Raw genomic sequence first — 57520 nt, 5'->3', positions numbered from 1 at the left:
ACCGATCCTTCAACCGAAGACCGACGACCTCCGTGTAAAATCGAATCGAAACGTCCATATTCGCTACCATGATGCCGACATGATCCATGCGTTTGCTTCCCATAGGTACCCTCCCGAGATCAAGAAACGATACCATCATAGGCAACCTTCCACGAATTGTCAATGGTCGTCCGGACGCTCGGATTCGATTCGTCCTCTCTTTTATACCGGCTGCGAGGCGCGCTCGCGCAGCTCCCGTTCGAGCCGTTCCTTCACGGAGTCGTTGCTGCCGCCGACCGAGGACCGGATTTCCCGGTATTCCCGCAGCACGTTGCGAATCGCGGAGCAATCGTCGCGGTCCGCGAGCTCGCCCACGGTATCGATGACCGACAGCGATAACGCCGCGCAGGCGTCGCGGAAGCTCGCGTCGGGATCCTCCGACAGGCGATAGTCTGCATAATACCGTTTCAAGCGTTGGATGAGCGTTTCGTCGCCTTTTTCGTACATGCGAATTCCCTCCCCTTCCTATTCTTACTATAAAATGTTCGACACCGGCCGGAATTATGTGCGCGGCTCGTCCCGAATTGAGGTATAATCTAGGAAAGCGCATTATTTACGAACGACGAGACATTACGATTACGGACAAGGAGTCATCTTATGCTCATCGTGAACAACTTGGTCAAAAGCTACGGCGACACGCCGGTGTTGAAGGGAGTCGACCTGGAGGTGAACCGCGGCGATTTCGTCGCGATCATCGGCGGCAGCGGCAGCGGGAAGAGCACGCTCTTGCGATGCATGGTCGGCAAGGAACGTCCGGACGGGGGGGACGTCGTGATGAACGGCGTCAACCTAACGCAGAGCAACTGGTGGACGCGGTGGGAAGCCAGCAAGGATTGGTCGGTGATCGGTTCGACGGATCAGCTGAACGGGCGCCGGACGGCGTTCCGCAACGTGGTGACGGGCCGCTTCCGGCAGTTCTCCTTCTGGCGGCAGCTGATCGGAGGCAAGCCGTCCGAGGAAGAGCATGTTCGCGCGATGGACTATCTCGAGCAGGTCGGGCTGCTCGATAAGGCGCTTCAGAAGGTGGAGAAGCTGAGCGGCGGGGAGAAGCAGCGCGTGTTGATCGCGCGGGCGCTGTCGCAGGGGGCGAAGCTGATCGTCGCGGACGATCCCGTCGTGGGTCTCGATCCGATGAACGCGGAGAAAATCATGGAGAGCTTCAAGGAGCTGTACCGCCGAGAGACCGTGACCGTCGTCTGCGCGCTGCAGAACATCGAGATGGCCGAGAAGTACGCCTCCCGCATCGTCGGCATCGCGGACGGGCGCGTCGCGCTCGATATTCGGGCTCGACGGTTGACGGCCGCGGAACGCAATAAGTTGTTGTAATTTGGTAAATGGCACAGGGGCGCTCCTCGTCGAGGAGTCGCCCCTGTCGTCGTCGATCCCTGAAGCGGCGCGAAGTATGCGATCATGCGATATCGAATGTTGGCGATTTCCGATGCTTCGTCGCTTGTTCGTAAGCGTACGCCAACGACAATAATTTCGGTTCGGTAAACGCTCCGCTCGTCCACGTCAGCCCGAACGGCTTACCGGAATCGCGGTATCCGGCGGGCACGGTGATGGACGGATATCCCGCCTTCGCCGGCGCGGCGACGCCTGTATGACCGGGGAAGAGAATCGCGTCCAACCGGTACCGGTCGGTGAAATCGTCGATCCCCTCGCGTTGCGAGAGGCGCAGGTCGCGCAGCTTGGCCCGAATATACTCCTCCTCCGTCAGCGTGCCGCTCGTTCGCTCCGCGGCCTGCAGCAGCTGCTGGCCGTATAAGGCGACGCCGGGATTATGGATCCGGTTGTACGCGATCAAGTCCTTGAGGGAGTGAATCGGAACGTGCGGGCCGAGCAGGCTGAGGTAATGGTTGAACGCCGGCTTGAATTCGTACATTAAGACGGTTAGATCCCATTGTTGCAACTGCAGCTTGTCCAAGTCGCCGATTTCCACAAGGTCCGCTCCGAGCCGCCGGAGCGTCTCGAGCTCTCGCTCCAGCAGACGACGATCTTCCTGGTCGATTTCGGGATAATCGGCGTCTTTGGCGATGCCGATGCGAGCCCCCCGCAGCCCCCCTTCGTTCAAGCAGGGCAGGTAATCGTCCAGCGCGCGGCCCATGCCCATTCGCGTGGAGACGTCCTCCTCGTCGAACCCGGCGATCGCGCTCAGCACGACCGCGGCGTCGGCTACGGTTCTCGTCATCGGTCCGACCGTATCGTGGGTCGGCGCGAGCGGAATCAAGCCGGTCCGGCTGACGAGTCCGATCGTGGGATCGAGGCCGACGATCGAATTTTCCACCGCGGGATTGATGATCGAGCCGAGCGTCTCCGTTCCGAGCGAGACCGTCGTCAAGTTGGCGGCCGCCGCGACGGCCGATCCGCAGCTGGACCCGCCGACGTCGAACTCGCCCGGTCCGTACGGGTTGCGCACGATGCCGCCTCGGGAGCTGTACGCGTTCGGCATCGCTTCCGACACGAACTTCGCCATCTCGCTCATATTCGCCTTGCCGAGTACGATGGCTCCCGCTTGCCGCAGACGTCTTACGACGAAGGCGTCTCTCGCCGCATACGAGTCCGCGAGCGCCATCGCGCCGGCGCTTGTATGAAGTCGGTCCGCGGTTTCGATGTTGTCCTTAAGCAGGACCGGAATGCCATGCATCGGGCCTCGCGTCCCGCGAACCTCCCGTTCCCGATCCATCGCTTCCGCGATCGCGAGCGCATCGGGATTCCATTCCAGCACGGCGTTAAGCCGCGGACCGTTCTTATCGAGCTTGGAGATTCTCTCCATATAATACAGCGTCAATTCCTTCGCCCGGAACGCTCCGTTCTCCATTCCTCGCTGTATCTCGAGAATCGTCGCTTCCTCGAAATCGATCAACGGTTCTCCTCCTCTGCCGAGCCTTCGTCGGTTCTCAGTGTACCGCAATCCGTTCGTCCGTATTCCCCAGCCATTTCCTTGGAAATCAGGAGCTTTCGACACATAGTCCCCTCTTGGACGAATCAAACTAACCTCGATTGTCATTCGAAGGAGGAACCGTTATGTCGCATGCGACTACCATTCAAAGCTCCGAATTTCTGACCGCCGTCAAACATAGAAGGTCGTATTACGGCATCGGGAACAAGAAAGTCGTCTCGGAGGAGCGGATTCAAGAGATCGTCGGGGAGGGGGTGCTGCATACGCCGTCGTCGTTCAACTCGCAGAGCGCCCGGGTCTTGGTGCTGTTCGGACAGCATCACGAGAAGCTGTGGAGCATTACGACGGAGACGCTTCGCAAGATCGTGCCGGCGGACCAGTTCGATTCCACGCAGCAGCGGATGAACGGCTTCGCGGCGGGGTACGGCACGATTCTGTTCTTCGAGTGCGAAGCGGTCGTCGAAGGGCTGCAGCAGAAGTTCCCGACGTATAAGGACAACTTCCCGCTGTGGTCGCTGCAATCGAACGGGATGCTTCAATACGTCGTCTGGACGGCGCTCGAACTGGAAGGACTCGGCTGCTCCTTGCAGCATTACAATCCGTTGATCGACGACGAAGTACGGTCTGCGTGGAACGTGCCCAAGGAGTGGAAGCTGATCGCGCAGATGCCGTTCGGCAATCCCACGCAGCAGCCGGGCGACAAGTCGTTCGAGCCGCTGGAGGAGCGGATGAAGGTATATCGGTGAACATGAAACGCCCGGTCTCGAGGGAGAGACCGGGCGTTTTCGCAATTTACGACAGAAACGCGCCGCCGTAAACGAACGCGCCGAGGATGACGAACGCCGGATGAATCTTGCGCCGCCGCATCAAATAGAAGGCGACCGCGGCGATGCCCGCGAACTGCAGCAGGCCGATGGCGAGGACGGATTCGACCGAGCTCTCCCACGTTACGATCAGCATCATGACGGCGATGACCGGCTGGACCCATAACGTCATGCCTTTCACGGCCGGCGATTGCTTATAGCGCTGAAGCAGTTGAAGCAGGACGATGAGCGCGACCGCGGACGGCAGGACGGTCGCGGCCAGCGCGACGACGACGCCGATCCAGCCGGACACGTCGTACCCGACGTACGAGGCGATCTTCGTGGCGATCGGACCGGGCAGCGAGTTGCCGAGCGCGAGCGCGTTCGTGAATTCGGCGCTCGTCAGCCAACCGCGATTCGGCACGACCTCCTGATACATGAGCGGGATGGAGGCCGGACCGCCGCCGTAGCCGAACACGTTCGCCAGGAAAAACGCGAGGAATAATTCCCACCATTCCGACATCGCTCAGCCCTCCCCCTTCCGCAGACGCCGGTCGTTCCAGCGCTCCGTAAGCTTATGATGGAAGGCGCCGTAACCGAGGAAGAGGGCGATGACGATCGCCGGATGCAGCCCGATGAGCTGCAGCAGGACGAACGTCAAGGCGAACGATCCGATGCCGAGCGTGAGGCCGAGACCTTTCACCGCTTTTTCTCCGAATTCGTACGCCATGACCCCGAGCATGACGGCGACGACCGGGACGACGGCGGCGATCATGCCTCGAATGACGGGCGACGTGCTGAAGAACGTAATGAAGGCGTACAAGACGACCATCGCGACGCACGTCGGCACGATGTGGCTCAGCAGCCCGACGAGCGCGCCTAACGCCCCTTTTTGCCGATAGCCCAAGTACGCGGCCAGCTTCGTCGCGATCGGACCCGGCAGCGCGTTCGCGATCGCGAGCACTTCCCCGAATTCCTCGTCGCTCATCCAACGGTATCTCGTCACCGCCTCGTAGCGGATTAACGGCACGATCGAAGGCCCGCCGCCGTATCCCAATATTCCCGTTCGGCACATCGCCGCGCCGAGCTGCAAGTACGCGTTGCCCATGATGTCCTCTCCTTCTTCCGCCGCCGAGTCGTCTTACAGACGAATACCCATGCGGCTCTTGTAACGCTTGATCAACACTTGACAGTCGACGCTGACGACGCCTTCTAGCGGGTACAGCTTTCGCTGCAGGAACGTCTCCATCTCCTGGTGCGAGCCGAACAGTCCGTGCATGTGAAGCTTGCTCGGTCCCGACATATGGTACAGGCTCGTCACCTCCGGTTCTTCGGCCAGGCGATCCGCGACCGCCATCAGATGCCGCGGCTCGACGTCGACGTTGAAGAAGGCGGAGACGGTCAAACCCAGGCGTTCGGGGTTGAGGATGCAGGCGAAGCGCTCGATGATGCCGTTCTCCGTCAGTGCGTTCAAGCGGGTTTGCACCGCTACGCGGGACAGTCCGACTTCTTTCGCCAGGTCGGTGTAGGAGGCCCTTCCGTCCTGAGATAGAAGGGAAATCAGCTTGCGATCGATCTCGTCTATCGTCGGGTCCATTTGCGAAACGATCTCCATTCTCGAAAAATTCATTCGATACGCAATGAAAACATTAAATTTTGTTTCGTTACGTAAGACTATACCCCGAAGGTTGGGAATCTTCAACGTTTTTTTCTCGGAGCCGGTACAAGAGAGACGGCGATCCCGATCAAGAGCCCTCAACCTCCTTCGATCGATAATTATTCATATCGAAGGTTCGTCCGTATCATGACAAGCCCGGTCGGGAAAGGAATGATTTCGGACCGCAGGGGAGAAAATGGAACGGGATATAGTATAATAGGGGAACCTAAACAGGAGGAGGTGGAGCTGGATGGTCAATACGTACGTTTATTCGCGAAGGGAAGAACTCGTCAATGCGATCACGCACGGCCTCGGCGCGATCTTCAGCCTCGTCGCTCTCGTTCTGCTCGTCGTATTCGCCAGCTTGAAGGGGACGGCGTGGCATATCGTCAGTTATTCGATCTATGGAGCGACGATGCTGATTTTATATACGTCGTCGACGCTCGTGCATGCGTTCCCCGAGGGGAAGCTGAAGGATTTGTTCGAGACGTTCGATCATTCCTCGATCTATTTGTTTATCGCGGGTACGTATACCCCGATCTTGCTTACGCTGCTTCGAAGCCCTCTCGGCTGGACGCTGTTCGGCGTCGTGTGGGGAATGGCGGTGGGCGGCGTCGTATTTAAGGCGTTCTATACGAAGCGGTTCGTGTTCTTCTCGACGTTCGGCTATATCGCGATGGGATGGCTGATCGTCTTTATGTGGAAGCCGCTCGTCATGGCCGCCGGCCCGGAGAGCATTCGATTGCTCGTGATCGGCGGATTATGTTATACGCTGGGTTCGGTGTTCTATGTCTGGCGGGCGTTCCCGCACCATCATGCGGTATGGCATCTGTTCGTGCTGGGCGGATCCGTCACTCACTTCGCGGCGATATTGTTCATGCTTCCATAGGACATCGGAAAAGAAGAAAGCCGCGGGGGGAGCCCCGCGGCTTCGCTGCGTTAATAGACGCGTCGCTCCCAGCCGTACAGCTTAGCGATCGCTTCGATGTAATAATAGTCGCCGTAGATGAGCGAGCCGTCGACGTATTGACCCGCCGGCTTATGGCCGGTCGCGCCGGTGAGGATCGCTTGGGAATCCGGGCGATCCCACGTCGCATAGCGCTCCGTCAGCGATTGCAGGATGTCGTGAGCGCCCTGCAAGTAGAGGCGCCGCTCGCCCTCAGGGACCGCGTCCGCGATTTCGAGCAAGCCGGATGCGGCGATCGCCGCGGCGGACGTATCCCGCGGCTCCCCTTCGAGCGTCGGCAGGCGGAAGTCCCAATACGGTACCTTATCTTCCGGCAGGGCGGATAAGAAGAAGTGGGCGACGCGCTTCGCGGTGTCCAAGTATCGGCGTTCGCCCGTGCGGCGGTATGTATTGGCGAAGCCGTTCAGCGCCCAGGCCGCGCCGCGGCTCCAGGCGGAATCGGCCGCATAGCCTTGTCCGCCGAGCGCTTCGCGAAATTCGCCGGTCTCCGCGTCGAAGACGGCGATATGATTCGACGATCCGTCGTCGCGAATGAAGACGCGGGCGGCGGTATCGGCATGCGACATCGCGATATGCTTATACCGCGGATCGCCGGTCGTCTCGGACGCCCAGAACAAGAGAGAGACGTTCATCATGCAATCGATGATCGCCCAGCCGTTCTTGTCCCCGTTCCAAGCCCGGATGAACCGTCCCGCCGGGTTGTAACGGCCTGCGAGGTAATTGGCCGCGTTCAGGCCGATGCGCTTCGCGTTCGAGTCGCCGGTAATCATATACTTGACGACGGCCGTTTGCAAATATTGAAATCCGACGTCGTGGTGCGTATCCTCGGTCGGGTGCGACAGCCAATAGTCGAGCGTCTCGTCCCAAGGCCAAGCGGCTTCCTTATAATGCTCCTTCCCCGTCACGTCGTACATCAGCCATAAAATCCCCGGCCAAAACCCCGACGTCCACCAGTCCGTCCTCCGATCGTCGTATGCGCCCGAAGCGTCCGCGAAATGCGGAGACCTCTCGCCGATGCCTTCGATCATGCGGTCGACTTTCGGTTCGAGGCGCCTCATGACGTCCGCGATCGACTCCCGATTCATCATGTTCGATCTCTCCTTCGAAGATATCTTCCTTTTTATTGATCATAAGGCTTGAACGGCTTCCATAGTGCAGGTCAGTTATGCGAAAATGTCGTTACATTATCTTTCCGAGGAGACCGATGGGACGCAATGGACACCTTATTCGATCTCGTGCCGTTCGATCAAGATCATGCGCTCTATACGAGCCGCCACCGTTCGGACGCGCCGATCAAAGGATATTATCATTACCACCAAGGCTGCGAACTGCTATACGTCAGCGAAGGGACGGGCAAGATCGTCGTCAACCGGCGAACGTACGAGATCGAGCCCGGAAGCTTATATTGGTTTCAGCCGTTCCAGCTTCATGCCGTGCGCCCGGACGTCGACGCGTCGAGACCGTACGTCCGTACGGTCATGAGCTTCGATCCGGTCGGCGTCGATCGGTGCGCCGCGGCGTTCCCGGATCTCCAACGGTTTTTCCGGTCGTTATGGAAGCGGCGGTTATCGGAACAGCGGTTCGACGTGTCGGGGCGCGCGCCGTTCCTCGAGGCGATTCTCTCCGCCTTCGAACCGAAGAAAGACGAGGGGGGCGAGCAGACGAACATGCTGCTGCTGCTCCAAGTTATCGCCTGCTTGCGAAACGAGCTCGGCGGGCGCGTGCCGCTCGAAGGCGAAGGCGAGGAGAGAACCCTGCGATATTCGGAAAGCGTGATGCAATGGATCGAGGTCCATTTCGCGAACGACTTCGCCTTAGAGGCGTTGTCGGAATCGCTGCATCTCTCGAAAAACTACGTCTCCCGCGTCTTCCGTCAGGAAACCGGCAGCAGCATCACGGACTATTTGATGGCCCGGAGAATCAAGGAAGCTTCCAAGCTGCTCCGATCGTCCGACGTTCCGGTGGAGCGGGTCGGCATCGAAGTCGGGTTGCCGAACGCGTCGTACTTCTGCCATCTGTTCAAGCGAGTCGTCGGCGTCTCGCCGCTGCAGTACCGGAAACGGTCGCAGTCCAACGCGCAGTTCTAAAATAACAGTTGTTCCTTCCGCAAGATTGAAGTTAATATTAAGAATTAATACAGAGAACCTATTACGGGTCGGAATCGGAGCGAGTGCGACTGTGGGGAACAAGTTGGGATCGTATGCGGCATTGATTGCCGTCGCCGTCATTTGGGGGGCGAATTTCGGGGTGTCGCGGTTCGCGATGGAGACGTTCGACCCCGCGCTGTTCACGTTTTTGCGGTTCGGCCTCGCCGTGCCGTGCTTCTTCTTGCTCTTGAAGTGGAAGGAGGGCTCGGTCGGCCTTCCGTTCCGCGCGTTGCTGCATACGTTCATCCTAGGCGTATTCGGCGTTACGTTATTAGAAATCCTGGTGATGTATTCCATCCAATACACGACGCTGGCGAACGCCTCGCTGTTGAACGTCGCGCCTTGGCCGATCTTCGCGGCGCTGCTGGCGCCTCTCGTTTCGAAGGAGCGAATGACGTCGCGTCTCGCGACGGGCGGCGCCATCGCGATGATCGGCGTGGCGCTCGTCGTCCTCGGCGGCGGCGGCTTCGATCCGTCTTCGAAGCATATGCTCGGCAACGCGATGGCGCTCGGCGTCAGCTTCATCGGAGCCTGCTACAACCTCGCGACGATGCCGCTGCTTCGGAGATACTCGGCGCTCCGCGTCAGCGCGTGGACGATTTTCTTCGGCGCGCTGCTCATGACGCCGTTCACGTTCGGCTCGTGGGGCAAGGTGGCATGGGCTTCGCTCGGCGGCGTCGAGTGGACCGCCTTGGCATACAACGTTTTGTTTTGCACCGTGATCGCGTTCGTCGCTTGGAACGCCAGCATGTTCCGCGTCGGCGCGACACGGTCGAATTTCTTCCGGTACGCGGTGCCCGCCGCGGCGGTCGTCGCGGGCTACGCGATGTTCGACGAGAGCATCTCGCCGTTCCAAATCGCCGGGGCCGTATTTATGGCGTTGGGGCTCGTCTGGATCGGCTCCGAGCGGAAGACGACCGCGCCGGTTGTCGAAACGGTATAACGCATGATATATCTCGTTCTCGCTTCGTTATCGTGGAGCATTGTCGGCGTTCTCGTGAAGATCGCCGGCCTGCAATTCGATTCTTATACGATTACGTTCGCCCGATTTTCGATCGGCGTCGTCGCCTTGGCCGGAGTCGTTTATTTTTCTCGCAATTCGCTTCGCCCCGCCACGTTTTATAAATGGATTTGGATCGGAGCGATCAGCAAGAGCGCCAACTACTTGTTCGAGAACGTCGCGATTACGATCGGTCACGCATACGGTAACATGCTCGTTCAACCGATTCAGACGATCGTGCTGCTCGCCGCCGGGGTGTTCCTCTTCAAAGATAAGCTGACCGCGAAGAGCTGGCTCTCCGGGGGCGTCGTCTTGGCGGGCGTCCTGCTGATTACGTTGAACGGCCGTTCGCTCGGGGACGCGATCGTCGAGCAGGGCTGGATCACGGCGCTATTCGTGCTCTCGGGCATCGGCGCGGCGCTGCACTTCCTCAGTCAGAAGATGCTGCTCGATTCGATGAACGACGTGTCGATGAACTACAGCATCTTCTTTTGGGCGTCGTTCGTCTCCGCTGTCCCGCTGCCGTTCGCGGCGGATTGGCAGCCGACGTTCGTGCCCGGCGCGTGGCTTAGCGCCGCGGGACTCGGCTTGATTACCGGCTTCAGCTTTCTGATGTTATCCAAAGCGCTCCGGACGGTGAAGTTTTCCGTCGCGGTCATCGTTTCGAATATGGCGGCTTTATTTACGGTTTTATGGTCCGGCGTCTTTCTGCGGGAGCCGATTACGGCGTATATCGTGATCGGCGCCTTCACGGTCGTCGCCGGGATGACGATGTTGAACTGGCCGGGCAAGCCGAAGCCGTCCGTCGAACCTTCCTGATTCCGTACCGAGCCGCTAGAATGCACATCCTTTTTTCCCGGAGGGAGGGGCAGCCTTGACGCTTCCGCAGATGGAGACCGATTCGCTGTTTCAACATGCTTTCTTTCACGCCAAGATCGGCATGGCCGTCGTCGCGTTGAACGGAAGATTTCAGAAGGTGAACCCTTCGATTTGCAAGTTGACCGGCTATTCGGAAGCCGAACTGCTCACCATGACGTACCTCGATATCACGCATCCGGACGATGCGGGCGTAGGCGAGCGGATGCGCGCCAAACTGATCGAAGGTACCATGGACGATTATCAGAACGAAAAGCGGTACATCCGCAAGGACGGCGTGCATGTGTGGGTGCAGCATACCCTCTCCGTCGTTCGAGACGCGGACGGCGTGCCTCAGGTGTTCGTGACGCAGCTGCAGGACATCTCGGCGCGCAAGAAGGCGGAGCATCTGCTTCAGCGGCATATGCAGCAATACAAGTCGTTGTTCGACGAGCATCCGGATCTCGTGTACGCCGTCAGTATGGACGGCGAGCTCACGAGCTTGAACCATTCCGTCGAGCGCATTACGGGTTATACGGCGGACGCATGGCGCTCCGCGTTTCCGAAGCCGCTGGAGGAGGGCGTTCGGCACGCGCTCGAGCACGCGCACGAAGGCTCGCTCGATACGTTCCGGTTCGAGACGGAGGTGCCGCACGCCGACGGGAGCAAGGTGCATCTCAGCGTCACCCATGCGCCGATCATCGTGGACGGCGAGGCGGTCGGCGTATACGGCATCGCCAAGGACATCACGCAGCAGGCTCGGCTCATTCGACAGCTGAAGGAGAGCGAGCGGAAATATCGCCTCCTCGCGGAAAACTCGCTGGACGTCATCGTCCGCTACAATCCGTTCGGCATCCTCACGTACGTGTCGCCTTCGTCGGCGTCGGTGCTCGGGTTCTTGCCGGAGGAGCTGGTCGGCGTCGACGCCATGTCGCTGGTGCACCCGGAGGACGTCGTCTCGCTCCGCGAGACGTTCGCGGACGAACGGCTGTCCACCTTCCGCTGCCGTACGAAGTACGGCGATTACGTCTGGATCGAAAGCCGGACGAAGAGCATTCGGGGAAAACAAACGGGCAAGGCGACGGAGTATATCGCGGTGCTTCGGGACGTGAGCGAGCGGGAAGCCGAGCGCCGGCGGCTGCGGGATGCCGAAGAGCAGTACCGCGAGCTCGTCGAGCATTCGCCGGACGCGATCTTCGTCGGAGTCGGGGGCCGCTTCGCGTATGTGAACGACACGGCGGTCGCGCTCCTCGGCGCGAAGAATAAGGAGCAGCTTTATGAGCTCGACCCGTTGACGTTAATTCACCCGGCGTACCGCGACGCTTCGGTCGCGCGCCGGAGGATGGTCGAGCGGGACAAACGCGTCGCGGAGCTGGCGCAGTCCGTGTTCGTCCGCTTGGACGGGAAGGCGATCGACGTAGAAGTGAAATCGATCCCGACGATCTACAACGACAGGGAAGCCGTGCACACGATCGTTCGGGACGTGACGGAGCGGAAAAAGACGGAGGCGCTGCTTCAACAATCCGAGAAGCTGTCGGCCGCCGGACAATTGGCCGCCGGCATCGCGCACGAGATTCGCAATCCGTTGACTTCGTTGAAGGGGTTCCTGCATCTTATGCAGACCGGGGCCGCGCAGAAGCCGCATTACTTCCGCATCATGAACGACGAGCTGTCGCGGGTCGAGACGATCCTGGGCGAGCTGCTCATTCTTGCCAAGCCGCATAGCTTCGTAATGGCGACTCGCGATACGACCGCTCTGCTGCGAAGCGTCGGGAGTCTGCTCGAGACGCAGGCGAACCTGCGCGGCATCGAGCTCTCCCTCGATCTTCCGGCCGAGCCGCTGCACGTTTACGGCGATGACAATCAGCTGAAACAGGTGTTCATTAACCTCGTCAAAAACGGGATCGAAGCGATGCCGGACGGGGGGCTGTTCGTCATCCGAGCGCGGGCGGAAGGCGACCGGGCGATCATCCGGTTCGTCGACGAAGGCAGCGGCATCCCGGAAGAGAAGCTTCCGTTCATCGGACGGCCTTTCTTCACGACGAAGGAATACGGCACGGGGCTCGGCCTCAGCGTCAGCTACAAAATCATCGAAGCGCATCGGGGGACGGTGTCCGTAACCAGCATCGTGAACGAAGGGACGTCGTTCACGATCGCGCTGCCGCTCGCGACGCTGTGATCTCGCAAGCAAACCTGTACGTTCGGCTTTGCCTGGCCAGCAGGAGGAGGGCGCCGGGCGTCTCCGCCGATCGCAGGCTTGCAGCGAAAAAGTCCGTGCCTTGGGTCGAGGCGCGGACTTTGTTTCGTTTACTCGAATAATTGCAAAAGATCGGGATCCCCGCTTTCCTCAATGCGAAGGATTTCCTTCTTTACATGTTCGCTGATCGTTTCCGTTTCCGATACCACCTGTTTATCTATCGAAACTTCCGAGATGGTTACCGGCCTCTTCCTGACTTCGATCCGTTCCTCCCAGATGGGAATTCGCTTGATTTGAGGATCGCTTTTTCCCCCGTTTTCCTTATATGGCGTTACTTCGATGACAAGTTCTTCCCGAGTGACGGGCACCGTGACGGTTTGCAGTTCCTCTACGATCTCCTTGCGAATCATCACCTCTCCGACCGGCACTTTCTTTTTTTCGATCGAAAGTTCTTCTTCGCGAAGCTTCCAAGTGCGCGGAAGGGAACTGCCGTTTCGTTCCTTAGAACTCATGAATGCCCTCTCCTTTAAGAAAAGACACCTTTAACCTGGAAGGTTAGCGAGGTGTCTTTAGTAAGAGTTATAGGCCGTCGTGCGCGCTAGTTGCCATAGGTTCGTCGATCACCGTCGTATCGCCTTTTACATCCACGCGGACTTCTTCATGGCGCAACTTTTCGCTGACGCTCTCCGTTTCCGTCACTTCTCGCTTATGAGTCGACACTTCTCCGATGACGACGGTGTGCTTACTGACAGCGATTTTCTCCTCGTTCACCGGGATATGAATCGTCTCTTCCTGGCCGATCGTTTCCGAAGTCGGCTCCCGATGAATCGTTTTTCGCTCGATCACGACTTGTTCATGTATAACGGGAACGCTGACCGTTTTCTGTTCCTCGACGATGTCCTTGTGCAGTATGACCTCGCCCGCTTGCACCTTGTTCTTGGTCACATCGAGCTCTTCGGCTTTCAGCTGCAACGTTGCGTCGGCTTTCGTCGGTGCGTCCGCAACGGCCGCTTCCGTTTCCTCGCCGAATTCCACATCGTCAAGCACGTCTGTATCCAGTTTTTCGGCCGCCTCCATCGTTACGTCGCATTCCGCCCCGCATACATCGGGAGTCTTCTCCTCGGCGAATTCGACGTCTGCGTCCATATCCTCCGCCATCTCCACGTCGGAGGCGGAGCTGTTTGCTTTTTTCGTGCTGTCCTTTTCCTTCTCATCGTCGCTGAATAAGTTGAAGAATGCCAAGGGGACCCCTCCCGGATCGCTGTCGATGATGGTGTTACCCTGCTATGATCCCCTCGGTAATGGGACCTATCCGTGGGGCTGTTCAGTAAAATCATCCACGAGGGTGGGAAAGCGATATGCGAATCCTAATAAGCGAGTGCATTGCGAACGTAGGTTCTGATATAATGAAGCGAGAATATTGCAATGGAAAGGAAGCTGTTATGAACGCAATAGAAGCTATAGTATGGAATTTGGAAGAGGTTCGCCGCCGCAGCCTGCTTGTTTGGGAAAGTATTCCGGATACCTATTTGGATTGGAAACCGGATTCCGATGCCATGAGCGTGAAAGACATGATCCGGCACGTATTAGATAGCGAACATTACTATCACCTTGCCTTATTGAACGAAGGAAGTCTGGCGAAATACGAATCCCCGTACGAAAAGCGTGCTTTTACGACCCTCAAAGAGGAAATCAGTTTTTCGGAACCCTATAGGAAAGCCTTTATGGATACGGTAAAATCTTACGCGCAAGCGGACTTATCTACCATACAAATAGATCGAAGCGACGTCGGGTATATTCGCACGTTGGGCGATATGCTTTTAAGAATTGCATATCATGAAGCAATCCATTCCGGCCAACTTTTAGATTATTTGAGAACAGCCGGCTTGAAGCGACCGAAGGTTTGGGATTAGCGCGTTGCGTGCTAATTGACGATAAATGAATTCGCGGCGCAAGTCGCGACGCCAAAAAAGTCCGCGCCTCGGTGTAGAGGCGCGGACTTCGGCGTCGTCAAAATATTTTTTTCGTTTGTTGGTCCGCTTTCAGCATCTCCGCCGCTTCCCGGAATCGTTGAGAGTGGACGATTTCGCGTTCCCGCAGGAAGGTCAAGCTGTCGATCAGGTCGACGTCGTCGGTCATGTCGATGAGCCATTGATAGGTCGCCCGGGCTTTCTCCTCCGCGGCGACGTCCTCGTACAAATCGGCGATCGGATCCCCCTTCGCTTGTATGTAGGCGGCCGTCCAAGGGACCCCGGCGGCATTGTGATAGAACAGCGCTTTATCGTGATTCGCGTAGTGATCGCCGAGTCCCGCGGCTTTCAGCTGCTCCGGCGTCGCGTCTTTCGTCAGCTTATAAATCATCGTCGCGATCATCTCGAGGTGCGCCAGCTCCTCGGTTCCGATATCGTTGACGATCGCGATGACCTTCTCCGGCAAGGTGTATCGTTGGTTTAAGTACCGAAGGGCGGCCGCCAGTTCGCCGTCGGCTCCTCCGTATTGTTCGATTAAGAACTTCGCCATCATCGGATCGCACTTGCTTACGCGAACGGGATACTGCAGCTTCTTCTCGTACACCCACACGTTCGGGTTCCCCCCTTGCTTCGTTCGATTATACCTGCCATGGCCAAGGCGCTTCCTTCCAGGCGAAAGGCATCGGCGAATAGCTGACTCCGAAGTGGTACAGCGGCCCGAACATCGATTGGAACTGATGTTTGATCGCCATGCTTCGCTGAACGTATTGATTGAATTGCGCGATCGCGGCTTGGTCGTCCGGATGCGTATCCAAGTATAAGTTCAACTCGACGAGGACGAAGTCGGTCTCTTGCATTTGCCGCATTAGGTCGTAATACGTCTTCCAATCGTCTTCCTTCCATTGGGAGGAGTGCGTCATTCTCGCTTCGCTCCCTTCGGCGATTCATAGGGGTTCGTGTATGGCGCGTATAAGGCCGGCCACAACGTCCCATGTTTCAACGCCTCTGACGGTCCGAACTGCGGCAATCCGTAAGGTTGGAATCCTAAGTATAGTTGAGGGGGCGTTTCGTACGTCTTGATACGGATCGGCGGGCATGGATCGTACGGACCGACGAACGGCTCGTAGCTCTTCCTTGTCGTTGACATGTCATAACCTCCCGCGGATACGTAATACTCCGTTGCTATGCATATGCACACTTCGAACGGTTTAGTCCAGTCCTATTTGTCGCGTTTATATTTCCATTGTTCGAACCTTTCCGCGACCTTACAATGGAGGGAATTTCGGGGACCGCCGGCGGGAGGCCGCTCACTTGGAACAACAACGAATCTATCTATTGCTTTCGCTGCTCGCGAATATGGCTTATTTTATCGTCTTGCTGTTCCCGATGCGCTCCGGATTCCCGTGGATGAAGCGGCTGAAGACCGCCGCTCCGTATTTCGGGGGCGCCGTCCTATGGGCGACGCAATCGCTGACGCTTCATTGCTTCGGGCTGCTTCGCGTCGACGCGCTCACCCTCGGCTTGATGGCGGCCGCTACGCTGCTGAATGCCGCCGCGATTCGGCGCGCGGCAGGGAAGCTCTTCCCGAAGGACGTCTCGCACCGCTCCCGAATGGCGTATAGGCAATTATCCGTAGCGATTGCGATGGGCGTCGTCTTCTCGGCGGTGTATGCCTCCATCTTCCTATTCGGCGCCGATCTCCGATCGGTCGACTGGCTGCTGTTCGCGAACGGCGTCGGCTACGCGGTCGCCTTCTCGTTTCTTACGATGCGCCTCGTCAGGCAGCTGCGCATCGACCAAGCGGAACGAAAGAAGAGCGGTTTCGGCTTTATCGTCTTTCTGGCGTTCCTCATCAGTCATGCATTCCTAGGTTGTTCGTTGACGTTCGTCGAAGCTTTCGGTTTCGCTGAAAATTACGATTTCTACATCCTCGAATTTCTGACGCTGCTCCTCATGACGATGACGTCCGTCATTACCGGCGAACGCCAATTCGTCGCGAAGCAGGAACAGCTGGAGCGAAAAAACGAGCAGCTGGAGCATATCGCCTACCACGATTCGCTGACCGGTCTGAAGAACCGGATGTTTATTACGGAATATCTGGAAGAGCGCATTCGGACGGGCGAGCCCTGCTTCGTCATGCTGATCGACCTGGACCGATTCAAGCAAGTGAACGATTGGCTCGGCCATCAAGCGGGGGACGTCTTGCTGCTGAAGACGGCCGAACGGCTGCGGGAGGCGATGGGCGAAGGAGACGTCCTCGGCCGGCTCGGAGGGGATGAGTTTCTCGTCGTAGGCGCCGGCGGAACGTTGGAAGCGGCGGTCTCGACGGCGGAGCGTATTCTGCGGTCGGTGCCGAAGCCGATCGATTACGAGGGTCATTCGCTGCTGGTGACGCCCAGCGTCGGAATCGCGCATGTGCCGACGCACGCGACGACGGCCGGCGAAGCGATGAAGCGGGCGGATCTCGCGATGTACCGAGCCAAGGAGAAGGGGCGGGACGCGTATCACGTCTTCTCCGAAGCGCTGGATGCGTTCGATTTCGAAGACCACCGAATGAAGCAAGAGCTGAAGGGGGCGCTTCACGGCAGCGATTTGGAGCTGTATTATCAGCCGCGGCTGGATCTGCGAACCGGCCGCGTCGCCGGCTTCGAGGCGCTGCTTCGATGGAATCGGGAGAACGGACCGATCCGCCCGGAGAAGTTCATCACGCTCGCGGAGCAGAACGGGGCGATCGTCGGCCTTGGCGAGTGGGCGATGCGGGAGGCGTGCCGGCAAATTCGAGCATGGAACGAGAAATACGGCGTGAAGCTCCGAGTTGCCGTCAACGTCTCGTTCGAGCAGTTGCGCAAGGACGACTTCGTTGATAAAGTAAGGACCATTCTGATAGAATCGGGCTTGGAAGGTAAGCTGTTGGAGCTGGAGATGACGGAAAGCGCGGCGATGCGGGACGAGGAACGCACGCGGAAGCAATTGGGCGAGCTGCGCCGGCTCGGCGTGCGCATCGGCACCGACGACTTCGGCACCGGCTACAGCGCGTTCGCCTATATGAAGCGGCTGGCCGTCGACCGGCTAAAGATCGACAAGTCGTTCGTGGAGGGGCTTCCCCATAGCGCCGAGGATCAAGCGATCGTCAAGGCGATGCTGTCGATGGCGCGCGAGCTGCGGCTTCGGACGACGGCGGAAGGCGTCGAACGCGCCGATCAGCTCCGCTTCCTCGCTTCGATCGGCTGCGAGGAAATCCAAGGGTATTATTATTCGGAGCCGCTCGGGCGCGACGCGGCGGATCAATGGTTGGATCGGATTCGATCCGAACCGAACGGATAGGAAGGACGGAGACGGAGCATGCGATTCGGTATCGTCGGCACGAACTGGATAACGGAACAATTTTTGCAAGCGGGACGCACGGTCGAAGGATTTCGAGCGGAGGCGGCGTATTCCCGTTCGGCGGAGCGGGCGGAGGCTTACGCCGAGCGGAACGGCATCCCGCTGCGCTTCGACGATCTCGACACGATGACGGCTTCGGGGACGATCGACGCGGTGTACGTCGCGAGTCCGAACGCGGCGCATGCGGAGCAGGCGATCCGCTGTATGGAGCGAGGACTGCACGTGCTGTGCGAGAAGCCGCTCGCCTCGAACGAAGCCGAAGCGTCGGCGATGGTCGAGGCGGCCCGAAGGAACGGCGTACTGCTCATGGAAGCGCTGAAGACGACGTTCCTGCCGAATTTCGAGGCGATAAGGGACAATATCGGCCGAATCGGAACGGTACGCCGCGTGCAAGCCTCGTATAATCAATATTCGTCTCGGTACGACGCGTACCGGGCCGGCAACGTGTTGAACGCCTTCGACCCGACGTTGTCGAACGGGGCGTTGATGGATTTAGGCGTCTATTGCCTGTATCCGGTCATCCGCCTGTTCGGGCCGCCGCGCGCGGTGAAGGCGAACGGCGTCCTGCTCTCGTCGGGCGTCGACGGTGAGGGCAGCCTCATCCTCGAGTACGACGGGATGGAGGCGGTCGTGACGTATTCGAAGATCACGTTCTCCGACGCGCCGTGCGAAATTCAAGGCGAAGACGGCAACCTCGTCTTCGATAAGATGAGCCAGCCGACGCGAGTCGAACGAAGAACGCGGGACGGCGCCGTCGAGGACCTGACCCGGCCGCAGTCCGAGCATACGATGCGTTACGAGATCGAGGCTTTCATGGAGACGGCGCGCCGCGGCGAGACGCAATCGAACGTCAATGACTTCGCGACGTCGCTCGCGACGATGCGCGTCATGGACGAAGCGCGCCGGCAGATGGGGCTCGTCTATCCGGCCGACCGCACGGCGAGATGAGCGGCGAAGGGACGCTGTTCCCCGCGGTCGCGTCGGCGGAGGATGTCCGTCCGGCGGCGTATGCGTATTATTTCCGCCAATGGAACGCGTTCGATATGCCATTCCATCGGCACGATTCTACGGAGATCATGTATTTGATTCGCGGCTCGTGCCGGATCGAAATCGCGCGCGACGGCGGTCCCCCGGCGGACATGACGCTGTCGCACGGCGAATTCATCGTGGTCGCCGCGAGCGTGCCGCATCGGCTGATCGTCGAAGGCTCGTGCCGCATGCTCAACGTCGAATTCGGCTTCGCGCCGAGCGGCGCCGGCGTGCCGTCGATCCGCGCCCTCGCGCGCGAAGAGCCGGCGCTCGCGGCGCTGCTGCAAGCGCCGGTGCCATACGCGGTGCTCCGCGACCCCGACGAAGTGTACCATGCGCTCAAGGCGCTCGTGCTGGAGCTCGACGCGTTGGACGCCGGGGGCGGGGGGACTCGCGGCGCGGACGGAGGCAAGGGCGGCGGAGGTCCGTTGGTGAGCTTGCTGTTCGCGCAGCTGCTCATCCGAATCGCTCGCCTTCGGGCCGAGGCCGAATCGGAAGCGGCGCCGCAGGCGGAGCTCTACGTGCGCAAGTGCATCGAATTCATGCGGCAGCATTACGACCGGGATATTCAGGCGAAGGACGTCGCCGCCGCCGTCAATCTGCATCCGGGGTACGTGCATCGTCTGTTCAAGTCGCAGACGGGGCGTACGCTCACCGATTATCTGACGGCGCTGCGGATGGAGAAAGCCAAGATGCTGCTGCTGCGCACCGACATTCCGATCGCGGACATCTCCGACTACGTCGGCGTCGGAAGCCGGCAATACTTTCACGCGCTGTTTAAGCGCCGCACGGGCATGACGCCGGTGCAATTCCGGCAGACGATGGATACGCACCACTGGGACGACGGGGAGCGAAGGTGAGGATTTTTGACACCGTCGCCCTGAAGAAGTCACGATTTTGATAACGCTTCCTCCGTGCGGCTTGCTACAATATGAACAAGTTGCGTATCACTTATGGAATACGGAGGAGTGGACCATGTCTTTCAAAATCGCCTTCATCGGCGCGGGCAGCATCGGCTTCACGCGCGGTTTGCTGAGGGACTTGCTCAGCGTGCCCGAGTTTCGCGACATCGAGGTCGCGTTCACGGACATCAACGAACATAATCTGCGGATGGTGACGGAGCTGTGCCAGCGCGACATCCGGGAGAACGGTCTCGCGATCGAAATTCAGTCGTCGACCGACCGTCGGACCGCGCTGAAGGATGCGAAGTACGTCCTCTGCACGATTCGGGTCGGCGGACTCGAGGCGTTCGCGACGGACGTCGACATTCCGCTCAAATACGGCGTCGACCAATGCGTCGGCGATACGCTGTGCGCCGGCGGCATCATGTACGGCCAGCGCGGCATCGCCGAGATGCTGAACATCTGCAAGGACATCCGGGAATGCGCCAGAGAAGACGTGCTGCTGCTCAATTACGCGAACCCGATGGCGATGCTGACGTGGGCGTGCAATACGTACGGCGGCGTCAATACGGTCGGCTTATGCCACGGCGTGCAAGGCGGCCACCATCAGATCGCGAAGGTGTACGGCCTCGAGAAGAAGGACGTCGACATCATCTGCGCGGGCATCAACCATCAGACGTGGTACATCCAAATTCGCCATCAAGGCAAAGACTTGACGGCGAATTTGCTGGAAGCGTTCGAAAATCACCCGGATTACGCGCGCACGGAGAAGGTGCGCATCGATATGCTGCGCCGCTTCGGTTACTACAGCACGGAATCGAACGGCCACTTAAGCGAATACGTGCCGTGGTACCGGAAGCGCCCGGACGAAATCAACGACTGGATCGACCTCGGCAGCTGGATCAACGGGGAAACCGGCGGCTACCTGCGCGTGTGCACGGAAGGCCGCAACTGGTTCGAGACCGACTTCCCGAACTGGATGAAGGAGCCGGCCCGCGTCTACGCCGCGCATCAGCGCAGCGAGGAGCACGGCTCTTATATTATCGAAGGCCTCGAGACGGGGCGCGTGTATCGCGGTCACTTCAACGTGATCAATAACGGCGTCATCTCGAACCTGCCGAACGATTGCGTCATCGAAGCGCCCGGCTACGCGGACGGCAACGGCATCTCGATGACGAAGGTCGGCGATCTGCCGCTCGGGCCGGCGGCGGTGTGCTCCGTCAGCGTGAACGTGCAGCGGCTCGCCGTCGAAGCGGCGGTGCGCGGCGACGACAAGCTGCTGCGCCAAGCGTTCATGATGGACCCGCTCGTCGGCGCCGTCTGCAATCCGAAGGAGATTTGGCAGATGGTCGACGAGATGCTCGTCGCGCAGGAGAAGTGGCTGCCGCAGTACGGCGCCGCGATTCAAGAAGCGAAGGAGCGGCTCGCGAAGGGGCCGTTGCTGCCGACGCGCGAAGGCTATAAGGGCGCCGCGCGCCTCGCCGTGAAGACGGTCGAGGAGATGAAGCTCGACCGCGAGGCGGCGAACAAGAACGCGGCCGAAGCCGACAAGGGGAAGGACCGGGCGGAAGCGAAAGCGTAAGACGAAGGCGATTGGGAGTGATGCGGTTCCGGCGCGGGTGCGCCGGAGCCGTTTCTTTTTCTAAGGCGATGGTTCGCTTGGCAGTATTGCACGCATCCTAACGGGGCAAAGTAAGGAAAAATCAGGGAGGGTAAACTCGAGATGACGACAACCCATCATGCTTCCATCCCGGTACAGGCGATCGAGGACGAGCTGGAGCGGTACGCGGCGCGAGTCATGGCGGACTACGCCGTGGACTCCTGCGTCGCATTCATCGGGAAGGAGAAGGAGGACCGGCTGCATGCCGGATTCAGCATCCGTCGCGGCAACGATTTCATTCTCATTCGGAGGCTTCATGCGGCGGACGCCGCGGGCGGGTATCGGCCGGTCGAGGATCGATGGACGCTGGAGATCGACAATCGCGTGGCCGGCGAAGGGTATCCGGACGTCGAAGCTGCGTTGGATGCAGCCGGAATTTTCGCAAGAAAGTAACCGTTCCGGTTGACAGGACGCGCCGCGCTCTCTAAAATGGGGAAAAATTCCTAGGGGAGCGAGAGAAGCGTGGGGACATTGTGGATGAAGGACGGGGCGCTGCCGAATCGGCCGACCGTCCTGTTTCTCGGCGACAGCATTACGAATGACGGGCGCTATATCTCATATATGGATCGGTACTTCGAGCGGCACGCGCCGGAGCGCCGCCCGACGTTCGTGAATCGCGGCGTGAGCAGCGAAACCGTGTCGGGCTTGAGCGAGCCGGATCACCCGTGGCCGCGGCCGTGCCTCCACGAGCGGCTGGATCAAGCGCTCGCGGAGAGCCGGCCGGATTGGGTCGTCCTCTGCTACGGCATGAACGACGGCATCTATTATCCGTTGTCCGAGGATCGATTCGAAGCGTATCGCGAAGGACTGGCGATGGCCATCGCGAAGGCGAAGGGCGCGGGAGCCAAGACGATCGTTGTCACGCCTCCGCCGTTCGACTACGCCTCGATGCGGCTTCAGGAGAATAGCGATTCGGCGGCCGGAGCCAAAGGGGAATACAGCTACCTTCGTCCATACCCGGCTTACAATGAAGAAGTGTTGAGCGCGTACAAGCAGTGGGCGCTCTCGCTGGCCCCGGAGGTCGACGCGGTCGTGAACGTGCACGATCCGCTGCTTCGGGACATCGAAGCGGCTCGCGCGGCCGATCCTTCGTATCGGTACGGGGACGGGATCCACCCGGAAGCGAGAGGCCACTGGATAATGGCGAAGACGCTGCTCTCGCGGCTGTTCAACATCCATCTGGAACGCGTGCCGGGGGAAGACGCGGGCGATCCCGTGGCTGCGCCGCGCGGCGAAGACGTCTACGACGTCGTCGAATCCGAATGGAACGGATACCGTAGAACGGACTTCTACGTGGACGGGCGCGAAGGATTGCTGATTTCGCCGTCGGTTCCGACTACGGGGAAGCCTTGGGTGTGGCGCGCCGAGTTTTTCGGGGCGTTCGCGCAAGCGGATCTGGCGCTGCTCGAGCGCGGATACCATCTCGCGTATTACCGGATTCCCGACCAGTACGGCTGCCCGGGAGCGGTGCGCCGCATGGAACGGTTCCGGGCGAGCGTCGTTCGCGCGTTCGGCTTGTCCCCGAAGGCGGCCTTGTTCGGCTTCAGCCGAGGCGGCTTGTACGCCCTCAACTACGCCGCGGCTCATCCGGAAGGCGTCGCTTCGCTATACCTCGATGCGCCGGTGTTAGACATCCGCAGCTGGCCGGGCGGGCTCGGGGAAGGGCCGGGCGACCGGTCATGCTGGGAGGAGTGCTTGGCCGTCTACGGCTTGACGCCGGAGACGGCGGCGGCGTTCGACGGCAACCCGCTCGATTCCCTCGGTCCCGTCGCCGAAGCGGGCATCCCGATCTTGCTGATCGCCGGCGACGCCGACGAGGTCGTCCCGTTCGCGGAGAACGGCGCGCGACTCGAACGCCGGTACCCGGAGCTCGGCGGCTTCGTCGAGACGGTGTTGAAGCCCGGCGTCGCGCATCATCCGCACAGTCTGGAAGACCCGGCGCCGATCGCGGCGTTCGTGGAACGAAACGAATAAACTCGCGATCGTTCGGCTTGCCGCTTGCGGCAAGCTTTTTACTTTTCGATCTTATTTGTATTCCATCGGTACGTCGGCGTCTCTCCGACGGCGTATCGAGCGAGCCGGACGCCGGACATCGGCGAGACGCTGAAGCTGCTGTAACGGACCGGAAGTGATGCGATTGCGAACATGTGGTTAAGCTGTAAAAAGGAATCATCGAAAGTCATGAATGGAAGGAAGCCACGAAAATCGAAATCTTGCAGGAGGAGTTCCAGCTTTTGCATGAGTACAACCCGATCGAGCATACGAAGTCGAGGTTGAAGTCCCCGGAAAGCATTATGAATAAGCTAATGCGCAAGGGCGGCGCGACTTCCCTCGCCGATGTCCGCGCCACCGTGAAGGATATCGCGGGGATCCGCATCACGTGTTCGTTCCTGTCCGACATCTACCGAATCGTCGACATGCTGCGGAACCAAAACGACCTGAAATTCGTATCTGTTAAAGATTACTTGAAGCAGCCGAAGCCGAACGGTTATAAAAGTTTGCATCTGCTCGTCGAGGTGCCCGTCTTTATGTCGGATCGCCAGGAGCTCGTCGCCGTGGAAGTGCAAATCCGAACGATCGCGATGGATTTCTGGGCGAGTCTCGAGCACAAGATCTTCTATAAGTATAACGGCTCCGTCCCGGAGCGGCTGCTCGCCGAATTGAAGGAAGCCGCCGACACCGCGTCGGAGCTGGACGAGAAGATGGAACGGCTTCGGAAGGAAGTCGACGAGATCAAACTCACCGCCTCCGCGGACGAGGAGCGAGAGATGCGCTTGCTCATCGATCGTCAGTCGTTCGCCGTTCCCGAACCGCTGCTCAGGCTAGTCGAAGAAAAATCGTAAGCGAGGCTCGGCGAGGAGGGGGTTCCAATAGAAAATAAGTTATTTCGCGTCGGCGTCGGCATCTTGCTTTTGTTTCTGATCATCTGGTTGGGCGCGCAGATCGACTTCGTCTTCCAACCGCTCGTCGTCGCGTTCCGGACGTTGGTCGGGCCGCTGCTCATCGCGGGAGTGTTGTTTTTCTTGCTGCGCCCGCCTATGCAATTTCTGGTGAAGCGGAAGGTGCCGAAGTCGCTCGCCATCCTGCTTCTCTATTTCGTCGCGGCGGGAGCGCTCGCGCTGCTCGCGCTGTCGGTCGGACCGATGATCAAGACGCAATTCGCGCAATTGATCGCAGGCCTTCCGATTTTCGTGGAACGCGCCGTCGCCGTGGGATACGAGCTCGCCCGATCCGAGGCGTTCGCCGTATGGCTGCACCGACTGAACCTTGACGTCGAATCGATCGCTTCGACGGCCTCGGGATACGCGATGACGCTCGTCGACCTCGTCACCTCCAATCTGACGAACGTGCTCGGCGCCGTAGCGAACGCGTTCTTGCTCGCCGTCATCGTCCCGTTCGTCCTTTATTTTCTGTTGAAGGACGGAGACAAGATGTTCGAAGGGTTCATCGGCCTGTTTCCGAAGACAAGGCAAGCGGACGCCCGCAAGCTGTTGTCCGAGATGGACCGCACGATCGGATTTTTCATCCGGGGGCAGATGACGGTCGCCGTCTGCGTCGGCCTGCTGCTGCTCGTCGGCTTCCAGATCATCGGACTGCGGTATGCGGTGCTGCTGGCTTTCATCGCCATGGTCACGAACGTCATTCCTTATCTGGGCGCGTTCCTGTCCGCCGCTCCGGCCGTGCTCGTCGGCTTGGCGCAATCGCCGGACATGGCGCTGAAGGTGTTGATCGTTACGGTCGTCGCGCAGCAGCTCGAGGGCAATCTGCTGTCGCCGTGGATCATGGGCAAGGGGCTGAACATCCATCCGTTGACCATCATCTTATTATTGCTGGTCGTCGGCTCCCTCTTCGGTCCGATCGGGTTGTTGTTCGCGATCCCGGGATACGCGGTGTCGAAGGTCGTCGCGGTTCATATGTATCGCTTCGTTCGGCAGCGCTCGGACGACGAGGAGAAGCCCGTCGCGTAATCGCGACGGGCTTCGTTTTCCTAATCGTTCGAAGTTACGCTTGCTTCTTGCGGCTCATGAGTACGATCGCGCCGACGACGATCATCACGATCGCGATATACGGCTTGCCGGACAGGAAGTTGAAGACCGAGCCGATCGAGAAGACGGCGAAGAACAGCAGCGAGATCACCGTCAGAATGTTAATCGGAATGAGCAAATACTTATTCCGTCCGCTGAACCAGTACAGCTCGAACAGTCCGACCGCCGGCGCCAGGATGAAGCCCGGCCACAGGATATGCCACGCGTCGTACAGCATGGAGATTTGGCACACGACCCCGACCGTCAGCAGAATGCCGCCGGGAACGAGCACGCCGACGCCCTTGCGTCCGGTCACCCCGAAATACAGCCAGTGGAAAAACAGTCCGAGCGGAATGACGAAGATCGACGGCCAGAAATAGCCGAAGATGTCGCCGACGTCGAACGTCTCCCCTTGATTCATGAACAGGAATGCCCCCAACAGGAGCAGCACCGCACCCGAAATGCCTCTAACGCTCATCCATATCCCTCTTTCCGGAAGTAAAGAACACGTGTTTTTCCACATTTTATCGCGATCCGGGACTTGCGTCTCCCATCTTCGGTTGCATGGCGCGACTGGACTTAAGACCGGGATTCCGCCCGCCGGATGGGAGTCCATTCCAATCGCGGCGAAACAGGAATGCGTCGCTCCGCGTCGAATCTTTCTTCTAGGAAAAGAGAGCGGCGGAGGACGTATGAAGCTTATAACGAAAGTCATGCTGTTGATCGTAACCCTGATGACTCCGGTCATCGCGCTGTACACGCTCTCCCAGCGGGTCGGCACGGGGATCGTCGAGGAACAGATCACGATCGCGAACCAAAATCGGCTCGCGATCTTCATGCACCAAATCGAGGGCGCCTTGGACCAGGTGTCCCAGTATTCCAACTTGATCTCCCAAGATCCCGATTTCGCGGCGCTCGCGGGGAACCTCATTCCGGCCGACGGGTACGATTACGCGATGCTGCTCGACGATCTGCAGAACAAGCTGAAGCTGTTCAGCATGTCGGCGGCCTGGATGAACCGGATCAACCTGTACTTTCCGGGGGCGGGTCACGCGATCTCTTCGTATTCGCTTCTTCCGTACGACGAGTCGTATTTGCGGGCGAATCTATCGAACGAGTGGCGATTCCGCACGATTCGGGTGAACGACATCGAGAAACAAGCGTTCACGCGCTTCTTCACCGAGCCGGCATCCGCCTCGAGCGACCTGAACCGCGCATCCGTCGTCGTGGAAGTCGACCTGATGGCCGACAACATCGTCTCCCTGCTCGACAGTTTTAAGACCAAAGGAAATAACGACCCGTTCCTCTATGGAGGCGCGAACGAGGTGCTGCCGAACACGAGCGCGGATATGGACTTCATCCGCCGGTTGATCGATACGGGCGCCGTCGGAGGCGATACATTGAAGGAAGGGCACCGCATCGTGACGGTGGACGGCGAACGGTATTTGGTGTACGGACTCTCCTCCGAGGAGCTGCCTTGGAGCTTGATCGATTACGCGCCGCTCGAGGACATTCTCGCGCCGGTTACATACAGCCGAAACTTGTTTTACGTCACCGCGGCCCTCCTGTTGCTGATGGGCGCCGGCGCGGCGTATTTGATCTACTCGCAGGTGCAGGTGCCGATCCGGCTGTTGGGCGCTGGCGCGGAGCGGTTGGAGCGCGGCGACCTGTCGACGCGGATCTTGAACGTCCGGCATGGGGACTTCACGCGGCTGTTCGGTCAGTTCAACCGGATGGCGGCGCGCATGCAGCACTTGATCGAGAAGGTGTACAGCGAGGAACTGCGGGCCAAGGAAGCGGTCATGAAGCAGCTTCAGTCGCAGATCAACCCGCACTTCCTGTACAACAGCCTCGCGTTCATCGTCAGCATGGCGCAGCTGAAGCGCACGGAGCCGGTCATCTCGATGGCCTACAGCTTGGCGGACTACTATCGGTATACGACGAGGAACGAAACGTTGGACGCCACGGTGCGCGAAGAAATCGCGTTCGTCAACGCGTACGTGGAAATTATGGACATGCAGCTGCGGAAAATTTCGTACCGCGTCGACATTCCGGAAGCGCTCGAGTCGATTCTCGTGCCGAGGCTGTTGTTCCAGCCGTTAGTGGAAAATTCGATCGCTCACGGCCTCGAGCCGAAGGAAGGGCCGGGCTCGATCTCGATCGAAGGGCGCATCGAAGCGGGGTTCGTCGTCTTCACGGTGGAAGACGACGGCGTCGGCCTGTCCGACGAGGCGCTCGCTAGATTGAACGCTTCGTTCGCCTCTCCGGAATCGTCCGGCGACAGTCGCGGACTGCGGAACGTGCACCAGCGCATCGCGCATCGATACGGCGCGGGGGCGGGCTTGTCGCTCTCCCGCTCGGCTTCGGGCGGCGTTCGGGCGACGCTGCGCTGGCCCTTGGACGCGACGGAAGAGGTCGAACGAGCATGTCCTTAGAAAACGGACGATTCAGAAAACGGGGGAGATGGACAATGCCGATGTACCCAAGCCGTACGATCGTAGCGGGGATGTTGGTCCTGACGCTCGGCCTTGCGGGCTGCGCCGACGCGAATACCGCCGTGGAACCGGGGACGGAGGCGGCGGGAGTGACGATCCCGTATGACCCGCCGGTCGTCGTCACGACGTCGAGGGTGCTGAACGACAGCGAGATGGGCAAGCTGATTCCGCCCGATTCGATCGACGACAATCCGATCTCGCGATGGGCGAAGGAGAAGCTGGGCATTATTCAAAACAGCATGTGGGTGCTTGTCGACGAAGCCGCGCTTCTGCACAAGACCAAGCTGGCGCTTACGGGAGACGAGCCGATCCCGGATGTTTTGTACCTGAACGACGCCGTATTGCCGCAGCTGCTCGACGACATCGCCGAATCCGGACGATTCATGGATATCGAAGAAGCGTTCGAGACGTACGCATCGCCTCGGATGAAGGAAGCGTACGCGAAAAATCCGGACGTCTGGAGGACGGTGACGGCGAACGGCAAGAAGTGGGGATTGCCGCAAATTTCGGACGGCAAGGTCGGCGATCCGATTCTTTGGATTCGCCAAGATTGGCTCGACGCGGCGGGGCTCGGCCCGCCGACGACGATCGAAGAGCTCGAGACGGCGCTGGACGCGTTCACGAACATGGACCCCGACGGGAACGGGAAGAAAGATACGTTCGGCCTTGCATTGGCGGGCAAGAACTCGTTGAACGGCTGGCTCGCCGACGCGAGCTTCCTGTTCGGCGCTTACGGCGATCAGCCGCACCAATGGAATCGATTGCCGGACGGCAGCCTCGCCTACGGCTCCGTGCAGCCGGAGGTCAAGAAGGCGCTAGAGCGGCTTCGGACGTGGTACGACCGAGGGTGGCTTCATCGCGACTTCGGCACGCACGACGAGCTGACCGCGGCGAACTTGTTCGTGGCGGGAGAAGCGGGCGTCGTCTCGGGGCCGGGGTGGATGGGCGGATGGCCGCTCGGGGAGGTGCACGAGGACGAGAACGGCTTCAAGCCGGAGTATCGGCCGATTCCGTTCCCGGCCGGCGAGGACGGCAAGATCGGGCGGCGAGGCTCCAAAGTGTCCTACGGCAGCTACATTTTCCGCAAGGATTTCCCGTATACCGAAGCGTTGTTTCGCTATTGGGACGAAGTATACGGCGCGCTCGTCGAGGATCCGGAATCGGACTTCATGCACGGGTTCGGCGAAAACTATGATTATAAGATCGTGGACGGCAAGTACGTCTACGACTTCAAGGGAGCGACCACGACCGTAGCGAACTTGCTTCTGATCGCTCCGGGCAGTACGCCGCAGGGCGTGCTGAAGGAAAGCTTGGAGCAGCGCGTATATCGCGGGCAAATCGAATCGCCGTACGAGAAGAAGCTGGCGGAAACGAGCTCCAAGCTGTTCCTCGAGGGCAAGATCGTGGGGGACCGACAGCTCGCTTACGCGCAGAAGGATCAATTCCTCGGCGTGCCGACTCCCGCGATGCGGACGAAGTGGCCGGCGCTGCAGAAGCTGGAGAAAGAGACGTTTCTCAAGATCGTTTACGGAAAAGAAGAGGCGGACGCGTTCGACGCGTTCGTTCGAAGCTGGCGGGAGCACGGCGGCGACGAAATTACGCGGGAAGTGAACGCGTGGGACGCCTCGGTCGATTAAATCGAAAGGTTGAGTCTATCGCATGTTTACGATATTCAAGCGAAGAGGGCTTGTCGCTGCGACAGGGAGCGCAGCGGCAGGCCTTTTTTTTCGTCGTACGAACAATTTCGACAAGCTCTGTTCAAAAATTGTCGAGATTTCTGGAATATACTAAGATTTATGCCTTAGTGCCTCTCGTAAGGAGAATAACGCGAAGCAGGAAGAGATTACAGGAGGAGTTTCTATTGGAACATATTCATGGGACTCATGACCCGATTCTGGTCGGTTTTTCGTACGTGGTGGCCGTTGTTGCATCTTACACGGCTCTGGATCTCGCCGGAAGAATCAGTACGGCCGAGGGGTTCAGGAGGTGGTTGTGGATGCTCTTCGGGGCGGCGGCCATGGGTATGGGGATCTGGTCGATGCATTTCGTCGCGATGCTGGCGTTCTCTCTCCCGGTTCCCGTCGCATACGATTTGCTCATCGTATCGGCGTCCGTCATCCCATCGATCCTAGGCTCGTTCGTCGCGTTATACATTGTCAGCCGCAGCAGCCAGTTAGGCGCGAAGGAGCTGCTGAGCGGCGGCTTGCTGCTCGCCGCAGGCGTAACGAGCATGCATTACATCGGGATGGCCGCCATGCAAATCGGAATATCCTACGACCCGGCCCTCTTCGCGCTTTCCGTCGCGATCGCGCTCGCCGCCTCCGTCGCCGCGCTCTGGCTGTCGTTTTATTTCCGCAAGGGCGGGGGACGAGGAAGCTGGTGGAAGAAGGCGGGCAGCGGGTTCATTATGGGCGCGGCCATCGCGGGTCTGCATTATACCGGCATGGCGGCGGCCCGTTTTCGCATCGCGCCCGACGGCGGAGACGCGGCCGGGGTGCTGCTGGATCAGAAATGGCTGGCGTACTTCATCTCGGGAGGCACCTTGTTCACGTTGGGGTTATGTCTTCTCGGCATCTTTATCTCGAAGCGGTTTTCCGTGAAGGATTCGGAAATTCAATGGAAGACCGTAGAGATTTACCGCATGAATCAAGAGCTTCGTCAGTTCAACGAGCATCTGGAGGAATTGGTCAAAGAACGAACCGCCCAGTTGGAGCGAGCGCATGACGAAGCCATTAAAGCGAATATGATCAAAAGCCAATTTTTGGCCAACATGAGCCACGAGCTGCGCACGCCGCTTAACGCGATTATCGGGTACAGCGAGATGCTTAAGGAAGAGGCGGAGGAAATCGGCGAGTCGACGTTCGCCGAAGACCTCGGGAAAATCAGCAAAGCGGGAAATCACCTGCTCGCGTTGATTAACGATATTTTGGACATCTCGAAGATCGAAGCCGGGAAGATGGAGCTGTTCGTCGAAACCTGCGAGTTGTCGGCGTTGGTCCAAGAGATCGAGAGCACGGTCGCTCCGCTGATGGATGCGAAGGGGAACCGGCTTCAAGTTCGAGCGGTCGAAGGCCGGATGACGACGGACGTCACGAAGCTCAGACAAATCTTGTTGAACCTGCTGAGCAACGCTAGCAAATTCACGGACGGCGGCGAGGTCGACTTCGAGGTTTACCGCGAAACGAGGGGCGGCGAACCGGGCTACGGATTCCGGGTAAGAGACGCCGGGATCGGCATGACGCCGGAGCAAATCGAGAAGCTGTTCCAACCGTTCACGCAAGCCGATTCGTCGACGACGCGGAAGTACGGAGGAACGGGACTCGGGCTGGCGATCAGCCGGCGGTTCTGTAACATCATGGGCGGCGACATCGACGTCGAGAGCGTATACGGGAAGGGAAGCACGTTCACTTGCTGGCTCCCCGAATCGATCTCGAAGCCCGTTGCGCTCGCCGAAGCGGCCGCCGCGGACGCGCCCGCCGAAGCGGAACGGAAGAAACCTTTAGTCCTGCTGATCGACGACGAGCCGTTCAACGAGCAAATCATGAAGCGGTATTTCGAAAAAGAGGGCTGGGAGCTCGCCTTCGCCGATAACGGGCAGCTAGGGCTCGAATTGGCGAAGGAGCTAAGGCCGAAGGCGATCTGCTTAGATATCTTAATGCCGGGGATGGACGGCTGGAGCGTTCTGTCCCAGCTGAAGAACGATCCCGACGTGGCCGACATTCCCGTCGTCATCTGGTCGCTGACCAGCGACACGCAACTGGGCTACACGCTGGGCGCCTCCGAATACTTGGTCAAGCCGGTGGAGCGGGAGCGGTTAATCAAGGTAATGGAGAAATACGTCACGGGTCGAGAAGAACGCCGAGTTCTTGTTATAGAAGACGATGCGACGACGAGCGAATTAATGAATAAGCTTCTAGTGAAAGAAGGCTATTCGGTGACGCAAGCCCGCAACGGCCGGTTCGCGTTGGAAGCGATGGAGCTTCAGACGCCGGCCTTGATCTTGCTGGATCTGATGATGCCCGAGATGGACGGATTCCAATTCATTACGGAGCTGCGCAAGCGGGACGCATGGCGCGACGTACCGATCGTCGTCGTCACCGCGAAGACGATTACGTCGGAGGACCGGAAGAAATTGAACGGCTACGTCCGGAATATCGTGCAGAAGGGCGCCATCGATTTCAAATCGTTGCTGGCGGAAATTCGCAAGTTGATGACGGAGGCGGAACCCGCGTGATAACCATTCTCTTGGTCGAAGATAACGAGATGAATCGGGATATGCTGACCCGGCGCCTGGAGCGTAAAGGCTATCGGATCATCGCCGCCCAAGACGGCAAGGAAGGGGTGGAGCTCGCGTCAAGACTGGTGCCTGATGTCGTGTTGATGGATTTGAGCCTGCCCGTGCTGGACGGGTGGGAGGCGACGCGGCGGCTGAAGTCCGCCCCCGAGACGAAGCATATTCCGGTCATCGCCCTGACCGCCCATGCGATGGTCGAGGACGAAGAGAAGGCGTACGCGGCCGGATGCGACGACTTCGACACGAAGCCGGTCGTGTTGGAACGTCTGCTGGACAAAATCGGCAAAGCGCTGCAAGCGTAAGCGGGCGTCATCTCATGGATGGAGAGGTACGAGGGAAGATGGAAGACATTCGAAACGCGAACCTATTTATTATCGACGATCAAGAACATAACGTATCGCTGCTTGAGCGAATTCTTGGCCGAGCGGGATTCCGAAACTTCCATAGCAGTATGGATCCCTTGCGAATTCCCGCCATGATGGATGCGGTCGAACCTGATCTCGTCCTGCTCGACATGCATATGCCGGGGATGGACGGGTTGCAGGCGATGAAGCTGATCCGAGATCGGGTCGGGCCGGATACGTATTTGCCGATCATGATGCTGACCGCGGACGTCACTTCCGAAGTCAAGCAGCAAGGGCTGCTGGCGGGCGTCAACGATTTTCTGACGAAGCCGTTCGATCGGACGGAGGTCGTCCTGCGCATCAACAATTTGTTAAAGACCAGGCAGCTTCACATTCAACTGCAGCAGCACAAGAACACCTTGGAACAGCGGGTCAGGGAACGGACGCAAGAGCTGCAGAAGAGCAAGCTGGAAATTTTGCAGCTGCTTGGCCGGGCGGCGGAGTACCGCGACGATATCACCGGGCGGCACACCGTCCGCGTCGGCGAGCTGGCCGGCCTCATCGCCGGCCGCATGGGGATGTCGGAAGAGGACGTCGAGACGATTCGGATGGCAGCGCCGCTGCACGACATCGGGAAAATCGGCATCCCCGACGAAATCCTCTTGAAGCCTGGGAGATACGAGCCGCACGAGTTCGAACGGATGAAGGTGCATACGTCGATCGGCGCCAACATTATGAGCGATAGCTCCTTCGCGCTGCTCAAGCTGGCCGCCGCGATCGCGCGATCGCATCACGAGAAGTGGGACGGTACCGGATATCCGGACGGGCTGCGCGGGGAAGAGATCCCGCTTGCGGCGCGAATCGTCGCCTTAGCGGATTATTACGACGCTTTGACCCACGAGCGTCCGTACAAGAGGGCTTGGACGCCGGAGGAGACGGTCGCCGAGATCAAGCGGCAGCGGGGACAACATTTCGACCCGAAGGTCGTCAACGCATTCCTGCAATTGTACGAGGAAGGTGCGCTCGGCGGGTAAACGACGAAAAACGGGACGCCGCACAGTCGTGCGGCGTCCCGTTGCGTATTCGGAATGGTTTAGTCGAAGTATACCGCTTGGCCCGTACGAGCGGACTCGTAGATCGCTTCGAGCAGCTGCGAGACGACGAACGCCTGCTCCGGCGTAACGACCGGATCCTTGTCCTCGTCGATCGCTTGGATCCACATTCTCATCTCGAGGTCCGCGTCGCTTTCCGACTTGCCGTCGTAGAACGCTACGCCGCCGGACTTCAGGTTCACTTCGCTCGTGAACAAGCGGCTGTGCTTCTCGCCGTTGATGCGGAGGCCGCCCTTCATGTCCGCGCCGCCTTCCGTGCCGCACAGCGTGCACTTCGCTTCATCCACGTCCAGCGTGTTGAGCGCCCAGCTCGATTCGAGCTGGATCGTCGCGCCGTTCTTCATGACGATCATGCCGAACGCGGAGTCTTCGACCGTGAATTTCTTCGGATCCCACGGTCCCCAAGCGTTCGCGGCGTTTTCCTTCTGGGACAGCTTATGGTAGGACGTGCCGAGGACCGCCTTCGGCTCGTAGTTGTTCATCATCCACAGCGTGAGGTCGAGCGCGTGCGTGCCGATATCGATGAGCGGACCGCCGCCTTGCTTCTCTTCGTCAAGGAACACGCCCCAAGTCGGCACCGCGCGGCGGCGAATCGCATGCGCCTTCGCGAAGTAGATTTCGCCGAGCTCGCCGTCTTCGCAAACCTTCTTTAGGTGCTGGCTGTCCGGACGGAACCGGTTGTTGTAACCGACCGTAAGCTTCTTGCCCGTGCGCTTCGCGGCTTCGACCATGCGCTTCGCGTCCGCGGCCGTCTTCGCCATCGGCTTCTCGCTCATGACGTGCTTGCCCGCTTCGAGCGCGGCGATCGCGATGTTCGCGTGGGAGTCGTTCGGCGTGCATACGTGCACGATATCGATCGATCCGTCCTTCAGCAGCTCCGTGTAATCCGTATACGTCTTCGCGCCTTCCGCGCCGTATTTCTCGGCGGCGGCGACGGCGCGCTCTTCTACGACGTCGCAGAATGCGACCATCTCAACGTTGTTCAACTTGCTGAGGCTCGGCATATGCTTGCCGTTGGCGATGCCGCCGCAGCCTACGATTGCGATGCGATACGTCTTGGCCATGAATAAGTCCTCCTAAATATGGTGTGATTTACGGTACGCCGACGGGGTCGTGCCGAACCGCTTGCGGAACACCGCGTGCAAGTAGTTCCCGTTCGAGAACCCCTCGCTCACCGCGATGCGCTCGACGGACAAGTCCGTCTCGGCAAGCTTCCTGCATACGGCTTCCAAGCGTACTTCTTCCAGTATACTGCTAAAGGAACCGTCTCCGCGAACCTCCTTGAAGATGCGCTGCAGCTGCCGCGAGCTGATGTTCAGCTTCTCCGCGACGCCCGCGAGCGTGACGGTGCCGGCGTAATTCGCGCGGATATACTGCATCGCGAGGCGGTACCGGTACGACTTCATGTCCCGCGAGGGAAGCTGCGGACGCGTCCCTCCGGCGTCGTATGCGAGCGTCGCCTTCAGCAAAATCTGAACGACATGCTGCTTGATCGTCGTATAGAGGCCCAGCGAGCCTTCGCTGCATGCCTGATACGCTTCTAGGAAGTGCCGCATCGCGTCGTGCAGATCGAGCGTAGGCGCGAGCGGCATCGCGCGAAGCTTCCCGACGCAGTCGTCCGCCTCGGCGTATTCGAGCCGATCCGCGGCGTCGAGCGCCTCGTCCGATACGTCGCGCGAAGCGATGTCGACGTGCAGACACAGCTCGTCCATCGCTTCCGCCGCGTCGGCTTCCTGGTAATGCATGACGCCGGGGCCGGTCATGTAAAACATCCCTTCCCGCAGCGCGTATTCCTCGGTTTCCATAACGACTTTCCCTTTACCCCTCGGGATAAAGTGAAACTCGAATTCGTCATGCTTGTGAAAATCGACGACGCGTCCCGGCGGGAACGTCGTCAGGTGAAAGCGGAGCACGCGGATGTCGTACCGGCCCCAACGGACCCGAATGTCCAACCGCTCCAGCGCGTCCTGTCTTTCTCGCATGACGGCGAATGGAAACTTGCTCATTTCCGAAGTTCCTCGAGACGGACGGCGCGGCGTTCGCGAGCCGACAGGTTGGATGCTTCCATGAGCCTCGTGAGTTCTACGGCGAGGCCGACGTTTTCTTCCGCGGTCGTGCCGTTCTGAATGTGGCCGACCCATTGGCTGAACGCGTTCTCGCGCTTCGGCGGTATCGGCTGCTCCTTCCAGCCGGATTCGCCTTGGCCGTCGACCTTCGTGCGAAGGAGCAGCGTGTCGTTCGGCGTGCCGTACAGCAGCGTGCCTTCCGTGCCGTGGATTTCGATCGAGAACGGCGAGTACGCGTTCACGAAGCCCGCTTCGACGACGCCGACGGCGCCCGACGCCGTGGACAACGTCGTTACCGCGTTGTCTTCCACGTCCTTGCCGGTCACGTAGCCGTATTGCGCCGCCACGTCGACGATCGGCTCGCCGAGGAACAGACGCGTCAGGTACATCGGGTGGCAGCCGAGGTCGATCATCGCGCCGCCTTGGGTTTGTTCGCCGTTGAAGAAGTGAGCCGGCAGCCAGCCCGCCGTCGCGCCGTTATGCGACAAGCGGACGCGAACGAGCGTCACCTTGCCGAGCTGGTTCCGATCCAGAATGTCGCGAATCGCCAGCGTGTAACCGTCGTTCAAGCGCGGCAGCGAGACGGTCAGCGTGACGCCGGCTTTCTCGATCTCCGCCAAAATATCGTTCACTTCGTGCAGCGTGGCCGCGACGACCTTTTCCGTAAAAATATGCTTTCCCGCGCGAGCCGCTTTGACGATCACTTCGTGGTGCCGGTTCGTCGGCGCGTCTACGATGACGGCGTCGATGTTACCGTTTGCAAGCATGTCGTCGAGCGATTCGAAGAACGGAACGCCGAGCTTCTCCGCCGCTTCCTTGCCGCGCGAAGGAATTTCGTCCCACACCGCCGCCATCTCGGTGCCGGGGTGCTCCTGCGCGTACTGCGTGTATTCCCACGCGTGTACGTGCCAGTAGCTGATCTTGCCGATTCGGATGGTCACCCTAATCTCTCCCGTCTATAAAATCAAGACATTGCCCTCTTAATGTACCATACTGATAACAAGATATTAACTATAATATTATGACGCACTCTGTATGGAAATGCGCCACATCTATGAATGTTGCGAAAGCAATAATTGTTAAAAGGGGAGTAAGATCAGTTAAAGAAAACGGCGCGAATTCAAGGTATGCTTAGGGAAACGATACGATCGGCGGCGCTGCGTCGGCAGCGCCCCGACCGCGTTCCGGAGGGTGAAATGATGACAACAGATTCGGGACTGCATTTCGATCGGGACTCTACGCGAGTGCGTCTCTGCCGGCTTCAAAGCTTCGTCAAGGCGATCGAGATCGACCCGCTGGGCGGCGCCGCGCCGCATCTATCCGTGGAACGGATCGACGAGCGCGCGACGCGCGTCTCGATCCGATTCGAGCTCGACCGGCGCGTCGAAGCCGACGACTGGAGAGCGCGCGTCTCGCCGGCCTTCGAGCCGTCCCTCTCTTGGTCGCCGCATCTGACGCCGACCGAACGGCACGTCGTCGATCGCCACTGCTTCCGCTCGCCGGCGCTGCTTGCGGCGGACGATCGCCGCGTCTTGGCGCTCGTCCCGGACTTGGACGCGATGACCCGCCGCGAGGGCGTGCCTTGGTATCTCGACCTGAACGCCGAAGCCCGCGAGCTGACGATCGGCATGAGCGAGACCGAACCGGACGAAGCGGCGCACGTCTTGTTCATGAAGCGTCCGGGCGCCGCGCACGAGGAAGGAGCGGTCGAGGTCGCATTTTATTTACTTGCGTTCGAAGAGGCGTCCGTCGCCGCCAATCCGTGGCGGCCGATTCTTCGTTTCCTGTGGGAGCGATGGGGCGCCCATGCGTTCCGCGCGGTCGCGGCGTCCGGGTCTTCCTTAGAGACGATGGTCGGGAGGGCGTACCGGTGGGCGTTCCGCAGCTGGGAGTCCGCGGTGTGGCAGCGTCTCGAGTTCGACGGCGAACCGGTCGGCGCGGCCGCCTTCATCGTCAACGTCACGCAGAGCCCGAACTATCCGGGACCCGCCGACGAACGCGAATTCCGATCGATCTGGAATCAAGCGTGGTTCAGCTCGCTGCGCACCGCGCACGGCATGTTCCGGTACGGCGCCGCGACGGGCGACGAGGAGCTGGTCCGGCGCGCGGCGCAGACGAAGAGGCTGGCGTTGTCGGCGCCGCGGCGAGCCGGCTTCTTCCCGGCCGTACTGGCGACGGAGATGGAACAAGCGACTCTGAACGACGGCACGTTCGTCAACCGATCGAGAGGGTGGGACACCGCCTATTGGGGCAACTCCAACCGCAACCCCGTCGCGCCATGGCGTTCGGTGAGAGGAGCGCCGTACCACGTGCTCGACATGAGCTGGACGGCGCTGTGGATGCTTCGATGGTACGAGGAGCTGGAGCGCGACGGGGCGCTGCTCGCGTACGCGGCCGAATATGCGGACGCGCTGCTTCCGCTCCAGCGGGCGGACGGCTTCTTCCCGGCGTGGCTCGATTACGACACGCTCCGGCCTTTGGACGTCTTGGCCGACAGTCCGGAGTCGTCGGCGTCGGCGACGTTCCTCTTCAAGCTTGCGGAGCTGACGGGGGAGGAGCGTTACGCGGCTTCCGCGCGCCTGGCGCTCGACGCGGTCGCGCGGGACGTCGTGCCGCACGGACGCTGGGAGGATTTCGAGACGTACTGGTCGTGCAGTCGGTTCGGCGAGGACCGCGTCGGTCGGAAGTTCGAGCGCAACGATATGTATAAACAATGCAACTTCTCGATGTTCTGGACGGCCGAGGCGTGCAAGGCGGCGTACGCCGCTTCGGGCGAAGCCCGGTATCTCGAGCTCGGCGAACGCTGCTTGGACGAGATGCTCATGACGCAGGCGTCGTGGCAGCCGCCGTACGTGCCGATCGACGCGGTCGGCGGCTTCGGCGTCATGAACGGGGACGCGGAGTGGAACGACGCCCGGCAAAGCTTGTTCGCGGAGTTGATTCTCGAATACGGGGAGCTGCTCGATCGCGAGGAATATATCGAACGGGGGATGGCGGCGCTCCGCGCGTCGTTCGTCATGATGTACTGTCCGGAAAATCCGAAGACGAAGGCGCAGTGGGAAGCGAAGTATCCGTTCTTCGACGAGAAGGATTACGGGTTCATGATGGAAAACTACGGGCATAACGGTCGCGTCGGCGAACGGGGTCTCGGCATCGGGGAGTTCTCGATCTTCGATTGGGGGGCCGGCGCGGCGGCGGAGGCGTACTTGCGAATCCGGGCGCATCGTCCGGAGTTGCTGCGGCGGTACGGCTGGTAAGCGGGCGGATCATCCGACCGGCGCCGAGCGGCCGACGTCGCGCGCCGGCTCGCGAGTGCTTGAAACGCAAGGAAGCCGTCGGCGGATCGCGCCCGACGGCTTCCGTTACTTCGGCGGAGCGGTCGATCCCCGAAGCTCGACCGTCGGCTCGAGCTTCACCTGAATCGTCTCCGTCTTCGAAAGGGATCCCTCGATCTTATCGATGAGAATCTGGCACGCTTTGCGCCCGATATCTTGAATCGGACTTCGCACGGTCGACAGCGGAGGATCGAGGATTTGACCGAGATAGACGCCCTCGTATCCGGCCACGGAGACGTCCCCCGGTATGCTAATGCCGAGCTTCTTCAGCACGATGTACACGGACGAGGCGAGCACGTCGTTGCAGACGAAGAGCGCGGTCGGCCGATCGCGGCCGCCCATCCGCTCGCGGAAGGCGCGGTTCTTCGCCAGCAGATGCTCCGGGTCGGTCTGGTTCGACTTGAAGTCGAAGTCGAAGGAGATCGCCGAAGCCGCGTCGGCGGGAAGGCCGAACTCTTCGAGCGCGGCGGCATAACCTCGCTTGCGGTTCAACACTTCGGAAGACTGCTTTAAATACTCGTCGTAGACGAAAGCGATGTTGCGATGTCCCAGCTCGAGCAGACGCCTAGTCATCTCGTACCCGCCCGCATAATCGTTGCAGACGACGTAGTCGCATTCCAAATCCTCGAAATACTTCGTATACAGCACGAAGGGGACGCCGTTCTTCTTCAGCTGCTTGTACGGTTCGGCTGTTCGGCAATGGAACGCCATGAAGCCGTCGACCATCAGGTTCTGGTATTTCCGAATATAGGACGCCTCCAGCGAGGGGTCGCATTCGGCGGGCGCGATGGAGAGCGTGTAGCCCTTCTCGATCGCGTAAGGGATCGCGCCGCGGATGATTTGGTTCTGATAATCGTCATGCAGCGAGCCGCCGAGAAGCAGGGCGAGCGTTCGGGAACGCCCGTTCACGAGGCCTTGCGCGAACCGATTCGGCGTGTACCCGAGCTGATCGGCGACTTCCTTGACCCGTTGAATCGTGTCCTTGCTGACGGATACGTCCTCGCGCAGCGCCAAGGACACCGCCATCTTCGAAAGCCCGACGACCTTCGCGATATCGTCCAACTTCACGCGTTTCTTCATAAGCAGCTCTCACCTATCGAAATAAAGCTTTATCGTTAAAACTATATCGAAGTTGACCGGAAAAGTAAACTATAGAAAAATTACGTTTCCCTTATTGTCAACGGGAAAATGTTGGACTATAATGACTTTACCGGTAAACTGAAAGCGATACCAAATTGCGAGTTCCTAATGTGTAAACGATAACACCCTCGTTCGACGAAATCGGTTTAAATGCGACTTGCGCGTTTAAATAGGCACAAAAAAAGGGAGGATGCTTCGCATGAAAAAGATGTCAGCAAAGCTGCTGCTCGCCGCGGTCATGGGAACGACGCTCGTTCTGTCGGCTTGCAGCGGGGGATCGGACGGCGGCGCGGCTGCGGGGAACGGCGCGCCGAAGGAGAAGGTCGTCATCGACTTCTGGGTCAACCAGTTCGAGGAGTCGACGAGCGCCTGGTTCAAGAAGTGGGTCGAGGAGTTTAACAAGACGCACGAACAGATCGAAGTGAAGCTGACGATCGTGCCGGGCGACGCCTGGGATCAGAAGATGAAGGCCGCGCAAGCCGCCGGCAAAGCGCCTCAAGTATATACGAGAGACTACGGCAAAATCGTGCCCGCGGCGATGCAAGGCCAATTCATGCCGCTCGACGAGTACGTCGATCCCGCGATTTGGGCGGACTTATATCCGAACGTCGAACAGTTCGTCCTGTATAAAGATCAGCACTACGCGTATCCGATGCTTGTCGAGCCGTCCGCGGTGTTGTACTACCGCAAGGATTTGTTCCAAGCGGCGGGTCTCGACCCGGCGAATCCTCCGAAGACATGGGATGAGCTGATCGATGCCGGCAAGAAGCTGACGAAGGACGGCGTATACGGTTTGCATATCGCGAGCAACGCGGTCGAGTTCTCCTGGACGACGTGGGGCCTCCAGATGAACGGCGGCCATCAGGCGATCTCCGAGGACTGGTCTAAGGCGAACCTGGATGCGCATTATGAAAGCTTGATCGCCTTCTATAAGCGCCTCTATGACGAGAAGATTGCTCCGGCGCAAGCGCTGAACGGATACACGGATATGGCGGATTTCGGCCAAGGCAAGGTGGCGATGTCCGTGAACGGATCGTGGGGCATCGGCCAGCTGCGCAACGATTACAAGGACATTCTGCCGAACGTCGGCGTCGCGCCGATGCCTACGCCGGACGGCGACGGCACGAAGCCGTCCGCTACGCTCGGCGGCTGGTCGTTCGTTATGGACGGCAAAGCGAAAAACCCGAAGGAAGCCGGCGAATTCATTTCTTGGTTCCTCGCGGGAGATCCGGAAATTATGGTCGATTATTTCCGCACGAGCCAATTCTCCAAGTTTCCTCCGCGCAAGTCGGTCGACGAAGCGATCAACGCGGATCCGCAGGCGCAGAGCGACGAAGTCCGCAAGATGATCGCGGAGAAGATCGTCCCGTATTCCCTCGCCGAGCCGACGTACGATTGGGCGATCAGCTTCGCCTTCGGCTCCGCGATCGAGCGCGCGATCCAAGGGCAGAGTCCCGCGGAAGCGTTGGCGCAAGCGGAGAAAGAAATCAACGAATTCATCGCGAAGAACGACTACGCGAGCAAGAAGCCGTAACCGACGGGGATTTCTCGGCGGCATCCGGGAGCGGTTCCGCGCTTCCGGATGCTTTCCTACTCGAAACGAGGTGGCAATGGCATGAAAAACAAGAAGAGGTACAACAACGGCACCGCGTACCTCATGCTTTCCCCGGTCGTGTTTATGCTGACTATATTCGTCGTGATCCCGCTCATCTACGCGATTCGGATCAGCTTCTACGACTGGAGCTTCTATCAAGACCCCGTGTTCGTCGGTTTTCGAAACTTCTATCTCGTTTTGACGGACGATCGGTTCTATACGTCGATCGGCGTCGGCCTCAAATTCGTGATTCTCGTCGTGCCGATTCAACTCGTGCTCGCCTTCTTGTTCGCGCATGTCGTGCGGGCGATGGGAAGGAAAGCGTCGAGCTTCGTGAAGACGTCCATCTATATCCCGACGATCATATCCGGGATTATTACGGCCATTATTTTCCAAATCATCTATAACTTCGACGGCGGCGTGTTGAACGCGATCATCGGTTCGTTCGGGTTCGAGAAGGTCGGATGGCTAGTGGAAAAGCAAATCGTCCTGTTCGGTCTTGCGATCCCGGCGATCTGGTTAGGCTTCGGCATCACGGCGCTGATCATGCTGGCGGGGCTGCTCGACATCCCTGAATCTTATTACGAGGCCGCGTCGCTGGAAGGCGCGTCGGCCGTCCAGAAGATGATCTACATTACGATCCCGCTGCTCAAAAACGTAGCCGTCTATTTGCTCGTCACCGGGTTCGTCGGCGCGATCCAACAGCTTGAGCTGCCTCTATTCCTTACGAACGGCGGGCCGTCCGACGCGACGCTGCTGCCGAACTTCTACATTTTCGAGCATTTCCGGAACGATCTGCTGATGGGCCACACGATCGCGGCCGCCTTGCTGCTCTTCGTCGTATTGGGCACCATCTCGGCGATCATCTTCAGAGTCATCAATTCCGAAAAGGCGATCGACGAATAATCGAGGAGGGACGTCCATGAAAACAATGAGTGCGTCGCAGCGAGCGGCCGTGTCCGTCATCGGCTTCCTGTTCGCGATATTCGCCCTGTTCCCGCTTCTTTGGATGGCGATCTCGGGTTTTAAGGCGAAGACGGAAGTGCTTCGGACGCCTGTGCGAATTTTCCCGGAAGCGTGGCTGTTTTCGAACTATGGCGAAATATTGAGCGATCCGGCGTTCACGCGAGCCGCCTTCGTCACCTTCGTCGGCGCGCTGATCTTCGCGGTCGTAGGATTAGGAATCAACTCCATGGCGGCCTACGCGTTCGCAAGGTTGGATTTCCGCTTTAAGGGAGCGCTCTGGTTATACGTCATTACGACGATGTTTATTCCCGGCATGGCGATCATGGTCACGTCCTTCGTCGTCGTCACCCGACTGGGGATGCTGGATACGATGTCCGTGCTGATCATCCCCGGGATGGCTTCGGCCGGCTCGATCTTCTTCATTCGACAGTTCTACTTGAATATTCCGATGGCGGTCGAAGAGGCCGCGCTGATCGACGGCGCGTCCCGATTCAAAATCTATACGACGATCTTCTTGCCGATGTCGTATCCCCCGTTCGTCATCGTCGGTATCGGTGCGTTCCTCGGGTTCTGGAATGCATACATTTGGCCGGTCATGACGATAACGGACGAAAGCTTGTTCCAAATCAGCCAATACTTGGCGCAATTCAGATCCGGCCGCGGGTCGGAGCTCGGGCTGATGCTGGCGGGCGCGACGCTCGGCGCGCTGCCGACGATCGGACTGTTTCTCGTTTTCCAACGTTACATCATTCAAGGCATTAAGATATCCGGTTTGAAATAATCGACATCGAGACATCGTTGCGGAGGGAAGAGACATGCTGGGAACTTCACTAAGAGACTTATACAAAGTAAGACATGGGAAAAGGAAACGAATTTCCTCCTATGACGTCACGGGCGGAAACAAAGATTACTTGACGGTTCGGCCCGGGGAGACGGTCGATCTCGGCCGAATCGCCGGCAGCGGCTGCGTGACGCATATTTGGATCACGACGGCGCCGTTCGACCCGGTTCCGGAGGTTGCGCTGTACCGAAAGCTGGTGCTGCGCATGTATTGGGACGGCGAACAAAATCCGAGCGTGCAAGCGCCGTTAGGCGACTTCTTCGGCATCGGCCACGGCATCACGAAAAACTACTGGTCCGCGCCGCTCGCGATGAGTCCGGAAGACGGACAGGCGCTGAACTCCTTCTTCGCGATGCCGTTCGGCAGCGAGGCGCGGTTTACGATCGAGTCCGACGCGGACCGGCCGATCAAGTTTTATTTCTATATCGATTACGAGTTGTACGATCGCGATATCGACAGTCCGCTTCGGTTCCACGCGATCTGGCACAGAGAAATCACGAAGGGGATCGCGGACGACATCTCCAACGCGCTGTTCGAATTCGGCGGAAAAAATACGACGGGCGAAGGCAATTACGTGATGTTGGACGCGGTCGGCAAAGGGCATTACGTCGGCTGCAATCTGAACATTCATAATTTGCGCGCCACGCGGGAATGGAACTGGTACGGCGAGGGCGACGACATGATCTTCATCGACGGCGAGGCGTGGCCCCCTTCGCTGCACGGCACGGGCATGGAGGATTATTTCAATACCGCATGGTGCCCGCAGCAGGAGTACCATTCGCCGTATCACGGCATTACGCTCGGCGGCGGACCGAACTGGTCGGGGAAAATTTCCGCGTACCGGTTCCATATCGAAGACCCGATTTTATTCGACCAGTCGATCCGCGTCACGATCGAGCACGGGCACAACAATCACCGGAGCGACGATTACTCGAGCACGGCGTACTGGTACCAGACCGAGCCGCATAAGGATCATCCGATCATTCTGCCGGTGCATCAGCGCCTGCCGCTGCCGGACATTCTTCCGTTCGACGACGAGGATCTGAAGAAGTGCTTCGACTACTAACCGACTCGAAGAAAGCGCGGTGATGGAGTTATGTTGACGTTGGAATCCCGGCGTCTCCGGATCCGGTTCGACGAGGACACCGGCTCCGTGCGCGAGCTGTTCGATAAAGCGAAACGGATCGATTACGCGGCCGCGATGCAGGCCGACGCCTTCCGGATCGAGACGGCCGGCGGAACGACGAGCCGATTCGAGCGCTGCAGGCATTCGATCTCGGAATCGCCGAACGGCGAGACGACGATCGCGTTCGAGTGGGAAGCGGCGAAGGCGTTGACGGTCGTGGGAACCGTCGCCGCGTCCGCCGAACGGGACGAAATCCGGTTCTTCTCCGAGGTCCGCAACGACTCGGGGGAGACCGTCGTCGGCTTGGAGTATCCGATCGTACCGAATTTGCAAGCGATCACGAACGAGGGGGCCGACGATTACGTCGCCCACAGCTTTGCGACGGGGCTGTGCGTTCGCAACCCGATCAAGCACTTCGGCGGGGACGTCGGACTGCGGCATATGCCTTACCCGGAAAGCTACTCCGGAGCTTCGATGCAGTTCTTCGCGTACTACGGCGAACGGAGGGGCGGATTGTATTTCGCGGCGTACGACGGAGAGATGCATCCCAAATGGCTGAATTTCTACAAGAACGGGAACGGTCTCCTGGAAGCTTCCTTCTTCCATGGCGCGGAGTCGATGGCGCCGGGGACGGGAATGACCGTCGGATACCCGGTCGTCGTTGCGCCGCTCGACGGCGAAGGATGGTACGAGGCCGCCGATCGGTATAAGCGTTGGGCCCTACAACAGTTCTGGTGCCGCAGAGGCCCGCTGTCGGAGCGGCCGGAGGCCGAACGCGCCCGCTGGCTGAACGAGGGGACGGGGGCGTGCACATTCGGGATCAACGCCGGTCGCGACCGGAGCGCATGGATCCATGAGTACCATAAGTACATCGAGACGCCGATGTTCCATGTCCTAGGGCCCGATTGGGTGCATCGCACGCAGAACTTCTATAACGGCGTTCCCGGCGGCATGGACGATTGGTTTCCGACGCGCTTTCACCCGGCCAATCTCGAAGCGATGAAGGCGTACGGGGACAAGTACGCGCCGTTCGAATTCGACTATTTGTTCGGATTGAACGGAGCGGACGCCGATCGCGGCAGGCAGGCGCTGCAGCGATTCCCCGAGGAGCGCGCGCTTCGAAGCATCGACAAGTACAAGTTTTCCCTCGTATGTCCCGCGGACCCGTTCATCCAAGCTTTGCACGTGCGCCGGGACGAGCGGCTGCAAGCGGAGGCGGACGTCGATTCGATTTACTACGACATCTCCGCCAACAACATCCTGAAGGTGTGCATGGACGAATCGCACGGCCATCCGGTCGGCGCCGGCAGGCAGATCGCTGCGGCCTACTTGAGCAACTACGCGGCTACGAAGGCGGCGATGATCGAGAAAGCCGGACGGTATATTCCGATGGGAACCGAAATGATGAACGAAGCGTTCCTGGGTGTGCTCGATTATTACCAAGCGAGAGCCGGCGGGCGCCCGGCAGCCCCATTGGAAATGTACAACTTCAAGAGCTTGCTTGCGACCGGCGAGGCGGCGCTCATTCCGATGTTCACCTATGTGTACAACGAATACGGCGCTCTGCGGATGGACGGCTGGGGCAAGCTGACGGAGGAGATCGGCTCCCTGTTTTACTTCGCCGCCGCGCGAACGTACTTATGGGGCGGCATCTACGAGCTGAATTACGAATACAGCCCGATGGAAGCGATCGACGGGAAGGAGAACGACCCGGAGGAACACTATTACATTTTCGAACCGCGAGGATACGCCTTATCTCCCGAACGAGCCCGCTACCTGGGGGCGCTGGCGCGGATGCGGGTCGGCCCGGGCAACAAATATTTGGCGTACGGCAAGATGCTGCGGCCGCTGTCGTTCGAGCGGGAGACGGCGGCGTTGGACTGGTTCCATTACAACTGCGATAAGAACTTCCCGGAGTACAACGAGTCCGGCGTCTACGAGGCCGATGCGGTCGTTCATTCCGCTTGGCAGTACCGGGAGGAGAGCGCCGCCTTCTTCTTCGCGAACGTCACGGAGGAGGCGCGGAACGTCTCCTTCGAGCTGGACATGAAGCGATATCGCTTGCCCGGGGCGTCTTATCGCGTCCGTCGCTTCGACGGGGACGCCATCGAAGACGGGGGAGAGATCGCGGCGGACGGAGCGAAAGCCATGCGGTTGACGATCCCGCCGAAACGCGTCGTCATTCTGGAAGTGATCGTCAAGGGTCCGGGGGACGGAGCTCGATAATTCACTAAGCCGAATAGGGGAACGGACGATATGAAGCTTCGGAGAGCATGGGCGTGCGCGCTCGCCGTCGGCGTCGCCGCGGGTACGGCCGCCTGCGGCCCGGGAGAGCGCGGGACGACGGAGAAGATGCTGGAACCGGACGGCGTCGACTTCGTCTTGGAGCGCGTCGCCGGTTTGGAGCAAGTCGCTCAGCTGACCGGCGCGGACGGCATGAATCGAACGGATGGGTATGCCGTCTACGGCACCGATCTCGGATCGATGTTCAACCTAGAAGATACGACGTATTTCGTCTTCGGGGACACGTTCGGGGAACGGCCGCCGGAGATGACGGGAGGCGGAGGGAGCTTCTGGCGCTCTAACGCGATGGCGTATTCGACGGACGCGGATCCGAGCGACGGCATCGCGTTCGACGGCATGATCGTCGACGACGTCGGCCTTGCGAAAGAGCTCTTGCCTTCGGTCAAGCGCGATTTCGAGGAGATGACGAAAATCCCGACTCACGGTTTGTATGCGAACGATGCCATGTATCTGTACTACATGTCCGTGAATCATTGGGGGGAGCCCGGCCGTTGGGACGCGAACTACGCCGGCATCGCGAAATCCGCGGACGAAGGGAGAACCTGGACGCTGCTCGACGACGTCAAGTGGCCGGGAGACAGCGGGTTTATCCAAGTCAGCCCCTATCGGATCCAGGAAGGGGACGAAGAAGCCGACATTTACTTCTGGGGCGTTCCTTCCGGCCGCTTCGGCGGCGTAAAGCTCATGAGGGCGAAGGAGTCCCGAATCGAAAGCTTGGACGGCTATGAATATTACGCCGGAACGGACGAAGAGGGGAAGCCGACTTGGACGGGCGAGCCGGAGGAAGCGGCGACGGTCGTCGACGACACGGTCGGAGAGCTGTCCGTCGTCTGGAACCCGTACTTGGAGCGGTGGCTTATGACGTACTTACGGGAAGGGCAGGGCGTCGTGATTCGGGAAGGCGTTGCGCCGTGGGGGCCGTGGGGCGAACCGATCGTTCTCGTCGATAAGGACGAATATCCCGGATTGTATGGTCCTTACATGAATCCGAGATATACAGAAAACGACGGGAAAACGATCTATTTCGCGCTGTCGTTGTGGGACCCGTACAATGTGTTCTGGTTCAAGGCGGAACTGGAGAAGAAGTCGCATGCGATTTCGCGAGTGCCGCCCGCCGCCGATGCGGATGCTTTGAATCAATAGGGAACACGAACTTTCCCTATTTTCCTTGAGACCGTCTGATTCCGGCAAATAGGGAACAACGATGTTCCCTATTCGCCGTTATGTGCCTGTTTTCAGGTGGTTTATCCGCAAATAAGGAACTTTGGTATTCCCTATTTACCGGTTTCGGGGGGACTTCGTAGAAATAGGGAATTTTCATGTTCCCTATTGCTGTCGAGCGAAGGGAGAACTGAACGCGGGCGAAAAAAAGGTTGCCGTCCGAGCCGTTCGAACGGCCGGATGGCAACCTTCTTCGCATGTTAGAACCGAACGAGTCCGTCGACGTTCACCGGCAGTCCGGTGCGCATCGAGATGTTGCCGGCGATGCCGGTGAGGATCGACATCGCGCCGTCGACGTGCGAAGCCGCCCGGTTGTACGGATCTTCCGCCGGCTCGCCGAAGATGTCGTTCAGCAAAATCGGATCGCCGCCGCCGTGCCCGCCGACGCCTTCGACGATCTCCGCCTCGTACGCCTCCCCGAACATCGGAATGACCTTGATGCTCTTCGTCTTCAGCGCGCCTTCGTCTTCCTTCTTGCCGCCGGAATTGACGTACGACTTCTCGACGATCTTCATCTCGATGCGGCCCTTGGAGCCGTTGATGTTCACCTGGAACCCTTCCCAAGGCATATAGCAGTTCAGCGAATACGTCATAATCGCCTTATTCTTGTATCGGACGAGCACGCCCATCGTGTCCTCGATGCTGATGCCGTCGCCGAACACGCTCTGATCGCGGTAATAGCCGTCTTCATGCTCCGCGTCCGCGTACAGTCCCTTCAGCTCCTCGCTCCGCTCGAGATCGAGCCCGAACGGGTCGCGCTTCGCCGCCTCGCTGCCCCGCGACCGATTGTAAAATTCCGTGACGCCCCGCTTCTCCGCGTTTTCCTTGCCGTAAAACATCAGAGAGCCTTGCGCGTACACCGTCTGGGGTTGGCTGCCGAGCCAAAAATTGACGAGATCGAAGTGATGCGTCGACTTGTGGACGAGCATGCCGCCGCTGTTTCGCTTGTCGCGGTGCCACCGCCGGAAATAGTCCGCGCCGTGCTCCGTATTGAGCAGCCACTCGAAGTGAATGGAATGCACGTCGCCGATCGCGCCGTTCATAATCAGCTCGCGAATTTTCGTATTGTGCGGCGCGTAGCGGTAGTTGAACGTGACCCGCAGCTGCTTGCCGGTCCGCTTCACCGCGTCGAGAATGTCCTGGCATTTCTCTTCGTCGACGGTCATCGGCTTCTCGCTGATGACGTCGCAGCCGAGCTCCATCGCCTTCACGATATACGTATGATGCGTCCGGTCCATCGTCGTCACGATGACGGCGTCCGGCTTCGTCTCGCGGATCATCCGCTCGAAGTCGTGCGCTTTGTACGTCGGCACCGCAGGGTGCTCGAAGCGCGTCGTCAGCAAGCGGTTGGCGTAATTCATCCGCGTCTGATTCGTATCGCAGAACGCGACAAGCTCCGAGGTGTCCCGGAAGTCTCTGGCTAAAGCGCCGTAAAAGAAAATCGCCCGTCCGCCGGTGCCGATCAATGCGTACTTCTTCTTCATCTGCCCGTCCCCTTCGTTCGAAAGAAATGATGAAATGATTGAATCCGTTACCATTTAATATAACGCAACGATGCGATATAATCTTCGTATAAAATTGCTCATATTCGCTCAAAAAGTTGCAATTCTTGCGCGAGGAGGCGGTCGAGATGGCGCATCATCAGTTCCGAACGGACGACGGCGCGATCCAAGTCGATTATACGAAGCGGATCGGCTACTTTACGATGGACGAGGATCACGCGCATGAAGGGTACGAGCTGTATTATTTGTTCGAGGGAGAACGCGATTACTTCATCCGGGACCGGACGTACCGGGTGCGGGCGGGAGAGTTCGTGTTTATCGAAAAGGGGGAGCTCCACCGGACGCTCGATACCGGGGTGCCGGATCACGAGCGCGTCGTGCTCAATTTCGCGGAGTCGGCGATGGTCCGCTTTCCGCTGCCTACGGAGAGCGGCGTCTTCCGTCTGCCGCCGCAGGAGCGTTGGAAGGGAGAGGCGCTGGCGCGCGAGCTGATCGACGAGAGCCGCGGCGAGGCGCCGGGCCGCGACGCGATGCTCGAGGCGCTCCTGAAGCAGCTGCTGCTGCTCGTGTTTCGCGCGGCGGCGGAGCGGCCGATCGACGAAGCGGCGCCGTCCGCGGTGCATCGGACGATGTCGGAGGTGGCCGCTTACGTCGGGGAGCGGTACGCCGAGCCGCTGCTGCTGAAGGACGTAGCCGAACGGTTCTTTGTCAGCCCGTATTACCTCAGCCGCAAGTTCAAGGCATGCACCGGCTTCGGCTTCGCCGAATACGTGCAGCTCGTTCGCGTGCGCGAGGCGCAGCGGCTGCTTCGGGAGACGAATCTGAAGATGATCGACATCGCCGAGCGGGTCGGCGTCGGTCCCGCGGCCCACTTCCATAAGCTGTTCAAGAAGGTGTGCGGTTGCTCGCCGCTGCAATACCGCAAAGGGCGTCGGGCGGCCGGTCCCGCCGGGTCAGCCGGGGAAGCGAACCGCTGAAGCGCGTTCTTCCAACACGGCGTCCAGATGCGTCTCGCGGCGGATCGGCCCGCTGTCCGCCATAATGTCGAGCAGCGCCTCCGCGATCCGTTCGCCGAACGCGTCGACCGGGGCGCCGACCGCCGTCACCGGCACGTCGAGCTCCGCGAGTTGCGGAATATGGTCGTAGCTGACGAGCGACAAATCGTCCGGCACGCGGAGACCGCCGTCGAGCGCGGCGCGCAGCAGGCCGGCCGTGACGTCGAACGCGCCGGTGATGACCGCGGTCGGCCGGCCGTCGAGCTCGAGCAGGCGCCTTCCGGCGTCGTAGCCGTGCCGCCACGTATTGCCGCCGGAGTTGAGGACGAACGCGTCGCCGGCCGAGAGGCCGCAGGCGAACGCGCCCTCCATAAATCCGGCGACCTTCTCCTGCTGCTTGCTGTCGGACTCCCGCGCGTCCCCGATATAGGCGATGCGCTTGTGGCCGAGCCCGGCCAAGTAACGGACCGCCTCTCGCAGCGCGTCCTTGCGCCTCACGTCGACGACGGCGAAGCGGGAGCCGACGAGATGCGAGGCGCCGATGGAGACGACCGGAATGTCGGTCGTCACCGTCTCGACATGCCGCGCTTCCGGCGTAATGTCTTCGAACACGACGATGCCGTCCACCTGAAGCCGCTGGAACAGCCGGATCGCCGACGTCGGCGGCAGAATCGACAAGATGACCTCGTAGCCGCGCGTGGCGAGCGCGTCGTTGATGCGGCCGACGAGGGCGGACAGCGCGACGCGTTCGAGCGACGGCAGCAGGACGCCGACCGTCATGCTGCGCCTCGAGACGAGGCTCTTCGCGGCGAGATTCGGCTCGTAGCCGAGCTGCCGCGCGAGCTCGACGATGCGCCGCCGGGTGTCGGTTTTGACGAGCGGACTGTCGTTGAGCGCCTTGGAGACGGTGGAGTAGCTGACGCCCGCGAGACGGGCGATGTCTTTGATCGTGACGTTCATTCGCTGATGCAGCCTCCTCCGGCGAAAAAATGCAAACGTTGTTATTATTTTTAGTATACCGTAAAATTTATCATTGATGAAAGCGAATTTTCAACATATGATAGACGCATGGGAAAATAACAACGTTGTTATTATGGAGGGATCGGGACATGGTGACGGTAACGAACGAGGTCATCGCCGCGGCGAAGGCGCTGGCGGCGGGCGCGCCATTGGAAGGCTTGGCGAACGTGTACGCAGCGTCCTTCGCGGCATCCGGCGGGGACAAGATCGCTATGGTGAAGGACGGCAGCGAGCGGAAGCTGCTCGTCGTCGGGGGAGGCGCGTTGTACGCCGCTCTGGAAGGGAACGAGGCCGCGGAGGGGAACACGCGGTATAAGCTGTGCCCGCTGACGCACGCGAACCGGCTCGCGCTGAACGACGCGTTCGAGTATACGAAGCCGCGGGCGATCGGCACGCGGATGGCGACGATCGGCCTCGGCGACCGGCTCGGGCTCGCGTCGTCGGGCCACATTAAGACGGTCGCGGGCAAGAACGTCCGCCCGATTTTGGCGCAGCAGAGCATTCGGGAGCTGACGTTGACGGGCCGCACGTACGAGGATGTGCTGGATGCGGCGTCGTACGCCGTTTTCCAAGAAGGATATCGAGACGGGTGGGGCGCCGACGGCGACCACCTGAAGACGACGCAGGACATCGAATACGCGCTGCGCCTCGGCTTCTCGATGCTGACGCTGGACGCCTCGGAGCATATCGACAATGCGGCGGGCTCGGCGAGCGACGAGGAAGTGGCGCGGCGGTACGCGGAGTTGGACGCGGCGTACCGGGAGCGCATCGAGAACGAGTATGCGGACCGGACGTTCGACATCGCCGGCGCTTCGATCGAGGTCGGCCGGACGGCGCTGCAGCGGTACGCGCTCGTATACGGCGAGGCGGTTCGCTTCATGGTCGATATTTACCGAACTTATATCGCGACGGCGGGCCGGGCCATCGACTTCGAAATTTCGATCGACGAGACGGCGACGCCGACCGATCCGGCCGCGCATTGGTTCGTGGCGAACGAGCTGAAGCGCGAGGGCGTCGCTCCGTACAGCATGGCGCCGCGGTTTTGCGGCGAGTTCCAGAAGGGGATCGATTACATCGGCGACATCGATCAATTCGAGCGGGAGCTGAGCGTGCACGCGGCGATCTGCGACCACTTCGGCTATAAGCTGAGCGTGCATTCCGGCAGCGACAAGTTCAGCGTGTTCCCGCTCGTCGCGAAATACACGAACGGCCGCTTCCATCTGAAGACCGCGGGCACGAACTGGCTCGAAGCGGTGCGGACCGTCGCTCGCGTCAACCCTTCGCTGTATCGCCGGATGCACGAATACGCCGCGGCGCATGTGGAAGAGGCGCTGAAGTATTACCACGTCACGGCCGACTTCGGCAAGGTGAAGCCGCTCGCGGAAGCGTCGGACGCGGAGCTTCCGGAATACATGAACGAGGACAACGCGCGGCAGCTGATCCATATTACGTACGGCCTGCTGCTGACGGCGAAGGACGAAACGGGAGCGTCGCTGTTCAAGGACGAATTCTACGCGACGCTTCGCGATCGGGAAAACGACTACGAAGCGGCTTTGATTTCGCATATCGGGAGACACTTGGATTTATTAGGGAAATAATTGGCGTCGATTACGACCATAAGGAAGGGATTTCCATGAGCGACATGATCCGAGATATGTTACAGCCGATTCCGATACCGTCGATCGTGCGCGTCCGACAGAAATTCGACGCCTCGAAGCTCGACGACCCGCTCGCGACGCTGCGGCAGGAGCTCGCGAAGCCGGGCGCGATCGACCGCATTCGGCCGGGGCAGCGCGTGGCCGTCGCGGTCGGCAGCCGCGGCGTCGCGAACATCGCGGGCCTGACCAAGACGACGATCGACGCGATCAAGTCGGCGGGCGCATCGCCGTTCATCGTGCCGTGCATGGGCAGCCACGGCGGCGCGACGGCGGAAGGCCAGGCCGAGGTGCTGAAGCATCTCGGCATCGACGAGACGACGATGGGCGCGCCGGTCGAGTCGTCGATGGAGGTCGTGGAGATCGACCGCCTCGCGAACGGCTTGCCGGTGTACGTCGACAAAATCGCCTCGACCGCCGACGCCATCGTCGTCATCAACCGCGTGAAGCCGCACACGGCGTTCCGCGGCCCGATCGAGAGCGGCATCATGAAGATGATCGCGATCGGACTCGGCAAGCAGAAGGGCGCGGAAGCGTGCCATCAGCTCGGCTTTAAGTACATGGCCGAATTCGTGCCGGAGATGGCGACGCTCATGATGAAGAAGCTGCCGATCGCGTTCGGCGTCGCGGCGGTCGAGAATGCGTACGACGAGACGTGCCATATCGAGGTGCTGCCGGCGGAGAACGTGTACGAACGCGAGGTCGAGCTGCAGAAGATGGCGAAGTCGCGTATGCCGCGGCTGCTGTTCGATCAGATCGACGTGCTCGTCATCGATTACATCGGGAAGAACATCAGCGGCGACGGCATGGACCCGAACGTCACCGGCCGCTATCCGACGCCGTACGCGTCCGGCGGGCCGGACGTGAACAAGATGGTCGTTCTCGACGTGACGAAGGAGTCGAAGGGCAACGCGAACGGCGTCGGCACGGCCGACTTCACGACGCGCCGGCTCGCGGACAAGATGGATTTCACCGCGACGTATTTGAACGGACTCACGTCGACCGTCTGCGCGCCGACGAAGCTCGCGACGACGCTCGAGAGCGACGAACTCGCGATCAAGGCGGCCGTGAAGACGTGCAACGTGCTCGACTTCCACGCTTGCCGACTCGTGCGTATTCGCGACACGCTCCACCTCGGAGAAATCGAAATTTCGACGACGCTGCTCGAAGAAGCGCGGAACCATCCGGACATCGAGATCGTCTCGGAGGCTCCTTACGAGTGGACGTTCGACGGCGAGGGGTATTTGCCCAAATGAAGCCGTATATCATAGCCGCAGATATCGGCACGACGAGCACGAAAGCCGTCGTCGTCGATACGGCCGCCGGCGCCGTACGCGCTGTGACGTCCATAGAATACCCGCTGCACACGCCCGCCCCCGACCGGGCGGAGCAGGATCCGGACGAGATCGCGCGCGCGGTAGAGACGGCCGTCCGTTCGGCCGTCGAGCGGGCGGGGATCGCAGCTAGCGACGTCCGCTGCGTCGTGTTCAGCTCGGCGATGCACAGCCTGATCGCGCTGGATCGAGACGGGAAGCCGCTTACGCCATCGATCACGTGGGCGGACAACCGAGCGGCTTCCTACGTAGACATTCTGAAGGCGCAGACCGACGCGCACGCGATTTACGCGGCGACGGGAACGCCGATCCATCCGATGTCGCCGCTGCTGAAGCTGATGTGGCTGCGCGACAAGGCGCCGGCGATCTTCGAGCGGGCGGGAACGTTCGCCGGCATTAAGGAGTACGTGCTCGCCGGCTGGTTCGGCGGCCGGCTCGTCGTCGATCATTCGATCGCGAGCGCGACGGGGCTGTACTCGCTCGAGCGCCGCGATTGGCATGAGCCGGCGCTGCGCGCGGCCGGCATCGACGCCACCCGCCTGCCGGAGCTCGTCCCGACCACGTGCGCGCTCGAAGGACTCGATCGCGCGGTCGCGGAGCGGCTCGGCTTAGCGCCGGGCACGCCGGTCGTCGTCGGGGCGTCCGACGGCGTGCTCGCCAACGTCGGCGCGGGCGCGCTCGAGCCGGACGAATTCGCGGTGACGATCGGCACGAGCGGCGCGGTGCGCGCGATCGTACGCGAGCCGCGCACGGACCCGCAGGGCCGTACGTTCTGCTATGCGCTGTCCGACGACCGATGGGTCGTGGGCGGCGCCATCAACAACGGCGGCGTGTTGTTCCGCTGGGTGCGCGATCATCTCGCGACGAAGGAAGCGGACGAAGCGCGCGCCGCCGGCATCGACCCGTACGAGGCGCTCACGGCGCTCGCGCAGCAGGCGCCGCCGGGAAGCGGCGGCCTCGTAACGTTGCCGCTGTTCGCCGGCGAGCGCGCGCCGTATTGGAACGCCGACGTGCGCGGCGTCTTCTTCGGCCTCTCGCTCGCGCACGGCAAGCCGCACATGGTGCGGGCCGTGCTCGAAGGCGTCGGCTACGCGGTGCGCTCCGTCGCGGAGGCGGTGGCGGACGCCGCCGGCCGGCCGCGCGAAATTCGCGCGTCGGGCGGCTTCGCGCGGTCGCCGTTCTGGCGGCAGACGATCGCCGACGTGCTCGGCGCGCCGCTCACCGTCCCGGACGCGATCGAAAGCTCCGCGCTCGGCGCGGCGGCGCTCGGCCTCGTCGCGCTCGGCGACTGGCCCGACTTCGCCGGGGCCAAGGCATGGTCGGCGTCTTCGCATACGCACGAGCCGAACCCCGCGACGCGGGCGACGTACGACGAGCTGTTCTCGATTTACGGCGATCTATACCCGCGGCTCGTCGACCCGTTCCGCCGCATCGTTCGCTTCCAGTCGCAGCCGTAAGGAATTCCAAACCCAGGAGGGAATCTCTCAGCATGACTTTGAACTTATTCGATCTCACCGGCAAGACCGCCGTCATCATCGGCGGAAACAGCACGCTAGGCTCCGTCATGGGCGAAGCGCTCGGCGCGTACGGCGCGAAGATCGCGGTCGTCGGCCGCAACGCGGAGACGTCGGAAGCGGCGCGCGCTCGCATCGCGGACAAGGGAGGCGAAGCCGCCGTATTCCAAGCGGACGCGACGAGCAAGGCGGACCTCGCCCGCGTGCTGAGCGAAGTCGTCGCCTGGTCCGGCTCCGTCGACGTGCTGCTCAACTGCCCGGGCCGCAACAGCGCGACGCCGTTCTTCGACATCACCGAAGAAGAATGGGACGGCATCATGGACGTCAACCTGAAGGGCGTCGTCCTGGCGTGCCAGGTGTTCGGCAAGCATATGATCGATCAAGGCCGGGGCGGCAGCATCATCAACATCTCGTCCGTCTCCTCCGGACCGCCGTTGTCCAAGGTGTTCACGTACTCCGCCTCCAAGGCGGGCGTCAATTCCGTCACGCAGTTTCTCGCGCGCGAATTCGCGCCGCATCACATTCGTGTCAACGGCATCATTCCGGGCTTCTTCCCGGCCGAGCAAAACCGCAAGATCCTCTCCGAGGAACGCGTGAAGAGCATCCTGGGCCACACGCCGATGAATCGCTTCGGCGCGGCGGAAGAGCTCCAAGGCGCCGCCGTATACCTCGCGTCCGAGAAGGCGTCCGGCTTCGTGACCGGCACGTTCCTTCGCGTCGACGGCGGCTTCGGAGCGATGACGATCTAGCAAGTACCGAACAACAGGGGGAAACCGAACATGAAACAGCAAATCGGCGTCGTCGGCCTCGCGGTCATGGGGAAGAACCTCGCCTTGAACATGGAGAGCAAGGGCTTCTCCGTAGCGGTGTATAACCGTTCGCCGGAAAAGACGAAGGAGCTCGCCCTTGAAGCGGCCGGCAAAAACCTCGTCGGCGCGTACAGCGTCGAGGAGTTCGTGCAGTCGCTCGAGACGCCTCGGAAAATTATGATCATGGTCAAAGCGGGCGAGCCGACCGACAAGACGATCGAGTCGCTGCTGCCGCATCTCGAGCAAGGCGACATCATCATCGACGGCGGCAACGCCTACTTCCCGGATACGCAGCGCCGCGAGCGGGAGCTCACCGCGA

The 57520-nt window shown here is 60.2% G+C and carries 52 protein-coding genes and 1 pseudogene (1 of these 53 cut by a window edge); 34 read left to right on the top strand and 19 right to left on the bottom strand.

Features of this window, described 5'->3' with window-relative positions; genetic code table 11:
* Positions 1-103, bottom strand: partial view of a VOC family protein gene (locus RIN49_RS12965; protein WP_309120594.1) — the 5' end (the start) only. Its footprint begins 284 nt before the window's first position; 103 of the gene's 387 nt are visible here — the first part of the coding sequence; its start codon is at positions 101-103; its stop codon lies off the left edge, out of view.
* Positions 104-201: 98 nt separating this feature from the next.
* Positions 202-486 (bottom strand): hypothetical protein, encoded by a 285-nt coding sequence (locus RIN49_RS12960; RefSeq protein WP_309120593.1) that lies wholly within the window; start codon positions 484-486, stop codon positions 202-204.
* 150 nt (positions 487-636) lie between these two features.
* Between RIN49_RS12960 and RIN49_RS12955 the strand changes: the two genes are divergently transcribed.
* On the top strand, positions 637-1365 hold the full coding sequence (locus RIN49_RS12955) for a phosphonate ABC transporter ATP-binding protein (RefSeq protein ID WP_309120592.1): 729 nt from the start codon (positions 637-639) through the stop codon (positions 1363-1365).
* Positions 1366-1447: 82 nt separating this feature from the next.
* On the opposite strand, the gene RIN49_RS12950 is transcribed toward RIN49_RS12955, so the two are convergent.
* Positions 1448-2902, bottom strand: coding sequence for an amidase family protein (locus tag RIN49_RS12950; protein ID WP_309120591.1), 1455 nt, complete (start codon positions 2900-2902; stop codon positions 1448-1450).
* A 161-nt stretch (positions 2903-3063) separates the two neighbouring features.
* Between RIN49_RS12950 and RIN49_RS12945 the strand changes: the two genes are divergently transcribed.
* Complete coding sequence (locus RIN49_RS12945; RefSeq protein WP_309120590.1) at positions 3064-3684, top strand: nitroreductase family protein; 621 nt, start codon at positions 3064-3066, stop codon at positions 3682-3684.
* Between the two features lie 46 nt (positions 3685-3730).
* On the opposite strand, the gene chrA is transcribed toward RIN49_RS12945, so the two are convergent.
* From chrA to chrS, 3 genes are read right to left on the bottom strand one after another with little or no spacing between them, the layout of a single operon-like run.
* Positions 3731-4264, bottom strand: coding sequence for a chromate efflux transporter ChrA (chrA, locus tag RIN49_RS12940; protein WP_309120589.1), 534 nt, complete (start codon positions 4262-4264; stop codon positions 3731-3733).
* Between the two features lie 3 nt (positions 4265-4267).
* Positions 4268-4849, bottom strand: coding sequence for a chromate efflux transporter ChrB (gene chrB, locus RIN49_RS12935; RefSeq protein WP_309120588.1), 582 nt, complete (start codon positions 4847-4849; stop codon positions 4268-4270).
* A gap of 33 nt (positions 4850-4882) precedes the next feature.
* Entirely contained in the window at positions 4883-5338 is a 456-nt protein-coding gene (chrS, locus tag RIN49_RS12930) for a chromate efflux transcriptional regulator ChrS (RefSeq protein WP_309120587.1), read from the bottom strand.
* A gap of 310 nt (positions 5339-5648) precedes the next feature.
* On the opposite strand from chrS, the gene trhA reads away from it, so the two are divergent.
* Positions 5649-6287, top strand: a complete 639-nt coding sequence (trhA, locus tag RIN49_RS12925) for a PAQR family membrane homeostasis protein TrhA (protein WP_309120586.1) — start codon at positions 5649-5651, stop codon at positions 6285-6287.
* Between the two features lie 50 nt (positions 6288-6337).
* Here trhA and RIN49_RS12920 read toward each other — a convergent pair whose 3' ends face one another.
* Positions 6338-7453 carry a glycoside hydrolase family 88 protein gene (locus RIN49_RS12920; protein WP_375295244.1) on the bottom strand — a complete coding sequence of 372 codons (1116 nt, stop codon included), beginning with the start codon at positions 7451-7453 and terminating at the stop codon, positions 6338-6340.
* A 126-nt stretch (positions 7454-7579) separates the two neighbouring features.
* Between RIN49_RS12920 and RIN49_RS12915 the strand changes: the two genes are divergently transcribed.
* From RIN49_RS12915 to RIN49_RS12900, 4 genes are all read left to right on the top strand, one after another.
* Positions 7580-8452 carry a helix-turn-helix domain-containing protein gene (locus RIN49_RS12915; protein ID WP_309120585.1) on the top strand — a complete coding sequence of 291 codons (873 nt, stop codon included), beginning with the start codon at positions 7580-7582 and terminating at the stop codon, positions 8450-8452.
* A 91-nt stretch (positions 8453-8543) separates the two neighbouring features.
* Entirely contained in the window at positions 8544-9455 is a 912-nt protein-coding gene (locus RIN49_RS12910; RefSeq protein ID WP_309120584.1) for a DMT family transporter, read from the top strand.
* Between the two features lie 3 nt (positions 9456-9458).
* Positions 9459-10331 carry a DMT family transporter gene (locus tag RIN49_RS12905; RefSeq protein WP_309120583.1) on the top strand — a complete coding sequence of 291 codons (873 nt, stop codon included), beginning with the start codon at positions 9459-9461 and terminating at the stop codon, positions 10329-10331.
* A gap of 55 nt (positions 10332-10386) precedes the next feature.
* Positions 10387-12546 (top strand): PAS domain-containing protein, encoded by a 2160-nt coding sequence (locus RIN49_RS12900; protein WP_309120582.1) that lies wholly within the window; start codon positions 10387-10389, stop codon positions 12544-12546.
* 128 nt (positions 12547-12674) lie between these two features.
* Here RIN49_RS12900 and RIN49_RS12895 read toward each other — a convergent pair whose 3' ends face one another.
* A complete protein-coding gene (locus tag RIN49_RS12895; protein ID WP_309120581.1) occupies positions 12675-13076 on the bottom strand; it encodes a YsnF/AvaK domain-containing protein in 402 nt (133 codons plus the stop codon).
* Positions 13077-13143: 67 nt separating this feature from the next.
* Positions 13144-13806 carry a YsnF/AvaK domain-containing protein gene (locus tag RIN49_RS12890; RefSeq protein ID WP_309120580.1) on the bottom strand — a complete coding sequence of 221 codons (663 nt, stop codon included), beginning with the start codon at positions 13804-13806 and terminating at the stop codon, positions 13144-13146.
* A gap of 200 nt (positions 13807-14006) precedes the next feature.
* On the opposite strand from RIN49_RS12890, the gene RIN49_RS12885 reads away from it, so the two are divergent.
* Complete coding sequence (locus RIN49_RS12885; RefSeq protein WP_309120579.1) at positions 14007-14477, top strand: DinB family protein; 471 nt, start codon at positions 14007-14009, stop codon at positions 14475-14477.
* 97 nt (positions 14478-14574) lie between these two features.
* Here the strand turns inward: RIN49_RS12885 and RIN49_RS12880 are convergent, their stop codons facing one another.
* From RIN49_RS12880 to RIN49_RS12870, 3 genes are read right to left on the bottom strand one after another with little or no spacing between them, the layout of a single operon-like run.
* Positions 14575-15144, bottom strand: coding sequence for a manganese catalase family protein (locus RIN49_RS12880; protein ID WP_309120578.1), 570 nt, complete (start codon positions 15142-15144; stop codon positions 14575-14577).
* Between the two features lie 28 nt (positions 15145-15172).
* Complete coding sequence (locus RIN49_RS12875; RefSeq protein WP_309120577.1) at positions 15173-15454, bottom strand: spore coat protein CotJB; 282 nt, start codon at positions 15452-15454, stop codon at positions 15173-15175.
* Complete coding sequence (locus RIN49_RS12870; RefSeq protein ID WP_309120576.1) at positions 15451-15681, bottom strand: spore coat associated protein CotJA; 231 nt, start codon at positions 15679-15681, stop codon at positions 15451-15453. The genes RIN49_RS12875 and RIN49_RS12870 overlap by 4 nt, the downstream gene beginning before the upstream one ends.
* Positions 15682-15845: 164 nt before the next feature.
* Here RIN49_RS12870 and RIN49_RS12865 point away from each other — a divergent pair, with 164 nt between their 5' ends.
* From RIN49_RS12865 to RIN49_RS12830, 8 genes and pseudogenes are all read left to right on the top strand, one after another.
* Positions 15846-17858 (top strand): putative bifunctional diguanylate cyclase/phosphodiesterase, encoded by a 2013-nt coding sequence (locus RIN49_RS12865; RefSeq protein WP_309120575.1) that lies wholly within the window; start codon positions 15846-15848, stop codon positions 17856-17858.
* Positions 17859-17876: 18 nt separating this feature from the next.
* On the top strand, positions 17877-18866 hold the full coding sequence (locus RIN49_RS12860) for a Gfo/Idh/MocA family protein (protein WP_309120574.1): 990 nt from the start codon (positions 17877-17879) through the stop codon (positions 18864-18866).
* Positions 18863-19807 carry a helix-turn-helix transcriptional regulator gene (locus RIN49_RS12855; protein ID WP_309120573.1) on the top strand — a complete coding sequence of 315 codons (945 nt, stop codon included), beginning with the start codon at positions 18863-18865 and terminating at the stop codon, positions 19805-19807. Before RIN49_RS12860 ends, RIN49_RS12855 begins: the two co-directional genes overlap by 4 nt.
* A gap of 115 nt (positions 19808-19922) precedes the next feature.
* Entirely contained in the window at positions 19923-21431 is a 1509-nt protein-coding gene (gene melA, locus RIN49_RS12850) for an alpha-glucosidase/alpha-galactosidase (protein WP_309120572.1), read from the top strand.
* Between the two features lie 141 nt (positions 21432-21572).
* A complete protein-coding gene (locus tag RIN49_RS12845) occupies positions 21573-21902 on the top strand; it encodes a DUF5634 family protein (RefSeq protein WP_309120571.1) in 330 nt (109 codons plus the stop codon).
* A 69-nt stretch (positions 21903-21971) separates the two neighbouring features.
* Positions 21972-23483 (top strand): alpha/beta fold hydrolase, encoded by a 1512-nt coding sequence (locus tag RIN49_RS12840; protein ID WP_309120570.1) that lies wholly within the window; start codon positions 21972-21974, stop codon positions 23481-23483.
* 224 nt (positions 23484-23707) lie between these two features.
* Positions 23708-24352, top strand: a pseudogene (locus RIN49_RS12835) (GTP pyrophosphokinase); the annotation flags it as partial.
* A 63-nt stretch (positions 24353-24415) separates the two neighbouring features.
* On the top strand, positions 24416-25477 hold the full coding sequence (locus RIN49_RS12830; protein ID WP_309120569.1) for an AI-2E family transporter: 1062 nt from the start codon (positions 24416-24418) through the stop codon (positions 25475-25477).
* A gap of 34 nt (positions 25478-25511) precedes the next feature.
* Here RIN49_RS12830 and RIN49_RS12825 read toward each other — a convergent pair whose 3' ends face one another.
* Complete coding sequence (locus tag RIN49_RS12825) at positions 25512-26012, bottom strand: hypothetical protein (RefSeq protein WP_309120568.1); 501 nt, start codon at positions 26010-26012, stop codon at positions 25512-25514.
* A gap of 214 nt (positions 26013-26226) precedes the next feature.
* Between RIN49_RS12825 and RIN49_RS12820 the strand changes: the two genes are divergently transcribed.
* The 5 genes from RIN49_RS12820 (at position 26227) to RIN49_RS12800 (ending at position 33701) form a co-directional block, all read left to right on the top strand.
* Positions 26227-27969, top strand: coding sequence for a sensor histidine kinase (locus RIN49_RS12820; protein ID WP_309120567.1), 1743 nt, complete (start codon positions 26227-26229; stop codon positions 27967-27969).
* A gap of 35 nt (positions 27970-28004) precedes the next feature.
* The gene (locus RIN49_RS12815) at positions 28005-29666 is read left to right on the top strand and encodes a type 2 periplasmic-binding domain-containing protein (protein ID WP_309120566.1); all 1662 of its coding nucleotides are present in this window, start codon (positions 28005-28007) and stop codon (positions 29664-29666) included.
* A 359-nt stretch (positions 29667-30025) separates the two neighbouring features.
* On the top strand, positions 30026-32263 hold the full coding sequence (locus RIN49_RS12810) for a response regulator (protein ID WP_309120565.1): 2238 nt from the start codon (positions 30026-30028) through the stop codon (positions 32261-32263).
* Positions 32260-32625 (top strand): response regulator, encoded by a 366-nt coding sequence (locus RIN49_RS12805; protein WP_309120564.1) that lies wholly within the window; start codon positions 32260-32262, stop codon positions 32623-32625. The genes RIN49_RS12810 and RIN49_RS12805 overlap by 4 nt, the downstream gene beginning before the upstream one ends.
* Before the next feature lie 38 nt (positions 32626-32663).
* Positions 32664-33701: an HD domain-containing phosphohydrolase gene (locus tag RIN49_RS12800; protein ID WP_309120563.1), complete on the top strand. Its 1038-nt coding sequence runs from the start codon at positions 32664-32666 to the stop codon at positions 33699-33701.
* A gap of 59 nt (positions 33702-33760) precedes the next feature.
* On the opposite strand, the gene RIN49_RS12795 is transcribed toward RIN49_RS12800, so the two are convergent.
* The 3 genes from RIN49_RS12795 to RIN49_RS12785 are packed head-to-tail and all read right to left on the bottom strand — an operon-like array spanning position 33761 to position 36786.
* Positions 33761-34843 carry a Gfo/Idh/MocA family protein gene (locus tag RIN49_RS12795; protein ID WP_309120562.1) on the bottom strand — a complete coding sequence of 361 codons (1083 nt, stop codon included), beginning with the start codon at positions 34841-34843 and terminating at the stop codon, positions 33761-33763.
* 12 nt (positions 34844-34855) lie between these two features.
* Complete coding sequence (locus tag RIN49_RS12790; protein WP_309120561.1) at positions 34856-35785, bottom strand: helix-turn-helix domain-containing protein; 930 nt, start codon at positions 35783-35785, stop codon at positions 34856-34858.
* Positions 35782-36786, bottom strand: a complete 1005-nt coding sequence (locus RIN49_RS12785) for a Gfo/Idh/MocA family protein (RefSeq protein ID WP_309120560.1) — start codon at positions 36784-36786, stop codon at positions 35782-35784. Before RIN49_RS12785 ends, RIN49_RS12790 begins: the two co-directional genes overlap by 4 nt.
* Positions 36787-37044: 258 nt before the next feature.
* Here RIN49_RS12785 and RIN49_RS12780 point away from each other — a divergent pair, with 258 nt between their 5' ends.
* On the top strand, positions 37045-39102 hold the full coding sequence (locus RIN49_RS12780; protein WP_309120559.1) for a hypothetical protein: 2058 nt from the start codon (positions 37045-37047) through the stop codon (positions 39100-39102).
* A 105-nt stretch (positions 39103-39207) separates the two neighbouring features.
* Here RIN49_RS12780 and RIN49_RS12775 read toward each other — a convergent pair whose 3' ends face one another.
* Positions 39208-40260, bottom strand: coding sequence for a LacI family DNA-binding transcriptional regulator (locus RIN49_RS12775; RefSeq protein WP_309120558.1), 1053 nt, complete (start codon positions 40258-40260; stop codon positions 39208-39210).
* Positions 40261-40519: 259 nt separating this feature from the next.
* Between RIN49_RS12775 and RIN49_RS12770 the strand changes: the two genes are divergently transcribed.
* The 6 genes from RIN49_RS12770 to RIN49_RS12745 all read left to right on the top strand — a co-directional run bounded on the left by RIN49_RS12770 (position 40520) and on the right by RIN49_RS12745 (position 48294).
* Positions 40520-41854, top strand: coding sequence for an ABC transporter substrate-binding protein (locus RIN49_RS12770; protein WP_309120557.1), 1335 nt, complete (start codon positions 40520-40522; stop codon positions 41852-41854).
* A gap of 81 nt (positions 41855-41935) precedes the next feature.
* Positions 41936-42820, top strand: a complete 885-nt coding sequence (locus RIN49_RS12765; protein WP_309120556.1) for a carbohydrate ABC transporter permease — start codon at positions 41936-41938, stop codon at positions 42818-42820.
* A 16-nt stretch (positions 42821-42836) separates the two neighbouring features.
* A complete protein-coding gene (locus RIN49_RS12760) occupies positions 42837-43661 on the top strand; it encodes a carbohydrate ABC transporter permease (protein ID WP_309120555.1) in 825 nt (274 codons plus the stop codon).
* A 34-nt stretch (positions 43662-43695) separates the two neighbouring features.
* Positions 43696-44787, top strand: a complete 1092-nt coding sequence (locus tag RIN49_RS12755) for a glycoside hydrolase family 172 protein (protein WP_309120554.1) — start codon at positions 43696-43698, stop codon at positions 44785-44787.
* A 30-nt stretch (positions 44788-44817) separates the two neighbouring features.
* Positions 44818-47073, top strand: a complete 2256-nt coding sequence (locus RIN49_RS12750; protein WP_309120553.1) for a DUF6259 domain-containing protein — start codon at positions 44818-44820, stop codon at positions 47071-47073.
* Positions 47074-47103: 30 nt separating this feature from the next.
* On the top strand, positions 47104-48294 hold the full coding sequence (locus tag RIN49_RS12745) for a glycoside hydrolase family 183 protein (protein ID WP_309120552.1): 1191 nt from the start codon (positions 47104-47106) through the stop codon (positions 48292-48294).
* Between the two features lie 278 nt (positions 48295-48572).
* Here RIN49_RS12745 and RIN49_RS12740 read toward each other — a convergent pair whose 3' ends face one another.
* Positions 48573-49856 carry a Gfo/Idh/MocA family protein gene (locus RIN49_RS12740; protein ID WP_309120551.1) on the bottom strand — a complete coding sequence of 428 codons (1284 nt, stop codon included), beginning with the start codon at positions 49854-49856 and terminating at the stop codon, positions 48573-48575.
* A gap of 146 nt (positions 49857-50002) precedes the next feature.
* Here RIN49_RS12740 and RIN49_RS12735 point away from each other — a divergent pair, with 146 nt between their 5' ends.
* Complete coding sequence (locus RIN49_RS12735) at positions 50003-50851, top strand: helix-turn-helix domain-containing protein (protein ID WP_309120550.1); 849 nt, start codon at positions 50003-50005, stop codon at positions 50849-50851.
* Here RIN49_RS12735 and RIN49_RS12730 read toward each other — a convergent pair.
* Positions 50828-51829, bottom strand: a complete 1002-nt coding sequence (locus RIN49_RS12730; RefSeq protein WP_309120549.1) for a LacI family DNA-binding transcriptional regulator — start codon at positions 51827-51829, stop codon at positions 50828-50830. The genes RIN49_RS12735 and RIN49_RS12730 overlap by 24 nt on opposite strands.
* Positions 51830-51978: 149 nt before the next feature.
* Here RIN49_RS12730 and RIN49_RS12725 point away from each other — a divergent pair, with 149 nt between their 5' ends.
* From RIN49_RS12725 to RIN49_RS12705, 5 genes are all read left to right on the top strand, one after another.
* Positions 51979-53487: a tagaturonate epimerase family protein gene (locus tag RIN49_RS12725; RefSeq protein WP_309120548.1), complete on the top strand. Its 1509-nt coding sequence runs from the start codon at positions 51979-51981 to the stop codon at positions 53485-53487.
* Between the two features lie 35 nt (positions 53488-53522).
* Positions 53523-54800, top strand: coding sequence for a nickel pincer cofactor-dependent isomerase, group 22 (locus RIN49_RS12720; RefSeq protein WP_309120547.1), 1278 nt, complete (start codon positions 53523-53525; stop codon positions 54798-54800).
* Positions 54797-56335, top strand: a complete 1539-nt coding sequence (locus tag RIN49_RS12715; RefSeq protein WP_309120546.1) for a gluconokinase — start codon at positions 54797-54799, stop codon at positions 56333-56335. The genes RIN49_RS12720 and RIN49_RS12715 overlap by 4 nt, the downstream gene beginning before the upstream one ends.
* Positions 56336-56367: 32 nt before the next feature.
* Positions 56368-57141 carry an SDR family oxidoreductase gene (locus RIN49_RS12710; RefSeq protein ID WP_309120545.1) on the top strand — a complete coding sequence of 258 codons (774 nt, stop codon included), beginning with the start codon at positions 56368-56370 and terminating at the stop codon, positions 57139-57141.
* Between the two features lie 30 nt (positions 57142-57171).
* A partial coding sequence (locus RIN49_RS12705; protein ID WP_309120544.1) for an NAD(P)-binding domain-containing protein occupies positions 57172-57520 on the top strand: 349 nt, incomplete at its 3' end.

It is taken from the genome of Paenibacillus sp. (assembly GCF_031177825.1).
In the GTDB taxonomy this organism is placed as follows: domain Bacteria; phylum Bacillota; class Bacilli; order Paenibacillales; family YIM-B00363; genus Paenibacillus_AE.
This window is presented reverse-complemented; position numbering and strand designations above follow the sequence as displayed.

What these genes read in the sequence shown, in the direction of transcription:
- RIN49_RS12960 (WP_309120593.1), bottom strand. Translation starts at nt 486, where the DNA reads ATGTACGAAAAAGGCGACGAAACGCTCATCCAACGCTTGAAACGGTAT.
- RIN49_RS12955 (WP_309120592.1), top strand. Translation starts at nt 637, where the DNA reads ATGCTCATCGTGAACAACTTGGTCAAAAGCTACGGCGACACGCCGGTG.
- RIN49_RS12945 (WP_309120590.1), top strand. Translation starts at nt 3,064, where the DNA reads ATGTCGCATGCGACTACCATTCAAAGCTCCGAATTTCTGACCGCCGTC.
- chrA (WP_309120589.1), bottom strand. Translation starts at nt 4,264, where the DNA reads ATGTCGGAATGGTGGGAATTATTCCTCGCGTTTTTCCTGGCGAACGTG.
- chrB (WP_309120588.1), bottom strand. Translation starts at nt 4,849, where the DNA reads ATGGGCAACGCGTACTTGCAGCTCGGCGCGGCGATGTGCCGAACGGGA.
- chrS (WP_309120587.1), bottom strand. Translation starts at nt 5,338, where the DNA reads ATGGACCCGACGATAGACGAGATCGATCGCAAGCTGATTTCCCTTCTA.
- trhA (WP_309120586.1), top strand. Translation starts at nt 5,649, where the DNA reads ATGGTCAATACGTACGTTTATTCGCGAAGGGAAGAACTCGTCAATGCG.
- RIN49_RS12920 (WP_375295244.1), bottom strand. Translation starts at nt 7,453, where the DNA reads ATGATGAATCGGGAGTCGATCGCGGACGTCATGAGGCGCCTCGAACCG.
- RIN49_RS12915 (WP_309120585.1), top strand. Translation starts at nt 7,580, where the DNA reads ATGGACACCTTATTCGATCTCGTGCCGTTCGATCAAGATCATGCGCTC.
- RIN49_RS12905 (WP_309120583.1), top strand. Translation starts at nt 9,459, where the DNA reads ATGATATATCTCGTTCTCGCTTCGTTATCGTGGAGCATTGTCGGCGTT.
- RIN49_RS12895 (WP_309120581.1), bottom strand. Translation starts at nt 13,076, where the DNA reads ATGAGTTCTAAGGAACGAAACGGCAGTTCCCTTCCGCGCACTTGGAAG.
- RIN49_RS12885 (WP_309120579.1), top strand. Translation starts at nt 14,007, where the DNA reads ATGAACGCAATAGAAGCTATAGTATGGAATTTGGAAGAGGTTCGCCGC.
- RIN49_RS12875 (WP_309120577.1), bottom strand. Translation starts at nt 15,454, where the DNA reads ATGACGCACTCCTCCCAATGGAAGGAAGACGATTGGAAGACGTATTAC.
- RIN49_RS12870 (WP_309120576.1), bottom strand. Translation starts at nt 15,681, where the DNA reads ATGTCAACGACAAGGAAGAGCTACGAGCCGTTCGTCGGTCCGTACGAT.
- RIN49_RS12860 (WP_309120574.1), top strand. Translation starts at nt 17,877, where the DNA reads ATGCGATTCGGTATCGTCGGCACGAACTGGATAACGGAACAATTTTTG.
- RIN49_RS12855 (WP_309120573.1), top strand. Translation starts at nt 18,863, where the DNA reads ATGAGCGGCGAAGGGACGCTGTTCCCCGCGGTCGCGTCGGCGGAGGAT.
- melA (WP_309120572.1), top strand. Translation starts at nt 19,923, where the DNA reads ATGTCTTTCAAAATCGCCTTCATCGGCGCGGGCAGCATCGGCTTCACG.
- RIN49_RS12845 (WP_309120571.1), top strand. Translation starts at nt 21,573, where the DNA reads ATGACGACAACCCATCATGCTTCCATCCCGGTACAGGCGATCGAGGAC.
- RIN49_RS12825 (WP_309120568.1), bottom strand. Translation starts at nt 26,012, where the DNA reads ATGAGCGTTAGAGGCATTTCGGGTGCGGTGCTGCTCCTGTTGGGGGCA.
- RIN49_RS12820 (WP_309120567.1), top strand. Translation starts at nt 26,227, where the DNA reads ATGAAGCTTATAACGAAAGTCATGCTGTTGATCGTAACCCTGATGACT.
- RIN49_RS12815 (WP_309120566.1), top strand. Translation starts at nt 28,005, where the DNA reads ATGCCGATGTACCCAAGCCGTACGATCGTAGCGGGGATGTTGGTCCTG.
- RIN49_RS12810 (WP_309120565.1), top strand. Translation starts at nt 30,026, where the DNA reads ATGCTCTTCGGGGCGGCGGCCATGGGTATGGGGATCTGGTCGATGCAT.
- RIN49_RS12800 (WP_309120563.1), top strand. Translation starts at nt 32,664, where the DNA reads ATGGAAGACATTCGAAACGCGAACCTATTTATTATCGACGATCAAGAA.
- RIN49_RS12795 (WP_309120562.1), bottom strand. Translation starts at nt 34,843, where the DNA reads ATGGCCAAGACGTATCGCATCGCAATCGTAGGCTGCGGCGGCATCGCC.
- RIN49_RS12790 (WP_309120561.1), bottom strand. Translation starts at nt 35,785, where the DNA reads ATGAGCAAGTTTCCATTCGCCGTCATGCGAGAAAGACAGGACGCGCTG.
- RIN49_RS12780 (WP_309120559.1), top strand. Translation starts at nt 37,045, where the DNA reads ATGACAACAGATTCGGGACTGCATTTCGATCGGGACTCTACGCGAGTG.
- RIN49_RS12775 (WP_309120558.1), bottom strand. Translation starts at nt 40,260, where the DNA reads ATGAAGAAACGCGTGAAGTTGGACGATATCGCGAAGGTCGTCGGGCTT.
- RIN49_RS12770 (WP_309120557.1), top strand. Translation starts at nt 40,520, where the DNA reads ATGAAAAAGATGTCAGCAAAGCTGCTGCTCGCCGCGGTCATGGGAACG.
- RIN49_RS12765 (WP_309120556.1), top strand. Translation starts at nt 41,936, where the DNA reads ATGAAAAACAAGAAGAGGTACAACAACGGCACCGCGTACCTCATGCTT.
- RIN49_RS12760 (WP_309120555.1), top strand. Translation starts at nt 42,837, where the DNA reads ATGAAAACAATGAGTGCGTCGCAGCGAGCGGCCGTGTCCGTCATCGGC.
- RIN49_RS12755 (WP_309120554.1), top strand. Translation starts at nt 43,696, where the DNA reads ATGCTGGGAACTTCACTAAGAGACTTATACAAAGTAAGACATGGGAAA.
- RIN49_RS12750 (WP_309120553.1), top strand. Translation starts at nt 44,818, where the DNA reads ATGTTGACGTTGGAATCCCGGCGTCTCCGGATCCGGTTCGACGAGGAC.
- RIN49_RS12745 (WP_309120552.1), top strand. Translation starts at nt 47,104, where the DNA reads ATGAAGCTTCGGAGAGCATGGGCGTGCGCGCTCGCCGTCGGCGTCGCC.
- RIN49_RS12740 (WP_309120551.1), bottom strand. Translation starts at nt 49,856, where the DNA reads ATGAAGAAGAAGTACGCATTGATCGGCACCGGCGGACGGGCGATTTTC.
- RIN49_RS12735 (WP_309120550.1), top strand. Translation starts at nt 50,003, where the DNA reads ATGGCGCATCATCAGTTCCGAACGGACGACGGCGCGATCCAAGTCGAT.
- RIN49_RS12730 (WP_309120549.1), bottom strand. Translation starts at nt 51,829, where the DNA reads ATGAACGTCACGATCAAAGACATCGCCCGTCTCGCGGGCGTCAGCTAC.
- RIN49_RS12725 (WP_309120548.1), top strand. Translation starts at nt 51,979, where the DNA reads ATGGTGACGGTAACGAACGAGGTCATCGCCGCGGCGAAGGCGCTGGCG.
- RIN49_RS12720 (WP_309120547.1), top strand. Translation starts at nt 53,523, where the DNA reads ATGAGCGACATGATCCGAGATATGTTACAGCCGATTCCGATACCGTCG.
- RIN49_RS12715 (WP_309120546.1), top strand. Translation starts at nt 54,797, where the DNA reads ATGAAGCCGTATATCATAGCCGCAGATATCGGCACGACGAGCACGAAA.
- RIN49_RS12710 (WP_309120545.1), top strand. Translation starts at nt 56,368, where the DNA reads ATGACTTTGAACTTATTCGATCTCACCGGCAAGACCGCCGTCATCATC.